Origin of the sequence: Clostridioides sp. ZZV14-6153, from assembly GCF_020657855.1 — a bacterium.
In the GTDB taxonomy this organism is placed as follows: Bacteria; Bacillota; Clostridia; order Peptostreptococcales; family Peptostreptococcaceae; genus Clostridioides.
Window position 1 is genome coordinate 1 of sequence record NZ_JAGWCZ010000009.1, and the last position, 57,671, is coordinate 57,671.

The 57,671-nt window shown below is 28.3% G+C and carries 49 protein-coding genes and 2 riboswitches; of the genes, 45 read left to right on the forward strand and 4 right to left on the reverse strand.

The window, feature by feature from the left end:
* Positions 1–156: 156 nt before the first annotated feature.
* A complete protein-coding gene (locus KGF46_RS11950; protein WP_227838972.1) occupies positions 157–1,482 on the reverse strand; it encodes a hypothetical protein in 1,326 nt (441 codons plus the stop codon).
* 146 nt (positions 1,483–1,628) lie between these two features.
* Here KGF46_RS11950 and KGF46_RS11955 point away from each other — a divergent pair, with 146 nt between their 5' ends.
* The 21 genes from KGF46_RS11955 (at position 1,629) to KGF46_RS12055 (ending at position 25,400) form a co-directional block, all read left to right on the forward strand.
* Positions 1,629–2,438 carry a glucose PTS transporter subunit EIIB gene (locus KGF46_RS11955; RefSeq protein ID WP_227842807.1) on the forward strand — a complete coding sequence of 270 codons (810 nt, stop codon included), beginning with the start codon at positions 1,629–1,631 and terminating at the stop codon, positions 2,436–2,438.
* 279 nt (positions 2,439–2,717) lie between these two features.
* A complete protein-coding gene (locus KGF46_RS11960; RefSeq protein WP_227842808.1) occupies positions 2,718–3,452 on the forward strand; it encodes an enolase N-terminal-like fold-containing protein in 735 nt (244 codons plus the stop codon).
* 4 nt (positions 3,453–3,456) lie between these two features.
* The gene (locus tag KGF46_RS11965; RefSeq protein ID WP_413926595.1) at positions 3,457–4,467 is read left to right on the forward strand and encodes a FecCD family ABC transporter permease; all 1,011 of its coding nucleotides are present in this window, start codon (positions 3,457–3,459) and stop codon (positions 4,465–4,467) included.
* 1 nt (position 4,468) lies between these two features.
* Complete coding sequence (locus tag KGF46_RS11970) at positions 4,469–5,248, forward strand: ABC transporter ATP-binding protein (protein ID WP_227830085.1); 780 nt, start codon at positions 4,469–4,471, stop codon at positions 5,246–5,248.
* Positions 5,249–5,267: 19 nt separating this feature from the next.
* Positions 5,268–6,356: an ABC transporter substrate-binding protein gene (locus KGF46_RS11975; protein WP_227830084.1), complete on the forward strand. Its 1,089-nt coding sequence runs from the start codon at positions 5,268–5,270 to the stop codon at positions 6,354–6,356.
* A 118-nt stretch (positions 6,357–6,474) separates the two neighbouring features.
* Positions 6,475–7,170, forward strand: a complete 696-nt coding sequence (locus tag KGF46_RS11980; RefSeq protein ID WP_227433850.1) for a GTP-binding protein — start codon at positions 6,475–6,477, stop codon at positions 7,168–7,170.
* Positions 7,160–8,215, forward strand: coding sequence for an ATP-binding cassette domain-containing protein (locus KGF46_RS11985; RefSeq protein ID WP_227830083.1), 1,056 nt, complete (start codon positions 7,160–7,162; stop codon positions 8,213–8,215). Before KGF46_RS11980 ends, KGF46_RS11985 begins: the two co-directional genes overlap by 11 nt.
* A complete protein-coding gene (locus tag KGF46_RS11990) occupies positions 8,199–8,966 on the forward strand; it encodes a Rossmann-like domain-containing protein (RefSeq protein WP_227830082.1) in 768 nt (255 codons plus the stop codon). The genes KGF46_RS11985 and KGF46_RS11990 overlap by 17 nt, the downstream gene beginning before the upstream one ends.
* A gap of 2 nt (positions 8,967–8,968) precedes the next feature.
* Positions 8,969–9,667, forward strand: coding sequence for a methyltransferase (locus tag KGF46_RS11995; RefSeq protein ID WP_227830081.1), 699 nt, complete (start codon positions 8,969–8,971; stop codon positions 9,665–9,667).
* A gap of 209 nt (positions 9,668–9,876) precedes the next feature.
* Positions 9,877–10,014, forward strand: a riboswitch (cobalamin riboswitch).
* A 161-nt stretch (positions 10,015–10,175) separates the two neighbouring features.
* On the forward strand, positions 10,176–11,756 hold the full coding sequence (locus KGF46_RS12000) for an ABC transporter substrate-binding protein (protein ID WP_227861996.1): 1,581 nt from the start codon (positions 10,176–10,178) through the stop codon (positions 11,754–11,756).
* Positions 11,756–12,703, forward strand: a complete 948-nt coding sequence (locus KGF46_RS20365) for an ABC transporter permease (RefSeq protein WP_227830079.1) — start codon at positions 11,756–11,758, stop codon at positions 12,701–12,703. The genes KGF46_RS12000 and KGF46_RS20365 overlap by 1 nt, the downstream gene beginning before the upstream one ends.
* A gap of 1 nt (position 12,704) precedes the next feature.
* Entirely contained in the window at positions 12,705–13,541 is an 837-nt protein-coding gene (locus KGF46_RS12010; protein ID WP_227830078.1) for an ABC transporter permease, read from the forward strand.
* A 13-nt stretch (positions 13,542–13,554) separates the two neighbouring features.
* Entirely contained in the window at positions 13,555–14,505 is a 951-nt protein-coding gene (locus tag KGF46_RS12015) for an ABC transporter ATP-binding protein (RefSeq protein ID WP_227850596.1), read from the forward strand.
* Positions 14,489–15,253 carry an ABC transporter ATP-binding protein gene (locus KGF46_RS12020; protein WP_227850597.1) on the forward strand — a complete coding sequence of 255 codons (765 nt, stop codon included), beginning with the start codon at positions 14,489–14,491 and terminating at the stop codon, positions 15,251–15,253. Before KGF46_RS12015 ends, KGF46_RS12020 begins: the two co-directional genes overlap by 17 nt.
* A gap of 112 nt (positions 15,254–15,365) precedes the next feature.
* Entirely contained in the window at positions 15,366–16,187 is an 822-nt protein-coding gene (locus tag KGF46_RS12025; protein WP_227861997.1) for a class I SAM-dependent methyltransferase, read from the forward strand.
* Positions 16,188–16,306: 119 nt separating this feature from the next.
* A riboswitch (Lysine riboswitch) is annotated at positions 16,307–16,486 on the forward strand.
* A gap of 147 nt (positions 16,487–16,633) precedes the next feature.
* Positions 16,634–18,025 carry a YfcC family protein gene (locus KGF46_RS12030; RefSeq protein WP_227433860.1) on the forward strand — a complete coding sequence of 464 codons (1,392 nt, stop codon included), beginning with the start codon at positions 16,634–16,636 and terminating at the stop codon, positions 18,023–18,025.
* A gap of 13 nt (positions 18,026–18,038) precedes the next feature.
* Positions 18,039–19,226, forward strand: coding sequence for a M20 family metallopeptidase (locus KGF46_RS12035; protein ID WP_227830074.1), 1,188 nt, complete (start codon positions 18,039–18,041; stop codon positions 19,224–19,226).
* A gap of 266 nt (positions 19,227–19,492) precedes the next feature.
* Positions 19,493–21,502, forward strand: a complete 2,010-nt coding sequence (locus tag KGF46_RS12040) for a sigma-54 interaction domain-containing protein (protein ID WP_227830073.1) — start codon at positions 19,493–19,495, stop codon at positions 21,500–21,502.
* A gap of 246 nt (positions 21,503–21,748) precedes the next feature.
* Complete coding sequence (locus KGF46_RS12045) at positions 21,749–22,501, forward strand: gamma-glutamyl-gamma-aminobutyrate hydrolase family protein (RefSeq protein ID WP_304521243.1); 753 nt, start codon at positions 21,749–21,751, stop codon at positions 22,499–22,501.
* 37 nt (positions 22,502–22,538) lie between these two features.
* Complete coding sequence (locus KGF46_RS12050; RefSeq protein ID WP_227830071.1) at positions 22,539–23,858, forward strand: APC family permease; 1,320 nt, start codon at positions 22,539–22,541, stop codon at positions 23,856–23,858.
* A 387-nt stretch (positions 23,859–24,245) separates the two neighbouring features.
* A complete protein-coding gene (locus tag KGF46_RS12055; protein ID WP_227830070.1) occupies positions 24,246–25,400 on the forward strand; it encodes a glycerate kinase in 1,155 nt (384 codons plus the stop codon).
* A gap of 146 nt (positions 25,401–25,546) precedes the next feature.
* Here KGF46_RS12055 and KGF46_RS12060 read toward each other — a convergent pair whose 3' ends face one another.
* Positions 25,547–27,463, reverse strand: a complete 1,917-nt coding sequence (locus KGF46_RS12060; RefSeq protein ID WP_227830069.1) for a BglG family transcription antiterminator — start codon at positions 27,461–27,463, stop codon at positions 25,547–25,549.
* Positions 27,464–27,717: 254 nt separating this feature from the next.
* Between KGF46_RS12060 and KGF46_RS12065 the strand changes: the two genes are divergently transcribed.
* From KGF46_RS12065 to KGF46_RS12100, 8 genes are all read left to right on the forward strand, one after another.
* Entirely contained in the window at positions 27,718–28,035 is a 318-nt protein-coding gene (locus KGF46_RS12065) for a PTS sugar transporter subunit IIB (RefSeq protein ID WP_227830068.1), read from the forward strand.
* 22 nt (positions 28,036–28,057) lie between these two features.
* Positions 28,058–28,429 (forward strand): hypothetical protein, encoded by a 372-nt coding sequence (locus KGF46_RS12070; protein WP_227830067.1) that lies wholly within the window; start codon positions 28,058–28,060, stop codon positions 28,427–28,429.
* A 301-nt stretch (positions 28,430–28,730) separates the two neighbouring features.
* A complete protein-coding gene (locus KGF46_RS12075) occupies positions 28,731–29,483 on the forward strand; it encodes a MurR/RpiR family transcriptional regulator (protein WP_227830066.1) in 753 nt (250 codons plus the stop codon).
* Positions 29,484–29,585: 102 nt separating this feature from the next.
* Positions 29,586–30,506: a 1-phosphofructokinase family hexose kinase gene (locus KGF46_RS12080; protein WP_227830065.1), complete on the forward strand. Its 921-nt coding sequence runs from the start codon at positions 29,586–29,588 to the stop codon at positions 30,504–30,506.
* Between the two features lie 2 nt (positions 30,507–30,508).
* The gene (locus tag KGF46_RS12085) at positions 30,509–32,437 is read left to right on the forward strand and encodes a PTS fructose transporter subunit IIABC (protein ID WP_227861174.1); all 1,929 of its coding nucleotides are present in this window, start codon (positions 30,509–30,511) and stop codon (positions 32,435–32,437) included.
* A gap of 19 nt (positions 32,438–32,456) precedes the next feature.
* Entirely contained in the window at positions 32,457–33,332 is an 876-nt protein-coding gene (gene gatY / locus KGF46_RS12090) for a tagatose-bisphosphate aldolase subunit GatY (RefSeq protein ID WP_227838948.1), read from the forward strand.
* A 626-nt stretch (positions 33,333–33,958) separates the two neighbouring features.
* Positions 33,959–34,339, forward strand: a complete 381-nt coding sequence (locus KGF46_RS12095; RefSeq protein ID WP_227830062.1) for a nucleotidyltransferase domain-containing protein — start codon at positions 33,959–33,961, stop codon at positions 34,337–34,339.
* Entirely contained in the window at positions 34,329–34,757 is a 429-nt protein-coding gene (locus KGF46_RS12100) for a hypothetical protein (RefSeq protein WP_227838947.1), read from the forward strand. Before KGF46_RS12095 ends, KGF46_RS12100 begins: the two co-directional genes overlap by 11 nt.
* Positions 34,758–35,102: 345 nt before the next feature.
* On the opposite strand, the gene KGF46_RS12105 is transcribed toward KGF46_RS12100, so the two are convergent.
* Positions 35,103–35,669 (reverse strand): CD3073 family putative ECF transporter S component, encoded by a 567-nt coding sequence (locus KGF46_RS12105; protein ID WP_227861173.1) that lies wholly within the window; start codon positions 35,667–35,669, stop codon positions 35,103–35,105.
* Between the two features lie 166 nt (positions 35,670–35,835).
* Between KGF46_RS12105 and KGF46_RS12110 the strand changes: the two genes are divergently transcribed.
* The 10 genes from KGF46_RS12110 to KGF46_RS12155 all read left to right on the forward strand — a co-directional run bounded on the left by KGF46_RS12110 (position 35,836) and on the right by KGF46_RS12155 (position 47,223).
* Positions 35,836–36,357, forward strand: a complete 522-nt coding sequence (locus KGF46_RS12110; RefSeq protein WP_227838945.1) for a CD3072 family TudS-related putative desulfidase — start codon at positions 35,836–35,838, stop codon at positions 36,355–36,357.
* Between the two features lie 432 nt (positions 36,358–36,789).
* Positions 36,790–37,452: an ABC transporter ATP-binding protein gene (locus KGF46_RS12115; RefSeq protein WP_227838944.1), complete on the forward strand. Its 663-nt coding sequence runs from the start codon at positions 36,790–36,792 to the stop codon at positions 37,450–37,452.
* A gap of 8 nt (positions 37,453–37,460) precedes the next feature.
* Complete coding sequence (locus tag KGF46_RS12120) at positions 37,461–39,971, forward strand: ABC transporter permease (RefSeq protein ID WP_227838943.1); 2,511 nt, start codon at positions 37,461–37,463, stop codon at positions 39,969–39,971.
* Between the two features lie 170 nt (positions 39,972–40,141).
* Positions 40,142–40,852 carry a LytR/AlgR family response regulator transcription factor gene (locus tag KGF46_RS20370; protein ID WP_227861171.1) on the forward strand — a complete coding sequence of 237 codons (711 nt, stop codon included), beginning with the start codon at positions 40,142–40,144 and terminating at the stop codon, positions 40,850–40,852.
* Complete coding sequence (locus KGF46_RS12130; RefSeq protein WP_227861170.1) at positions 40,846–42,180, forward strand: sensor histidine kinase; 1,335 nt, start codon at positions 40,846–40,848, stop codon at positions 42,178–42,180. The genes KGF46_RS20370 and KGF46_RS12130 overlap by 7 nt, the downstream gene beginning before the upstream one ends.
* 450 nt (positions 42,181–42,630) lie before the next feature.
* Positions 42,631–44,715, forward strand: coding sequence for a TIM-barrel domain-containing protein (locus KGF46_RS12135; protein WP_255611790.1), 2,085 nt, complete (start codon positions 42,631–42,633; stop codon positions 44,713–44,715).
* Positions 44,715–45,494, forward strand: a complete 780-nt coding sequence (locus KGF46_RS12140) for a PTS mannose/fructose/sorbose/N-acetylgalactosamine transporter subunit IIC (protein ID WP_227838939.1) — start codon at positions 44,715–44,717, stop codon at positions 45,492–45,494. Before KGF46_RS12135 ends, KGF46_RS12140 begins: the two co-directional genes overlap by 1 nt.
* The gene (locus KGF46_RS12145) at positions 45,481–46,296 is read left to right on the forward strand and encodes a PTS system mannose/fructose/sorbose family transporter subunit IID (RefSeq protein ID WP_227838938.1); all 816 of its coding nucleotides are present in this window, start codon (positions 45,481–45,483) and stop codon (positions 46,294–46,296) included. The genes KGF46_RS12140 and KGF46_RS12145 overlap by 14 nt, the downstream gene beginning before the upstream one ends.
* Before the next feature lie 19 nt (positions 46,297–46,315).
* Complete coding sequence (locus KGF46_RS12150) at positions 46,316–46,798, forward strand: PTS sugar transporter subunit IIB (protein WP_227861998.1); 483 nt, start codon at positions 46,316–46,318, stop codon at positions 46,796–46,798.
* 20 nt (positions 46,799–46,818) lie between these two features.
* On the forward strand, positions 46,819–47,223 hold the full coding sequence (locus KGF46_RS12155; protein ID WP_227861169.1) for a PTS sugar transporter subunit IIA: 405 nt from the start codon (positions 46,819–46,821) through the stop codon (positions 47,221–47,223).
* Between the two features lie 478 nt (positions 47,224–47,701).
* On the opposite strand, the gene KGF46_RS12160 is transcribed toward KGF46_RS12155, so the two are convergent.
* The gene (locus tag KGF46_RS12160) at positions 47,702–48,883 is read right to left on the reverse strand and encodes an ROK family protein (RefSeq protein ID WP_227838935.1); all 1,182 of its coding nucleotides are present in this window, start codon (positions 48,881–48,883) and stop codon (positions 47,702–47,704) included.
* A gap of 206 nt (positions 48,884–49,089) precedes the next feature.
* On the opposite strand from KGF46_RS12160, the gene xylB reads away from it, so the two are divergent.
* From xylB to KGF46_RS12190, 6 genes are all read left to right on the forward strand, one after another.
* Positions 49,090–50,637, forward strand: a complete 1,548-nt coding sequence (xylB, locus tag KGF46_RS12165; protein WP_413841437.1) for a xylulokinase — start codon at positions 49,090–49,092, stop codon at positions 50,635–50,637.
* Between the two features lie 105 nt (positions 50,638–50,742).
* The gene (xylA, locus tag KGF46_RS12170) at positions 50,743–52,080 is read left to right on the forward strand and encodes a xylose isomerase (protein WP_227861168.1); all 1,338 of its coding nucleotides are present in this window, start codon (positions 50,743–50,745) and stop codon (positions 52,078–52,080) included.
* A 699-nt stretch (positions 52,081–52,779) separates the two neighbouring features.
* Positions 52,780–53,979, forward strand: coding sequence for a S41 family peptidase (locus KGF46_RS12175; protein WP_227861999.1), 1,200 nt, complete (start codon positions 52,780–52,782; stop codon positions 53,977–53,979).
* A 173-nt stretch (positions 53,980–54,152) separates the two neighbouring features.
* Positions 54,153–54,650 carry an HTH domain-containing protein gene (locus KGF46_RS12180; RefSeq protein WP_227842823.1) on the forward strand — a complete coding sequence of 166 codons (498 nt, stop codon included), beginning with the start codon at positions 54,153–54,155 and terminating at the stop codon, positions 54,648–54,650.
* A gap of 276 nt (positions 54,651–54,926) precedes the next feature.
* Entirely contained in the window at positions 54,927–55,679 is a 753-nt protein-coding gene (locus KGF46_RS12185) for an ABC transporter ATP-binding protein (RefSeq protein ID WP_227830056.1), read from the forward strand.
* Positions 55,680–57,587: an FtsX-like permease family protein gene (locus KGF46_RS12190; protein ID WP_227842824.1), complete on the forward strand. Its 1,908-nt coding sequence runs from the start codon at positions 55,680–55,682 to the stop codon at positions 57,585–57,587.
* Positions 57,588–57,671: the final 84 nt, after the last annotated feature.

Here is a 57,671-nt window from a genome sequence, read left to right on the forward strand (position 1 = left end):
TTTGATTTGGATATATTCTAAACTTAAAAGCTTTCATCTGTATCATTTCTTCACCTCCTTTTAATTTATATTACAGGTTTACATCTCCACCATACTTACGTTGAGGATGGAGTATTTCGCCTATCTTTGATAAAATGTTTTTATGTACTCTAGATTTTAATGTTTATTTTCTGATATAAATAATTTGTATACCCTCTCAGGTCTACCTTTTGTTGAGTTTTGTTTTTCGTATAATATAGTAGCATTTCCAGACTTTAGGAGACTACTTAAAAATCTATTGGCAGTTCTTACTGTTACATTTAAACATGAAGATAATTCCTTGGGAGTAACTTCATCTCTTTGTAGAATTTCAGTAACAGATATAATCTTTTGAATAGTAAGAGTAGATAATTTAGAATTTTTGGCAATTGTATTTATGTGTGGAGTTACTTTATTTGAAACAGTAAGTAATTTATCACATAATAAAGGTCCTATTGTCTCATAACTTTCATTAACTAAGAAACTGTAGTTTAAATGATTTATTTTAGATTCCTTATTAGCACTTATGGCGTTAGACATAGCTTGTTTTATATCATTACCAATTCCATACCCAACACATACTTTAAACTCTATACTATTTTCAATAAATTCTTTTATATAACATGTAGTAAAATTTTTGGTTAATGATTTAATAGTGTCGCATTTAGTAAAAATTTTAAAAGAACTACTATTTTTTTCAATTATAAAATCAGTTAATTTGTCTTTTTTTACAGTATTCAATATTTTATAAATTTTATCTATAGTATAATCATCATAGTTTGTATCTTTAGCTGTTATATATATTACACTAGGTTGGTTTACCTTCATTCTATGCAGATGAATGTCCTTTATTAATTCATTAAAAGTACTTTTTAATAAGTTTATGTCAGGATATATAAAATGAAAATTTACTCCTGCATCTTGTAACATAGGAACAATACTACTAAAACGAGTAGTAGAAAAATCAATTTTACCTTCATCCCATAACTTAATATGTTTTTTTGCAATATTTTTTTCAAGTTCTGCTATATCAGATAAACTCATTTTGGATGCATTTTCATTAATACTATACATTAAATCTCCAAAAGTACCATTTGATAAATAATATGATATGTCTTTTGGATTATCTGCCCAGTCCATTAGGTCAAAGTATGCTCTAGAAAAATCTAATGTATTGTATTTAAAAATAAGTTTTAGAAACGTATCATAATAACTTTGTAAATCAGTACCAAAATCAACTAAAGGTTTTTTTATAGTACCAGCTTTTTTTGTAATAGCTTCCTTAGGGATAGGGCCACTAACTGCAAATCCATCAAACTTATCTTCGATTTCTAGATACAAATCTCCAACATGAGAAAAATCTTTATAAATATATATTTCAATTTCTGCATTAATATTTAACCTTTTTATAGAGTTCTCTACAAACTCCTTTAAGAATTCAGTTGTTATGATTGCTATTTTCATAGACTACTTCCTTTTCAATTAGTATAATTATTTCATATTAGGTATTACTTTTTCTAGCTCTGATAAAACAATCTCTCTTTGTATTATTATATATAATAATATCATGACAAAATATTTATTGTCTAACTAATTATAATCTATTCAAAATGAATGATAAATTACAAGTACTTTCTGGAGCAATGATGATTCCTGTTATATTACTTGTTGTAGCAGGGGTATTTATAGGATTAGGGTCAGTTTTTGCAAATGTGGAAAACGTTTTTGTCTTAGGGTTTAATGGAAGTATATTGATACCAGCAATAGTAACAGCCATGTTGGTAGGGGTAACAGAACCAATAGAGTATACATTCTTATTTGTTGCACCATTATTGTACTTTGTAGTATATGTATCGCTAGCAGGATTAACATATGTATTTACAGAAATGTTTAATGTTTCTATAATGGGAGAATCATTTAGAAATATGTTTCCTAACTTGTTACAATCTCAAAAAGTGGGTACATTACCTTTATTATTTTTAATACCAATATTCTTTATAGTTACTTATGTAATATTCAAATGGGCAATTAAGAAGTTTGATATAAAGACACCAGGAAGAAGTTCAGAAGAAGTTAAGCTTTATAGTAAGAAAGAATACAGAGAAAGACAATCAGTAGATAATGTTAAAGCAGTAAATAATGGTGCAGTAGAAGATACAGTAGAAGACAAAGATACAGAACTTGTACATTCTATAATAGAAGGTCTAGGAGGAAGTGGTAATATAAAAAATATTACAAACTGTGCAACTAGGCTTAGAGTAGAGTTAAACTCAATAGATGGATTCTATGAAGATGGTTTCTGGGTAAATGATTTAGGTGCAAGTGGAGTAGTTAGAAAGAAAAATTCAGTTCAAGTTATATTTGGGCCAAGAGTTATCACAATAGCAGCAAAAGTTAAAGCTGTATTAGGTGTAGATTAATGAGTATAAAGCCGTGCAAATTAGATTAGTTTGCATGGCTTTTTTAGTTTCAAGAGTATTATAGTTATTTTGAATTTATGGAAAACTTGTGCATAATAGCCATATCTACTAAATAAACTGATGACTTTAAAATAGGACTGTTAAATTAAGAAATACGGAAGTATGAAAAATGAAACATAATAAAACATAACAAAACATAACTAAAATTGTAAAAAAATATAAAATATTATAGCTAAATAGTATAAAACATAATATAATTACTTTGAAGGGGGTGACAAAATGTGGGAATTTTATAATAATTTAATAGATAAAGTACCAGAAAACATAAGAGTAAAAGATTTTGTTATAGGTTCAGAGTTTGCTATGGTAATAACAGATTATGGAGCAGGTATTAGTCATTTATTATGTGATAAAAGATTTTCTTTTGAAAACGATATAAAAATAAATATGTCTTTAAAAGATTTATGCAGGTCAATTAAGTCTTGGAATTTTATAGAGGCTAGTTTAGGATTAGCAGCAATAAATTCTTATTATAATCAGAATATTTGCACTAAACCATCAAAAGTAGAGAAAATTAATCATCATTTTATTTCCATGATTGATGATTCATCAAAAAAAATAGCAGTAGTAGAGGGAAATCTTAAAAATAAAAATAAAATTAAATTTAGATATGATATGGATTTTTTCAATAGAAAAATAGAAGAAGGTGATTACAACATATCAGCATATGGATATTTAGTAGAAAACTATGATAGTACATATTTAGGTGGAGACTTAATTATTAATAAACATTTAATAAAAATAGCCAATGATTCACTTAATAAAGAAAGCGTAATTTGTGATATATCGACACCTATATCTTCAGCTTTTAAAAAAATAGGTATAAAAAATATAGGTGGATTTGTTGTAGAGGATATAGACAAATGTTTTAATTTAGTAAAAATAAGTGCACCTTATGAGGATATTGAAAAGACAGGTAAAATGATGAAAATAGTAGGGGCAGAAAGGGATTAAATAAGTGAGTAAGAGTGTAAGAAGTAATAAATTAATTATGCTTTGTTTAGTTATTATATTGATTGTATTGATATTAGTATCGTTAGCACTTGGAAAATATCCAGTAGAGCCTCATCAAGTATTTGGAATTTTAGTTTCAAAAATATGCAATATAGATAAGTTTTGGACAGATAGCATGGAAACTATATTTTTAAATGTTAGATTGCCAAGAATAGCACTTGCATGTTTAGTAGGTGGGGCATTGGCAGCTGCAGGAGCATCATATCAATATATTTTTTTAAATCCTATGGCATCACCAGATATACTAGGGGCATCATCAGGAGCAGCATTTGGAGCAGCTTTAGCGCTATTTCTTTATAAAAGCGGTAGAGAGGTTACTGTTAGTGCATTCATTTTTAGTTTAATTACTGTAATTTTAGTTTATTTGATAAGTGAAAGAACAAAGGGAAGTAAGGTGTTAGGCTTAATTTTATCTGGTATTATGGTAAGTTCATTATTTTCTTCAGGTACATCTTTTATAAAACTTGTAGCAGACCCTAATGACCAGTTACCTGCAATTACATATTGGTTGATGGGGAGTTTATCAGGAGCTAAAATATCTGATATAAAATTTGCGATTATTCCTATGTTAATAGGTATAGTACCTCTAATACTTATTAGCTGGCAAATAAACATATTGACTGTAGGAGAAGATGAGGCAAGAACAATGGGGATAAATACAAAGCGTATAAGATTCATTACTATTATATGTGCTACACTTTTAACTTCTGCAAGTGTTGCTGTAAGTGGAATGATAGGTTGGGTTGGTCTTGTAATACCACATTTATCTAGAAGATTAGTTGGAAATAATTTTGTTTATTTATTGCCAACATCAGCTATGTTTGGAGCATCGTTTTTGTTGTTAGTTGATAATGTATCTAGAAATTTATGGACTAGTGAGATACCTATAGGTATATTAACATCATTTATTGGTGTACCATTTTTCATATATCTGATTACGAAAAGGGGGGATTAATATGATTTTAGAAGTTAAAGATCTCAGTTATTTTTATAAAGATCAAAATGTACTTAATCAAATATCCTTTAATGTTGAAGGTAGTCAGTTACTATGTATATTAGGACCTAATGGTGCAGGGAAAAGTACTATGTTTAAGTGTATACTTCAGTTATTAAAAGGATATAAAGGTGAAATATTATTGGATGGAAAAAACTTGAAGGATTATAAAATTAAGAATCTAGCAAGAAAAATAGCTTATATCCCTCAGTCTCATAATCCTGTGTTTAGTTATTCCGTTGTTGAAATGGTATTGATGGGAACAACATCACAAATTTCACCTATGTCTAAACCTACTAAAAAACAAATGGAAATAGTTGAAGAATCTTTAGACAAAATAGGAATTTCCTATTTAAAAGATAGGAGTTTTGTAAATTTAAGTGGAGGAGAAAGACAATTAGTACTTATTGCGAGAGCTTTAGCTCAAAACGCAAAGATACTTATTATGGACGAGCCGACCTCTGATTTAGATTATGGGAATCAAATCAGAGTATTAAATACAGTAAAAGAATTAACGAGGGATGGATATATAATAATTCAGTCAACACATAATCCAGACCAGGCCTTTTTGTATGCAGACAAGGTTTTAGCTTTATACAATCATGAAATATTAGCTTTTGGTGTGCCTAAGTACATAATTAATTCTGGTCTAATTAAAAAATTATATAACGTAGATGTAGAATTAAACAGTTTATATGATGATAAAATCAGAGTCTGCATACCAAAAAGTGTAACTATATAATTTACTTAAGGGGGATAAAATGAAAAAGAAATTATTATCATTGTTATTGGTACTAACTTTAGCAATAACATCTTTAGTTGGATGTACATCATCAAATGATGATGTTAAAGGTGAAAAAGAGGATAAAAACGCATCTAAAACAATAATGTTTACTGATTCAGTAGGTAGAAAGGTTGAGATTCCAGCAAATATTGAAAAAATAGCACCTTCAGGAAGTTTAGCACAAATCGTACTATTTTCAGTGGCACCAGATAAGTTAGTTGGATTATCAGGAGATTGGACAGATGATTCAAAAGACTATGTGGATAAAAAGTATACTAGTCTTCCTGTTTTTGGTCAATTTTATGGTAAGGGAGATTTAAATATGGAAGCCCTTGCAGCAGCAGAACCACAAGTAATTATTGATATAGGTGAGAAGAAAGGTAGCATGAAAGAAGATTTAGATTCTATACAAGAACAAACAGGTATACCAACTATATTTATAGAAGCTACAACTGCTAATATGTCAGAATGCTACACTAAGCTAGGGAAAATTTTAAATGTAGAAGATAATGCAAAAGTATTAGCTGATTACTGTAAAACTACTTATGATACAACTGTAGAAACGATGAATAAAATAGGTGATAAGAATAAAGTAAACCTTGCTTATTGCTTAGGAGATACAGGAACAAATGTAATCGCAGAAGGGTCTTTCCACTCTGAAATTATTAATATACTTGCAAATAATGTTGCAAAGCTTGATGACCCATCAAGTAAAGGCAATGGAAATGAAGTATCATTAGAACAATTATACTTATGGAATCCAGATGTAATAGTGTTTGCACCACAGAGTATATATAGTAAAGTAGGAAGTCAGGCTGAATGGCAAAAAATAAGTGCTATATCTAGTAATAAATACTATGAAGCACCAAGCACTCCATATAATTGGATGGGATTCCCTCCATCTGTAAATAGATATATGGGTATGATTTGGTTATCTGAAATACTTTATCCAGAGCATTTTAATTATGATTTAAAAGAAAAAACAAAAGAATTTTATAAGTTATTTTATCATGTTGATTTAAGTGATGGACAATATAGCAAATTAACTAAAAACGCTATTAAATAGTATATAGATATAAAGTTATTAAATAATGTATAGACATAAAGTTAATAAATAATATATAGACGTAAATTAGAAGAAAGTAGGATTTTACCTACTTTCTTTCATAAAAAGGGGAATTGATATGAAACTAATTACAGTAGCAGGGCCACCATCATCCGGAAAAACATCTGTTATTCTTCATCTAATTAAAGCTATGGAGGCAGAAGAAAATAAGGTTGGAGTAGTAAAGTTTGACTGCCTTACATCTTTTGACCAGATTAGATATGAAGAGAATAATATACCTGTTCAAATTGGACTTTCTGGTAAAATTTGTCCAGACCATTTTTTTATAAGTAATATTGAAGATGCACTTTATTGGTCTAAAAAATTAAACTTAGATATTTTAATTACTGAAAGTGCAGGGCTTTGTAATCGTTGCTCACCATATATAAAAACTATACCAGCAGTTTGTGTAATAGATAATTTATCAGGGATAAATACACCTAGAAAAATAGGACCAATGCTAAAATATGCTGATATTGTTGTAATTACAAAAGGAGATATAGTATCACAAGCAGAAAGGGAGGTATTTTCCTTTAATGTACGTCAAGTAAATTCAAAAGCTAAGATAATATTTATAAATGGAATCACAGGACAAGGAGTGTTTTTACTTAAGAAATATTTAAGTGATATAAAAGAAATAACTACGCTTAGAGAAAAGCAATTACGTTTTACAACACCAGCATCAGTGTGTTCTTACTGTACTGGAGAGACTAGAATTGGAGAATCTTATCAAATGGGAATGATAAAGAAAATGGAGTTTGACTATGAAATATGATAATTATGAAAATTTACTAAACATGTCTATAGAAGAGATAAAAGAAAGCTATTCTATGGCCTTTGATTTTTTCTTAAATTATAATCTAAGTAATATAGATGACTCAATTGCTTTTAATAATTTAATAGAATCTTTAGATGAGGAATTTTATATAACTTTTGGTATAGAAAAAGAAGAATTATATATTAAATTGGTGGAGTTTTTAAAAGAATTTGACCAAGATGAAGAGAGCTTAAATATAGAAAGTATTACTATTAATGGTGGGTACAATAAGCTAAAAGAAAAAGAAGCTATTTCGCTGAAAATAAAGGCTGGAGAAATTATAAGTATTGTTGGACCTACAGGCTCAGGAAAAAGTAGACTGCTAGAGGATATTGAATGTTTAGCCCAGAGAGACACTCCTACTAACAGACAAATATTAATAAATGAAAGTGTTCCAAGTGATGAAACTCGTTTTGTTATGGATGGAAAGTTAGTAGCTCAACTTTCACAAAATATGAATTTTGTAATGGATTTAACAGTAGAAGAATTTTTACAAATGCACTCTAAAAGTCGTTTCTGTAAAAATCAAGATGACATAGTAAAAAAATGCTTTTATTGTGCTAATAAACTAGCTGGAGAAAAATTTGAATTAACCACAAAAATAACTCAATTATCGGGAGGTCAATCAAGAGCTCTTATGATATCGGATACTGCATATATGAGTTCTTCACCGATAGTTTTAATTGATGAAATTGAAAATGCAGGTATAGATAGAAAAGAAGCTCTAAGACTATTATCTAAAAAGGAAAAAATAATTTTGATTTCAACACATGACCCTATATTAGCTTTAAATGCTGATAAAAGAATAGTTATTAAAAATGGTGGAATTTCAAAGGTAATATCTACGACAGATGAAGAAATAGAAAGTATTAAATACATAGAAAGCTTAGATAATATTTTACTAGATATTAGGCACAAGGTTAGAAAAGGTGAAGTCTTAAATAGAAAAGAAATAAAAAGTATTGTACAGGAGGAGGTAACTGGCTTTGTGGGAAATTTATGATGATTTAATAGAAGGAATTCCTAAGGATATAATCGTTGAAGATATAGCTGTTGGGCAACATAATATTTTAGTAAGAAGTAGTGTAGGTAGTGGTATCGGTTTTGTATATAATGAAGATGGGCGTCCTCCAGAGTTCGTAAAATCTTTTAAAGGAAAATCTTTACATGAAATAGCTGGATGTATTAAGTCTTGGAATATCACAGAATCAGGAATTGGCTTAGCTGCAATAAATTCTTATTATAATTCTGTAAAAATTTCAAAAGAAAATAATATAAAGTTAAATGAAAACAATTTTATAGAAGATAGAATTAATGACCCTTTTATTTCATACCAAAATATGATAAGGGGGAAAAAGGTAGCGGTTATAGGTCATTTTCACTATTTAGAACAACTATTTGCACCTGTGTGTGATTTATCCATAATAGAAAGTGAAGATATATATGGTGATTATCCAGAGACTTCAGCACCATATATCTTACCTGAACAGGACTTTGTAGTTATATCTTGTTACACATTAAGTACAAAAACTTTTCCTTGGTATTTAGAATTAAGTAAAAATGCTTATGTGGTATTGGTAGGTCCAGCAACTCCAATGGCACCTATATTATTTAAGTATGGAGTAAATGATTTATCAGGATTTGTAATTAAAGAACATGATAAAGTAATGAGCATAATAAGTGGAAATGAGAGAAACAGTATGTTTTACAGTACAGGTCAGAAAGTAAATTTAAAAGATAGTGGGGAAATTTAAGTATGAGAATGAATTGGAATGATACTACAATAAAATCTTTTGTTGATGCAAGTGAATATACTGGTTTTCACAAGATATTAGCTAAAGAAATAATTCCATACATCAAAGATAGCCAAACTTTTTGTGATGTAGGTTGTGGATTAGGTTTAATAGATATGTATTTAAGCGAAGAACTAAAAGATATAACTTGTATTGATATAAACCAAAATGCTATAAATTACTTAGAAAAATCAATAAAAGACAATAATATAAACAATATTAGATATATGGTCAAAGATTTTAAAGAGATAAATACAAGATTTGATACTATATTAATTTCATTTTTTTCATATGAGAATATAGAATTTTTTACTGAACACTGTGATAGATTAATTGCAATTGTTAATGATAAATCCAAAACTCATATTCCAGTATCTAAGAAAAGAATGGACATGGTAGAAAGACATAGTTCAAAAAATTTAAAATCATTATTAGATGAAAAGAAACTTAAATATGAATTAATACCATTAAGTCTTGAATTTGGACAGACATTTACCTGTAAAGATGATATAGTCAGGTATGCTAAGTCTTATGATGAAGGCGGAGAGTATGAAACTATATACAATCATATTATGAAAAATGTAGTTAAAGGAGATAAAGTAGCTTATTACCTTCCGTATGAAAAAAATATATCTGTTTTTATAATAGACTTTAATAGATAGATAATTGTAAATTTTAATTTAAATATTTATATTTCATAATAAAGCTTAGACACTTAGTTTGTAACATATACAACTAGTAAATATAAATACTAAATTAAAAGTAGTATTTTTATCAGATGAATTACTATATATTTATAATTTTGCATATAGTGCTATATTTTGATTTAAGTTGACAATTTATATAAGATTGCATACAATTAAACTAAGAATTGAATAAACGTATTTAAAGAGTAGGGAAGTTGGTGAAAATCCAACACGAACCCATCACTGTAAGCATGGATAAATTCTACATAGCCAACAGATGTTATTTAGAAAGGCTGAGAAAATGAAATGTAAGTCAGATACCTACATTAAATATTAGTAAATAAATTTAGAGGGGAGCAACTAGATTTATTGTTTTGTATATGGAATTTAGAATTTAAAGTATACATATTAAAATGGGATGTTATAGCATTATTTGCTATAACTTTTTTTATGCTCATATTTCTAAATAAGGGAGAAATGTATCATGAGGAAGATTTCAAAAGGGAAGTTGAGTAGTATAATTTTAGCAGTTATGCTGATGTTATCATTGCTAACAGGGTGTAGTAAACCAGAGGAAAATAATGATGTTAGTAAGATGAATAATGAAAAGGAAGTAGTTTTAGCAGCAGCTAGGGATTTGGCACCAGGTGAACAAGATGCTTATTACACAAGTTCTATATTTTATGTTTGGGAACCGCTAATAGGATTGGGTGATGATGGAAAACCAAAGGCAGAACTTGCAGAAAAGTGGTCAAATTCAGATGATTATAAAGAATGGACATTTACAATAAAGAAGGGTGTAAAATTTCATGATGGTGTAGATTTGAATGCAGATTCAGTAGTAAAAAACTTTGAACGTTATATGAATATGAAAACAAAATCCTCACCTTTTTATTCGTTTGATATAGAAAAGACATATCCTAATTTACTAAGTGTGGATAAAGTTTCTGACTATGAAGTTAAACTTACTTTTAGTAAACCAATATCAACTTTAATATACAACATGGCTAGATTTGGAAGTGCTATGTATAGTCCAGAGTGTTTTGATATAAAAACGGGAGATTTTACTAAATATGCACAAGGAACTGGTCCATTTAAGATAAAAGAAAGAGAAAAAGAACAATTTGTTTTGTTAGAGAGAAATCAAGACTATTATGGAGATAAAAGTAAAGTTAAAAATGTAAGAGTAAATGTAATTAAAGATGCACAAACTCGTTACACAGCACTTAAATCAGAGGAAATTATGGGTGTTATGGATTTAGGGGCTATTACTCCAGAGTTAGCTAGTGAGCTAATAAAGGATGAAAACTTTGAGATTAAAACATCTCCATCAACAATAACTCAATTTGTATCTACAAACGGTACTAGGGCACCATTTAATAATGTTAAGATAAAAGAAGCACTAAGTTTGTTGTTGGATAGAGAAACTATAGTAAATAAATTTTATGGAGGATATGGAACTCCCACTATGAATATATTGAATCAAGGTTCTCCTTTTGCTAAGGAAATTAAACCTGTTTATGATGCAGAAAAAGCAAAAAAAATCATAAAGGATGAGTTAAAAGGGGAAACAAAAGAGTTAGAGTTTATAATACCATCTTATGGTGTAGACCGTTATCCATACAAAACTGTAGCAGAGTATATACAATCTGTATTAAGTGAAGTTGGATTAAACTCTAAAATAACTATACTTGATGGAGCAGCTTTTAAGGAAGCACAAAAAACAGGAAATTATGATATAGCACTTCACACTCAAGGGCTTCCAAATGCAGAACCATTTTCTATATTTGATAGTTATATGAGAAGCACAGGGTCAAGTAATATAGCTTATTCATTGGGCTATAAAAATGAAAGAGCAGATGAATTAATAGGTCAATTAGAAAAAACAATGGACTTAGATGAAAGAAGTAAAATATATAATGAACTTCAAGATATATCAGCAGAACATCCATCAGCTATACCATTATTTGAAGATGTTAACTTAATTGCCTATAATAAAAAAATAACTGGGTACAAACCTACATTATATGGAACTACATTAGCAAATATGGAGTGGAGTAAGTAGTGAAAACACCATTTAAATATTTAATTAGAAGGATATTGATGACTATCCCTATTTTGATAGGAATAACTTTTCTAGGATTTATATTAGGGGTTATAGCACCTGGTGACCCAGCGGTTGAATATTTAAGCATGGATGGTATTTCTGCTCCTACAGATGAAGAAATAGAAAGAGTTAGAGAAGAATTAGGGTTAAATGATAATATTATAGTTCAGTATATTAATTGGACTAAAAAAGCTATGACTGGAGATTTAGGACTTTCCTATATCAAAAAGACATCTATCACAGAAGAGATATTAAGAAGGTTACCAATAACCTTCTCTTTATCTTTAATGGCTATGTTTTTTGTTATAGTGTTATCTATACCACTAGCTATAATCATGGCTTTAAAAAAGGATTCAACGATAGATAAGATTGGCACTTTTGTATCATTGCTTCTGACATCTATTCCAGGGTTTTGGTTAGCTATTATCATGTTAAGTATATTTTGTGAGAATCTTAGATGGCTACCTACAAGTGGGTATGGTACAATTAAACATTTAATAATGCCTGGATTTGTTTTAGCAGCTGGAACTATAGGAACTGTAGCAAGGCTAAATAGAGCAACTTTAATAGAAAGTATAGGACAAAACTATATAACAGTGGCAAAAGCTAAGGGCCTGCCAAATAAAATAGTTATTTTTAAGTATGCTTTTTTAAATTCATTAATGCCTATTGTAACTGTTCTGGGAAATTATTTTGGTGCTATTTTAGGAGGCTCCACAGTGGTTGAGGTTATTTTTAGTATTCCAGGTATGGGAAGCTATGTAATACAAGGAATAATGAGTAGGGATTATCCAGTAGTGCAAGGATATGTGCTATTTACAGGGATTATATTTATAGTGTTTAATTTAATTGTAGATATATGTTACCTATTTCTTAATCCTAAAATGAGGGTTGGAGGTAAATAATATGGATAAATTTAAAGAAATGTTATTTATACATAAACTAGCTTTTTTAGTGCTAATAATTATGATACTTGTTGCAATGTTTGCACCAGAGTTAGCTCCATATGACCCTAATCAAGTACAAATGGAGGATAGGTTAATGGGGATTTCTAGAGAGCATATACTTGGAACAGATACTCTAGGTAGAGATATTCTAAGTAGAATATTATATGGAGCCAGAGTATCCATATCTTTAGCTTTTTTAGCAAGCCTATTAACAATGCTATTTGGTAGTTTTGTAGGTATAATAGCAGGATATTGTGGTGGTATAGTAGATACGATAATCCAGTCTATTGTAAATATATTTCAAGGTCTTCCCAGTCTTAGCTTTATGATTGCTCTTGCTGGAGTTCTTGGACCAGGTATAAAAAGTTTATTAATTGCAATAGTATTTACTTCCTGGGCTGGTTTTTCAAGAGTAGTTAGAGGAGAGGTATTAAAGGTAAAAGAAGAAAAATATGTTGAAGGTGCAAGAGCATTAGGTGCTAGTCATCTTTATATAATTTTGCACTATATAATTCCAAACATATTTGCTCCTTTTATAGTACTATTTACAATAAGGATAGGAAAAAGTGTACTTTCTATGGCATCGTTAAGTTTTTTAGGTCTAGGAATACAACCTCCACAAGCCGATTGGGGTGTTATGATAAATGATGCTAAGACTCATTTTAGAAGCTATCCAAATCTATTATTAGCACCTGGTTTTAGTATATTATTATTGTGTTGCAGTATAAATTTAATTGGAGATGCACTAAGGGATATGTTTGATGAAAAAAGCAACTCTTTAAGCCAATATCTTTAGAAGGAATAAAACTATGAATAGAGATATAAGTATAAAAGGTTTAAAAATTCATTTTAATACTAAAGAAGGAAAAGTAAAAGCTGTAGATGGAGTATCTAGAACCTTTCAAAGTGGTAGAATTACAGGAATTATTGGAGAAACTGGAAGTGGAAAATCGGTGCTAGGACTAGGAATTTTGAACCTTGTATCTAATAATTCAATTGTTTCAGGCAGTGTTTTATATGAAGAAAAAGATTTGCTAAAAATTAAAGAAAAGGAAATTAGAGAAATCAGAGGGAAAAAAATAGCGTTAATCCCCCAAAATCCATCAAGTTCTTTTAATCCAATATTGAAAATAGGAAGTCATATGAATGAACTTTTTTATTATCATGGAAAAGAGAAAAAGAATTCTTGCAAGAGTAAAAGTTTAGAGATATTAAAAAAATTCTTTTTCACAAATAGTGAGTTGGTTTATAATTCGTATGGATTTCAGCTAAGTGGAGGTATGAGTCAAAGGGCATTGGCAGCTATAGGGACATCATTAAAACCTAACTGGATAATTGCAGATGAACCAACTAAAGGGTTGGATGCAATAATAAGAAAGCAAGTATATGAAGTATTTTATGATTTAAGAAATAATATGGGTGTTAGTATGATACTTATAACTCATGATTTAATGCTGGCTAAAAAGCTTTGTGATGAAGTTGTAGTTATGTATGCAGGTAAAATCATAGAAGAGGGTCCAAAAAATAGTATATTTAATAATCCACTACATCCTTATACAAGAGGTTTAATCGATTCACAGCCAAATGAAAAATTAATACCTATTGAAGGGATAGCACCAAGTTTAACAAACTTACCAAAAGGATGTAGATTTTCTCCAAGATGTAAGGTTGCAAAAAAAACATGTATTGATTATGAACCAAGACTATTTGATGTTAATGGTTCAAAGGTGAGGTGTTTTCTTTATGATAAAAGTTTGTAACCTTTATAAGGAGTTTAAAAGCGGAATAATCAATAAAAAGATAGTCAAGGCGGTAGATGATGTATCATTTGAAATAAAAGAAGGAAAAACATTAGGTCTTGTAGGAGAAAGTGGATGCGGAAAATCAACTTTATCAAGGCTTATTTTAAGACTTATTAAATCTGATGGAGGTAAAATTTATTTTAATGGTAGAGATATCAGTAATTATGATTTTTCTCAAATGAGGGATTTAAGAAAAGAGATGCAGATAATATTTCAACATCCAGATTCTGCCCTAAGCCCTAAAAAAACTATATATGGGAGCCTTGTGGAGCCATTAAAAATTCATAAACTCTACGAAAAGAATAAAGCAAGAGAATACATAATGGAATACTTAAGTTTTGTTGGGCTTAGTGAGGAAATTTTAAATAGATACCCACATCAAGTAAGTGGAGGACAAATACAAAGAGTTGCTTTAGCTAGAGTCCTTTTATTAAATCCTAAATTTATGATATTGGATGAACCTACATCAATGCTAGATGTATCTGTGCAAGCTCAAGTTATACAGGTTTTGAAGAAAGCTCAAAAACAGTTTAATATAACCTATTTATTTATATCTCATGATATAGACTTGGTAAAAGAAGTTAGTGATGAGGTTGCGGTCATGTTAAATGGCAAGATAGTTGAAACTATAGAGGCTAAGGAATTGTATAAAAGTGCAAAGCATGCTTATACTAAAGAGCTTATTGAGAATTTCACTAATTTTTAAAATATAGTAATCAATTGTTTAGTCAATCAATTATTACATTAGTAAGAGTAGTTTTTTGAGTATAGAAAATTACAAATCTTGTCCCTAACACTTTTAGAAAGGAAGATTAAGCATGTGTTATAAAAATATAGATTTTGAGAAAAAATGGCATGAGTATATTGAAAGTAAAGAAGGATATGCAAGAGAAAGAGCTTTTGATGATGAAGCGGAAAGAATATTTTTCAAAAAATTATCTCATAAATATGATGATAATCCAACACTTTATGATTATTCAAAAGAAGTATTTGATTTTATAGATGAGTTAATAGATGAAGGAAAAAATCTTATAGAAATTGGTGCAGGTACTGGAAAATTTACTATACCACTTTCTAAGAAATGTAAAGGTGTAATTGCTAATGATTTTTCAATAGATATGCTTAATGTGCTTGAAGGAAAGATTAGTGAACATAATATAACTAATATAGACACAGTACAAGGGAAATGGGAAGAGATTAATGTTGGGCATAGTGATTATATTTTATCTGTGAATTCTCTTTATCGAATTTGGGATATTAAAGATGCTTTGAGTAAGATGGATAAGTTGGCTAGAGAAAAAGTGATTATAGTGAGAACTATTCAAAAACCATTATTTAATGATTTGTATATGGATTTAGGTGATAAAGATAGAACTTGTCCAGATTATATATATATTACAAATATACTACATTCTTTAAATATATGTGCAGATATAAAATTTATTGATGTTGAAAATGAAATTGAATTCAATAGTATAGAGGATATACTTTTTAAAATGGAAACAGAATTAAATAAAAAGATTAACATTAGTGATATGTTAGATAAGTATATAGACAATATGATAGAAAAAAGAGAAAACAAATATATTTTTAAACATAAAACTAAAGTTGTAATTATATACTGGAATAGTATAAGTTAGATTTATTAATATTATCAAAGCATAGAAACTCTTCTGAAAATATTTACAATCTCGACACATTATGCTACAATTATTTAGAATAAATAAAATTTAATAAGAATTACCTCATCTAATAAAAAGATTGAGGTAGAGGTCGCATTTACTAAGATTAATATTGAAGAGGTTGGAAGCCAATGAAGCAATATAAAAGGAGTAAGTGCCGAAGTGCTAGTGTCCAAAGCTAGTGCTGGGGCTGTATTTAATAAGTACAGCACTGTCATCAAAATTATCCCGAATTTTGATGGAGAGCTATCTTAACTAAGATAAAGGGAAGGTGTAGGTATATTGTATTTAGCGCATTTAGCTCAACATGTATCCATGTTGAGCTTTTTTACATCTATACAAAATAGGATAGAAAAGGGAAGCAATAATAAAATATTTTAATTTAAAAAGTGGGGAGATTAAAAATGAGCAGTTTAAAAAAGAAAAAGTTTACTATGCCACAGACACTTACTATAATATTTTTACTAATAGTAGTAATGGCAGTTCTTACTTGGATAGTGCCAAGTGGAAATTTTGAAAGGGTAGATATAGACGGAAGATCGGTTGTTGTAGCTGGAACTTATGAAAAAGCAGCATCAAATCCACAGGGAATTACTGATGTATTTACAGCACCTATAAATGGATTTATAGATGCGGCTGAAGTAGTTGGATTTGTTTTGATAGTTGGAGGAGCTTTTGGAATAGTTAATAAAACAGGAGCTATAGAAGCTGTTATAGCTCATACTGTAAATAAAATGAAGAGATTCCAATTTTTAATAATACCTATATCAATGATTCTATTTGGATTAGGTGGAACAACATTTGGAATGAGTGAAGAAACACTACCTTTTTATATGATATTTATTCCACTCATGACCAGTATGGGATATGATTCATTAACAGCAGTAGCGACAGTATTTATAGGAGCAACAGCTGGATTTGGAGCAGCTACTACTAATCCTTTCTCTGTAGGAATAGCACAAGCATTGTCACAAATAACACCAGGTTCTGGGATAGAGTTGAGAGTTGTTATGTTTATAATATATATGGCTATATCTATAGGATTTGTTATGATGTATGCCAATAAAGTTAAAAAAGACCCTAAAAAGTCTTTAGTACATGGTATATCATTGAATCAAGAATCAATGGCTAATACTGATACAAACATAAAAGAATTTACAAAAAGAGAAGCTATGGTAATAGCAATTTTCACAATAGGTATGGCAATTATGATATATGGAGTTTTAAAGCTAGGATGGTACATAACTGAAATTGCAATGATATTTACAGCTATAGGTATAATATCAGGAATAGCATCAGGGCTTAAACAAGATGACATAGTCAATTCATTTATAAGTGGAGCAGGAGATTTAATGACAGCAGGGTTATGTATAGCATTTGCACGTGGAATAGTAATAATAGCAGAAAATGGATTTATAATAGATACAATTTTAAATTCTGCCGCAAATTTATTAAATGGACTTCCAAAAACTATATTTATAAATTTAACTTTCTTAATAGAAGGTTTAATAGCATTTTTTATACCATCAGCATCAGGACTTGCATCACTTACAATACCTGTACTTGCACCACTTGGAGACTTAGTAGATGTATCTAGACAAATGATAGTTACAGCTTATCAATTTGGTATAGGTGTAACTAATTTAATAACACCTACATCAGGTGTTTTAATGGGAGCACTAGCAGTAGCTAATATTCCTTGGTCAAAGTGGGTTAGATTTGTAATGCCTTTAATGGTAGTATTAACAATTACTGTAATGGTATTTTTAACAATAGGATTATTTGTTGGATTCTAATAGGAGGTATATTATGATTGAAAGTATAAAGAAAAGAGCTTATGAGATAGAGAATGAACTGGGAAAAGAAATTGAAGAAGTATGTGATTTTATATTTAACAATCCAGAGTTAGGAGAAGAAGAATATATATCATCAAGGTACTTAGTAGAGAAAATGAAGGAATATGGATTTGATACAACTTATCCGTACTGCAATATGGATACTGCTTTTAGAGCAGAGCTAGGGGATAACGATGGTCCAACTATAGCATTTTTAGCTGAGTATGATGCACTACCTGGATATGGGGAAAATAAAGAACCAGGTCATGCTTGTGGACATAACTGGATTGCTGCATCTACATTAGGTGCTTGTATCGTACTAAGTAAGTTAAAAGAAAATTTTAAAGGAAAAATTGTACTAATAGGAACACCAGCTGAAGAGACAACAGGAGGAAAGTGTGATTTAGTTAAAGCAGGAGCTTTTGATGATGTTGATGTAAGTTATCAGATGCATATAGAAGCTTTTAATAACATAAACTGCAAGGCTTTGGCAATAGACTCAATAGAGTTTAGTTTTGAAGGTGTATCAGCACATGCAGCTAGCCACCCTCATATGGGAGTTAATGCATTAGATGCAGTACAACTTACTTTTGCAGGAATAAATGCACTAAGACAGCATGTAAAATCAGATGTTAGAATACATGGGATAGTTTCAAATGGAGGAGAAGCTCCAAACATAGTTCCAGAAAAAGCAGCCTGTGAGTTTTTCGTAAGAGCTGCTGAAAGAAGTTATTTAGATGAAGTAACTAAAAAAGTTATAAACTGTGCGAAAGGTGCAGAGCTAATGACAGGAGCTAAACTTTCTTATAGATACTTTGAAAATTCTTTTGACAACATAATTAATAATAAGGTGCTTCAGAATATAACAAAGAATAATTTAATTGAAGCAGGTATAACGGATATATTAGAAGGAAAAGAGGGGCCAGTAGGTTCTACAGATATAGGAAATGTAAGCCAAGTTTGTCCTACTATGTATACAGAAATAGCTCTAGACATAAATCCAATGGTATATGTTCATGAAAAAGAGTTTTTAAATTATGCAAATTCTGAGGAAGCTTATGATAAACTCCACAAAGCAGTAAAGGCAATGGTAGGATGTGCGTTAGAAATTTATCTAGAAGATGGACTACTTGATGAGATTAAGAAAAATCACTTAAATTAAAAATAAAACAAAGGGGTATTACCGAAAAGTTGGTAATACCTCTTTATTTTTTGATAGAAGTCATATTTTTGTAGATTCTATAGATAAAGTTATATTATTTATCTAATCTTAATCATATAATAATATTTCTAAGTCAATATTAAATAAAAATAAGTAATCTATCAATTTGGCATAACTTTTGCTTTATACTAAGTTAAAAGATTTTGAACTATATTAGAACTATTAAAATCTCACATAATATAAACAAAAGAAAGGATAGATTTATAATGAAAACAATAGCAGTAGTAACTGATGGATTATCTAAATTAGAATGTTTTTTAAATAAAAATCTAAAGCTAATATTTAAAGATAAAGTAAAAATAAAAAATTATTATTTAAATAGAATAACAGAAGAAGAATTGATAAAAGATGACATAATATTAGTAATGATAGATGATAGAGTATTAAAAATAAAAAAATATGTAAAGGATGTCTCAAAAATAATAACTATAAACAGGAGTATAAAGCAAAGGGATATATACAAGTTATTTTCATTACCAGAAGGAATAGATGTATTAGTAGTAAATGATAATAACCATACTGTATTAGAAACAATATCTAATTTATACAATATAGGAATAAATCACTTAAATTTTATACCATATAATCCTAATGAAGAATATAGACACATTAAGATAGCTATAACACCAGGAGAGAGAGAGTTAGTTCCTGAATATATTAAAGAAGTTATTGATTTAGGACATAGATATATTGATAGTTCAACATTTATTCAAATAATAGCAAAGCTTAAACTAGATGATAAAGAAATTACTGAGAGGTTAATTAAATATACAGATGAAGTGATTAGTTTATATTCAGGTATAAATACTAAATATAAAGAACTTACTATAAAAGCAGATGAATTAAACTCTATAATAAACCTATCAAACTTAGGTATGGCAATGATATCAGAGAAGGAAAATATAATTATTTGTAATGATAGTTTGAGTGATACACTAGATATTCAAAATGATATTATAGGAAAAAATATAGATGAACTAGAGAATGAAAATATTAAAAAGATTTTTAGATTAAGTAAGGCACATGATGAAGTTATAAAGTTTAATAATAAATATTTAAATGTAAATAAGTATAATATAGAAAGTTTTGGAAGGGTGACTGGATATTATTTTTGTATTCAAGAAATAACTTACATAAGGAAATTGGAACAAAACCTATCAAAGAAGCTTAGAGAAAAGGGGCAAGTTGCTAGGTATACCTTTGATGACATAAAAACAGTATCAGTAAAAATGGAAAGAACTAAAGAGCTAGGTATGAAAATAGCGGAATCTGATTATACAGTTCTTATAACTGGAGAAAGTGGAACAGGAAAAGAACTCATGGCTCAGTCTATTCATAATGCATCGCCAAGACATAGTCAACCATTTATAGCTATAAACTGTGCAGCTATGCCAGAAAATTTACTTGAAAGTGAACTTTTTGGATATGAAGAGGGTGCTTTTACAGGTGCCTTAAGAGGAGGAAAAAAAGGTTTATTTGAGCAAGCTAATAATGGAACTATATTTTTAGATGAAATAGGAGACATGCCTATATATTTACAAAGCAAATTACTTAGAGTATTACAAGAGAATCAAGTCATGAGAGTTGGGGGAGAAAATGTAATAGACACTGATGTTAGAGTAATTGCAGCTACAAATAAAAATTTATTAGAAATGATAAAAAAAGATAGGTTCAGAGCTGATTTATATTATAGGATAAATGTATTGCCTATAAACATACCACCTTTAAGGGAGAGAAAAGAAGATATAGAAGTTATGTTAAAGTATTTTATGAAAAGGAAGAGGGAAATTAGTCAAGATGTTCAAGACATTATTAATGCATATGAATGGCCAGGGAATATAAGAGAGTTAAAAAATACAGCTATGTATATTAACATTATGAGTTCTGAGCATGTTATTTTAATCAATGACCTACCTCATAACCTATTAAATATAACTGAAGATTATAGTAAAGAAATAAGTACATTAAAAGATAGAACATCTATAGAAAAAGTAAGGTTAGTAATGGAATGCTTAAAAAATGCCAATAACCTTAATAAAAACATAGGTAGAAATGGTATTGTTAATTCAATAAATGAATTAGGTTATAATATAACAGAAGGTGAGGTAAGGGGAATACTTAATATACTTAAAGAACTAGATTTGATAATATGTGAATCAGGTAGAAAGGGAAGTGAGTTAAATAGAAGAGGGAAAAATATATTAAATAGTATTTAATAGGTCAATAAAAAGGAAAATATAAATGCCTATTTTGCCCATTAATTAGACTTAAGACTATTCAAAAAAGCCGAATTAAACAGGATTAAAATAAAATGTAAATTAGTAGAATGATTTATATAACTGCTGCCTTAGAAAAAGTATTTTAAAAATAAATTAGAATTTTTAAATAAATAAAATATTGGTATGCTACTTGCTCTTTAACAGAGAAGTAGCATTTTTTATTGTTCATAAATAATTTAAGGGGTGAAGAAAGTGATTAAAAAGAAATATCCAGTAATAGGAATATCAGGAAACTTATTAATTGATGAAGGGGGGATGTTTCCTGGTTATGAAAGGGCTTATGTAAACAATGACTATATACAGTCAGTAGTTATGTGTAAAGCTATACCATATATTGTACCAATTGTATATGATGATGAGATTATAAAGGAACAAGTATCAAATATAGATGCACTTATACTATCAGGAGGGCAAGATGTAAACCCTCTCATATGGAAAGAGGAACCTCATAATAAGCTAGGTGCAATATCACCCAAAAGAGATGGTTTTGATATGAAGTTATTAAAACATGCTTTAGATATGAAAAAACCAGTGTTAGGTATATGTAGAGGGGAGCAAATAATAAATGTAACTGAGGGAGGAAGCTTATATCAAGACTTATCTTTAATTGAAGGAGCTTACATAAAACATAATCAGCAACATTTATCGAATATACCTACACATACAGCGCAGATAAAAGAGGGTACAAAGTTGTATGAAATATTAGGAGAAAAAGAAATCTTAGTTAATAGTTTCCATCATTTAGTTGTCAATAAGGTAGCTCCAGGATATATTGTTTCAGCTACTGCTAAAGATGGTTTAGTTGAAGCTATAGAAAAGGAGGGAAATGAGTTTGTAATAGGTATACAATGGCATCCAGAAATGATGACTAAGGATTGTGATAATATGAAAAAAATATTTATGGCGATAGTTAAAGAAGCATCTAAAGAAAAATAATTATAACTATATTTAAGTTGGGTTTGGAGGAATAGCAATGAAAAAAAGCGTTAAGTTAGGTTTCTGGAGTATTGTATTATTAGGGATTAATGCAATAATAGGGTCAGGTATATTTGGTTTACCTGGAGATGCTTATACAAATATAGGTCCAGCGAGTATATTAGTACTAGTTTTTTGTATGTTTTTAGCTGTCTCTATTGCTTTATGTTTTGCTGAAGCAGGGAGTTGGTTTGATACTGATGGAGGGCCATATCTTTATGCAAAAGAGGCATTTGGAGATTTTATTGGGTTTGAAGTTGGATTTATGAAGTGGATAGTTAGTATGATTGCCTGGGCGACTATGGCAAACTTTTTTGCAGTCACACTATCATCTATATGGCCTCAAGCAGCAGAGCCACTTATTAAAAATATAATAATTGGTATATTAGTTGGAGGACTTGGGCTTATAAATTTTATGGGAATGAAGCAATCTAAGCATTTAAATAATATAATGACTATAGGAAAATTATTACCAATAGTTTTATTTATAGCTGTAGGTTTATTCTTTATAAAAAGTTCTAATTTTACACCATTTGTAATAATACAAAAAGGTCAAAGTACATCATCAGCTTTTGTAGCAGTATCAATAACTTTATTTTATGCTTTTACAGGGTTTGAATCTTTAGCTGTTGCAGCAAAAGATATGGAGAATCCTAAGAAAAATGTACCTAAGGCATTAGTGATGGTAATGTTTGTGGTATCAGTAATATATATGCTTATATTGGGGATAAGTATAGGTGTATTGGGAGATGGATTAAGAGGGTCAGCGACTCCTGTTGCAGATGCTGCTATTAAAATGTTAGGTCCTATAGGTGGATATATAATTACAATAGGGACTATAGTATCTGTTGGAGGTATAAATATTGCATCATCTATATTTACACCAAGGTCTGCTGCTGCTTTGGTTGAGCAAGGATTAATGCCTAAGTCTATAAGAAAAACTAATAAAAATGGAGCTCCATATATAGCAATTATAGTATCTGTTATAGGAACTTTATTAATAGCATGGTCAGGGTCATTTACAACATTATCTCAAATAAGTGTTGTATCTAGATTTATTCAATATATTCCTACCTGTCTAGCTGTATTAATATTAAGAAAGAAGTATGCTGGTAAAGACATAAACTTTAGGATACCTGGAGGAGCAATTATACCAATATTTGCAGTAGCTATAAGTGTAGTATTATTGATAAAAGCAGGTATTGATGAACCAATGAAGATAGTTTGGGGACTAGGTGGTATGATAATTGTAGTTCCTATATATTTCTATATGACCAAGGTATACTCAAAGAAATATAATGATATTGAAGTCAAATAATCCTTATAATTATTAGATAGTAAAATTACGAGGATTGTAATAAATTTTCTATCTATAAATTGGATGCAGAAGTATAATCATGTGATTGATTTTTTTGTACTTTAGCTCTAGTATTGAAATTCACAAAGAATCATATTTATATGTATTTTATAAGGATACTTTTGAATTTAGGATAAGCGGTATAACATTTTGGTGTTATACCGCTCTTTGCATAAATAACTTTATTTTTTACTGCTCTAGTTGTGTAAAATGATGGAATATTAAATTCATCTAATAAGAGATGTCTATAAAGAAGAAACTGTATGTACAAAGAAAGGAGTAGAGTATAAAATAGAGTTTAAACTAAAACTTATAAAATTGTATGGTTAAAATAAGGAGCAGATAAAAATGAAAGTATTAATTTCTATAGATTCCTTGAAAGGAAGTTTATCTTCAATCGAGGCAGCAAATGCAATAAAAAAGGGAATATTAAAAGTAAAAAAAGATGCAGAAGTAAAAATATTGCCACTTGCAGATGGTGGTGAAGGGACAGTAAATGCTTTAGTTCAAGGAATGAATGGGAAAAAAGAAACTATAGAGGTTACTGGACCCATAATTAAGAAAGTAAATGCGACATATGGATTATTAAAAGGTACAAATACAGCAATAATAGAAATGGCTCAAGCCTCAGGATTAACATTAGTTCCAACTGAATTTAGAAATCCTTTATATACCACGACTTATGGTGTTGGAGAAATAATAAAGGAAGCAATAAATAAAGGCTATAGAAACTTTATAGTTGGAATAGGTGGAAGTGCTACTAATGATGCTGGGGTAGGTATGCTTCAAGCTTTAGGATTTGAGTTTTATGATGAAAACAACAACTTAGTAGGGTTAGGTGGAACAGTTTTAAATGAAATAAGACATATAAAAGTAGATAATAGATTAAAAGAATTAGATGAATGTAATTTTAAAATAGCTTGTGATGTAAACAACCCACTGTTTGGAAAAAATGGAGCTGCGTACATATATGGACCTCAAAAAGGTGCGACACCAGAAGTAGTTGAACAATTAGATAATGGACTTAGAAATTTTTCTAAGGTAGTAAAAAGTAACCTAAATAAAGATGTAGCTAATGTAGAAGGCGTAGGAGCAGCAGGAGGATTAGGTTTTGCATTTTTAGCGTTTTTAAATTCAAAATTAGAATCAGGAGTAAAAATAATATTAGATGAAATTAAATTAGAAGATGAAATAAAATGTGTAGACCTTGTTATAACAGGTGAAGGTAGATTGGACAATCAAACTGCTATGGGCAAAGCGCCAATAGGAGTTGCAAAACTAGCCAAAAAGTATGGAGTAAAAGTAATAGGTTTAGCTGGGGCAACGACAGAAGATGCAGTTAAGTGCAATGAAGAAGGGATAGATGCTTATTTCTCTATAGTAAATAGGGCTATGACAATTGAAGAAGCAATGGATAAAGAAACTGCAAGTAATAATATGACTGCTACAACAATACAAATATTTAATCTTATAACTAGTATACAACAGACAAAAAATAAGTAGTATTTAAAAGTAAGTGGTATTAAAATTAAGATATATTGAGTAAAAAGAAAGCTGTCACATATGAATTTAGATTTTTTCAGTGTGACAGCTTAATTTATTTTGTATTAATAATTTTAATAATATGTATTGTGAACAAATTAATGAATTTAGATGCTTTGAATAAGATAAGCTATTCTATTCATAAAACTACTATAACTATCTGCTTTAGTGAGCTCTTTTACATTATTCCACTCAGATAGTATTTCAATAAAACTTTCAAATATGTAATTGAATCTTTCTTTTTCTTTTTCGTTTATAGGTATCATGGCTATAATTTGAACTTTTTCCTCTCCCCATTTAACTGGTTTATCGTTTACAATTAAACAGACTCCAGTTTTTAAAGCATTCATTTTCATACTATGAGGAATTGCTACATTGTTATTAAACGCAGTTGAAGACATATTTTCTCTTATAAGAACGTCATCTATATAGTTAGGCTCAACATATTTATTTTCATATAGTACATTTCCCATAAATCTTATATAATCTTTAGCACTGTCTAAATATATGTTTTTCATAAATAAAGATTCACTGAAGTACATTTCTAAATGATTTTGTACAGTAAGTATATTTTTTCTTTCCTTAATCTGAATAAATTTACTTTGAATATTGTCATAATCTTTTCTGTTTGGATAAGGATTTATATAGACAAAAGGTAGAGGACATCTATCACTAATTGGTAAGGTAGTAATAACCATATCTACTTTGCTATCAAAGTCTAGATTATGAATGTCTGAAAAAATCTGAATAACTTCTATAGATTCATTAAATCTTTTTTCGAGGTCTCTCACTATTTTGAGTTGTAAGTCATAGTAATTTGGAGTAATTAATGCACAGAGAACTTTATCTTCTAGTAGTTTTTGCCTATCAAAAAATGAACCTACATGAAGAGATATATATGATATCTCATCTTCATCTATCTTTATATCCTCTAAAATTTGAATTTGATTACAAATATAAACAGAAATATCATATATTAGAGGATAGGAATCTTTTAACTTTTGAGGTATTTGATTTCTCAAAACTTGATTATTATTGGCCCTACTTACTAAGTTTTTTACATGAAGAGTAAATCTCACAACGAATTCATCATCAGATAAATCTATAAAATATAAATCATATACATTTTTAATTATTTTTTTAGTTAAATCAACGAAATGTTCATTTATATAATTAGATAATGATTTAGTATCCATTTGATGGTAGTTTAAGACTGTGGTTTTGTTTGTTAACTGAAATACTAAATAATATAGTTCTGCACTAGTTAAAGTTATATCGTATTCAGACTCTAAAAAGCTCGATATATCTTTTGCTATATTTATATCTATATTATTGTCTATGTAGTTTACTACTTCACCTGATTCTATGTAATTATTCTTTTTTATCCTATCTATAGTTATCATTAGATGAAGAAGTATGTTATTTATAGCATATTCATTTGTAAATAAATTGTACTTTTTTAATATATGTATTACATTTTCCTTTAGTTTAGTTAGATTATATTCCTGATATATTTTTTGAACATCAAATAAACTTAAAAAGTCACTTCCTGTTTCTTTAAATATTATAGAACTCATTAATTTGCGTTTTGAAGACTCATCTCCAACTAGTTTTAGTAAAAAAAATCTTGATTGTTTTATTTTTAAATTATAATTTTCTATAAATTTATTAGCTTTGACTATATCACCTTCAATGGTTGCTGAGCTAACAAATAATTCTTCACTTAAATCAAATATATTAATTCCTTTACTGTTAATGATAAGTTCCTTTAAAATTAAATTTAACCTATTAGCAGGTGATGCATTTTCTGAACTATCAATTTTAGTTTGACAACTACTATTAAGATTTACTTTATATCCTTTTTTAGAGGACAATATAATTTCACCAGTAGAATTAATCTCATTTACATATTTTCTAATTGAACGTGTTGATACGTTAAGATAATTAGCTATTGTAGATGAATCTATCCAATCATGTTGCGTTTTTATGAAATTTAAAAATAACTCTTTTTTAGATGTTTTCATCAATATCCCCTCGCATAGTTTTTAAAATAAAATCTGTATGATATGATATATTGTATAATTGAATGTACGTATTATAAAGTACATTATACTATATATTAACATGTCTAGTTAAGAGTAAATGATTTCCTATTGTTAGGAACTATATTTATGTTAAAGGAACTTATTTAGGAAGTACAATATAAATATAATCAAATAAAAATAAAAAAAATTCATTAAGAAGTAAATTAATGAATGAAGATATTGGAGGTATTATTATGAAAAATATAAGAGTGTTATTAGCATGTAGTTCAGGAGCAAGTACAGGGTTTATGGCAACTAGTATGAGAAAGAGTGCAAAGAAAAAGGGGATAGAAGCAGATATAAAGGCTAGAAGTGAGTCAGAAATAGATAAATATTTACCAGAGATAGATTGTTTATTATTAGGGCCACATCTAGACTATATGAAAGATGAGATTCAAAAAAGAGCAGATGAGTATAACGTTCCAGTAGCATGTATATCTAAAATTGCATACGGGAGATTAGATGGTGCAAAAGCTTTAGAAGAAGCACTAGAGCTAATATCAAATAAATAAAATATTTATAGGGAGATTATTTATGAATAAATTTATAGATTTATATACATACTTTCTACTGAATTTTAATATAGGGAGTTTAGATATTATTATTAGAAACATAAGTTTTCTCATGGGTCATATACTTATGTGTGGTGGATTTGCAATGCTTATAAAGTTTGATATTGGAATGAGTCCTTTAGATGCAATATTAATCCATATTGAAAATAACTTTAAATATTCATATAAAGTTTTAAAAACTACAGTAGATGTACTATTTTTAATTCTAGGTGTATATTTAGGTGGAAATTTAGGATTTGGAACTCTATTTTACATATTATGTACAGGGACCACAATTTCAATTTTTAGTAAATTAATCTCTACTAATAAAAAAATATACTTTTCAAATATATAAACTGATAAATGGATAAGTATGAGATATATCTGTGAATCGTATTCAATAATTTAAGTCGCTTGAAGACTGAAAATCTTGTAATTGCTCAATTTTGATGATTGAGCAATTACTTTTTTATTGTGATATAACATAATGATAATATAATAAACTAAAGTATAAAATTATAATATTATAAATTTATATATATAGACATTGACTAAATCATAATTGTGTATAAAAATAAGTAGTTAAGAGGTAATATATTATTATAATATGTGATAAATTTAGACAAATAAAACCTATATATAAGGAGAGCGAAAATATGATAATTGAGTTAAATAAAAGAAATTCTGAAAATCTAACAAAAACAGAAATGGAAATAATTAAATTTATAAATCAAAATGAGTCAATATTATCAGAATTGTCCATAGTAGAGATTGCTCATGAAACATATTCGTCTCCAGCAACTGTTTCAAGAGCAATTAGAAAATGTGGTTTAAATGGATTTAATGAACTTAGATATAGATTGACAGTAAAAGATGAAAATAATGATATACACAATATGGGGGATATAATAAACAAGTCTTTTATAGAAGCACAACGAGTTATAGAACAAATATCTTTAACTACACTAATTAATATAATAAAAACTATAAATGAATCTAGTAAGATATACGTCCTAGCAAGAGGTCTTACTGAATATGTAGCAAAAGAGTTTAGCCTTAAGTTACAATTGCTTGATTTCAATGTGTTTTTCATAAATGACCCTAATATAATGAAAATAAAATCTAAATCAATGAAAGAAGATGAACTTATAATCATATTTTCGTTGAATGGAAATACTAAAGAACTTGTAGAATCAGCACAAAATGCCAATTTAGGTGGAGCCAAAGTTATAACATGTTGTTGTAGTGAAAATGCAAAACTTATAAAGTATTCTGATTTATATATTGTAGGATATAAGCATTACCATATATCTATATCTGAATATGAAGTGTCTTCTAGGTTGCCCCTGTACATTATATCTAGGATAATTATAGATTATATGGTCAAATATAATAATTCTGGAAATTAAATTGAAAAAGTCTATGAAAATCTATTTTCTATTTATGAAAAGATTTTCATAGGCTTTTTTATTATAATGAAAACATACACAACAGAAGTAAGGGGGAAGACAATGATATATACATTAACCACGAATCCAGCAATAGATATGAACATATCTACTAATGGTATAAAAAGTAAATTAGTAAATCGTACATCAAATGCTACATATTCTCCTAATGGAAAAGGTTTAAATGTAACATTTGTACTAGGTCATTATGGTATAGAGTCTAAGATATTAGGTTTTTTTGGAGGATTCTCAGGAAAATATATAGTTGAAGAAAGTGAAAAGAAAGGGTTTGATGTACTACCTACATGGGTAGAAGATACAACTCGTATAAATATATTTTTAAATGATGGAAATGATGAGTTTAAATTTGTAAACTCTGGGTCATATGTAAATGCAAAGCAAAAATTAGACATGCTAGAGAAGCTAGAGTCATTAGAAGATATAAGTTATTTGTCAATAAGTGGAAGTTTACCACCTGGTATTGATGAGAATTACTATGAAGATATATTTGAGATTTGTAAAAATAAGAATATAAAAACAATACTTGATATAAGTTCGCCGAAATTAAATGAATTATTAGAATATAATCCATATTTGATAAAACCAAATGATGAGGAAATCAAAGATATATTTGGAATTATCGTAAGAGATGAAGAGGATATTAAGGATGTACTTAAGTTTCTACATTTAAAAGGAGCTCAAAATATATTACTAACATTAGGAGAAAAAGGTTCTTATTTTTACAATGGAAAAGCAATTTATTATGCTAGTGCTCAACCAGTTACAGTTGTTAGTTCTGCATGTGCTGGTGACTCTGCATTAGCTGCTTTTTTAAGTATATGGCTAGAAAATCCAGAAGATATTGAAGATGCATTAAAAAGGTCTGCGGCAACAGGTGCAAGTGTGGCTGAAAGTAATGGTATAGGTAATTTGGCGAATGTAGAAGATTACATAAAAAATATAAAAGTAAGAAAGGTGGTATAAAAATGGGGAAGAAGATAATCCTTGGGGTAACAGGTTGTCCAACTGGAATTGCTCATACATTTATGGCAGAAGAAGCATTAAAAAAATCAGCTAAAGAATTAGGATGTGATATAAAAGTTGAAACAAATGGCGCCATAGGTGTAGAGAATAAATTAACAGCAGAAGATATCGAAATGGCAGATGCAATAATAGTTGCTTGTGATAAAAACGTTGATATGGATAGATTTAATGGAAAACCAGTAATAGAGGTGCCTGTAAAAGAAGGTATACACAAAGCTAGTGAGCTTATAAAAAAGTGTATTGATGGTAAAGTACCAGTTAGAAAAGGAAGTACATCAAGTAACAAATTTACAGAAGAAGGTAATTTATCGTTTGGTCAAAAGTTATATAAGGACTTAATGAATGGGGTATCTCATATGCTACCTTTAGTAGTAGCAGGTGGAGTACTAACTGCTATATCATTTTTATGGGGAATTTATTCATTTGACCCAAATTCAGAACAGTATAATCAGATAGCAGCTACATTAAAATCTGTTGGTGGATATTCTATGAATTTGATGGTTCCTGTATTAGCAGCATTTATAGCTCAATCTATATCAGGTAAACCTGGTATGTTGGCAGGGCTTGTTGGAGGAATGATATCGTTTGACACAGGTTCAGGGTTCTTAGGTGGAATTATATCAGGATTTTTGGCAGGTTATGCAGTTAAATTATTTGTGTATTTATTGAGAAAATTACCAAGACAGTTGGAAGGACTTAAATCGATTTTTATAATTCCTATAGTCAGTGTAGGTGTTGTTGGTATATCTATGTTGTTACTTGGAGGACCATGTTCAGCACTTAACAATGCTATGATGAATTTCCTTTCAGGCTTACAGAACTCAAGCCCTATAATCTTGGGATTAGTAATAGGGTGTATGTCAGCATTTGATATGGGAGGTCCAGTAAATAAAGCAGCATATGTAACTGGAACTATGCTTCTAGGTCAAGGAAACTACTTATTCATGGCAGGTGTATCTGCAGCTTGTATAACACCACCATTAGTAATAGCAATAGCATCTACTTTATTTAAAAATAGATTTACAGAAGAAGATAGAGCAGCAGGACTGATTAATTATATATTAGGTAGTACTCATATAACAGAAGGAGCGATACCTTTTGCGGCAAAGAATCCACTGAAAGTCTTGCCAGTACTTATGATTGCATCATCAATATCAGCGATTTTAACTTACATAATGAAAATAGAGGTACCAGCTCCACATGGAGGATTTTTAGTCTTAGGATTAGTAAATAAGCCACTTTTATGGGTAGGATGTATACTTGTAGGTTCATTAGTAGGAGCAATACTTTATATGATGGTTACACCTAAGGTAGTAAATAACAATAATACTACAGAAAATACAAATGAAATTAAAAATGGACATAAAAATGAACATAAAAATACAAATACAAAATCGGAAAACGTATCTAATAATATATATTTGTATAACGAAGAAACAGTAGTTTTAGATGTTAAAGGAAAAAATAAAACAGATGTAATTGATGAAATGGTTGAAATACTTGACAAATCGGGTGTTCTTTTAGATAAAAATAAATTTAAAGAAGAAATTCATAAGAGAGAAGAAATATCATCTACAGGTTTTGGTATGGGCATAGCGATACCACACGCAAAAACAGATGCAGTAAAAGTACCACGTGTAGCAGTTGGTGTATCAAAAGAAGGGTTTGATTTTGAATCGGAGGATGGAAGTCCAGTACATATTATATTTATGATAGCAGCTACAGATAATGGTGATAATTTACACTTAAAGACATTGTCTCAACTATCTGCAAAGCTAATGGATGAAGAATTTTTAAATGAGCTAATAAATAGTAAGACAAGCATAGAAATAGTATCAAAATTAAATAATGAAGAAATTAAATCATTATAAATATATAGGAGGATGAATTATGGCATTAGTGACAACTAAACAAATATTATTAGATGCACAAGAAGGGCATTATGCAGTAGGAGCATTTAATGTTGAAAATATGGAGATGGTTATGGCAGTAATAGAAGCTGCTGAAGAACTTAAATCACCTGTGATACTACAGACAACACCTTCAACAATAAAGTATGCAGGATTGGATTATTATTTAGCAAATGTAAAGGTAGCATCAGAGAAGGCAAGCGTTCCTGTAGCAATGCACTTAGACCATGGTTCAAGTTTTGGGCTAGCAATGCAGGCACTTAGAGTTGGATATACTTCTATTATGATTGATGGTTCTCATGAAAGTTACGAAGATAATATATCAGTATCTAAAGCTGTTGTAGATGCATGTACACCTTCAGATATACCTGTTGAAGCCGAATTAGGTAAAGTTGGAGGTAAGGAAGACGATTTAGATGGTGGTGATGGTGGAGCATATACAGACCCACTAGAAGCAAAAGAATTTGTAGAAAGAACAGGGGTATCATCTTTAGCAGTAGCAATAGGTACGGCACATGGGTTATATAAGGGAGAGCCAAAACTTGATTTAGATAGATTATCTGAAATTAGAGAGGTTGTATCAGTTCCATTAGTATTACATGGTGGGTCAGGGATACCAGATGAGATTATTAAAGAATCTATAAAAAGAGGGATTTGCAAGGTTAATTATGCAACAGAGTTAAGGATTGCTTATAGTAATGGGGTTAAGGATGTGCTTAATTCTGACCCAGAGGTAATTGACCCTAAGAAATATGGTAAAAAAGGTTTAGATTCGGTTAAAGAATTTGTTAAGAGTAGAATGGAAGTTTGTGGATGTGTAGGAAAATCAGTAGGGGAAGTGGAGTGTTATCAATAAAACCTAATCATAAATAAAAATAAAGTAAGAGGTCTATAATAAACCTCTTACTTTATTTTATATATTTAAGAGAGTAAGTGGAAATCTGGAATAAAGAAGATATTATTAATGTAATAAAAAATCTCTTCTTTCATTTTAATTTAATAGTAAAAAGACCATAATAGAGGAATAGTTATTAAAGTAGATGGTACTTCAATGATGAATATATGATAAAATAATTTTGTATAGTATATATAATAATTATAAAATAAGATTGTTATGTTAATTTTAAAAATTAAAAAGTATAATAAAAAGAAAATTTGATAACTATTTAGAGTGATTTTTAATTGAGTGTAAAGGGTTACCAATTATTAAGAAGTATAACTAAAATATATATTCAAATTATTTTATGGAAAGTCGTATATAATTATAGATAAATTAAGACATAAAGCAGATAAGAGATTAGTATGAAAAGCAAATTTTTAGATGCAATTCAGTGATTCTGTTAATCAAGTAGATAAATGAAAACTAGAAATGAAAATTAGTTTAAAATAGTTATAATATAACTTTAATTCATTAATGTAAAGAGCTTTTGAAGGAGAATTATTTAACTAAGTAATATTACATAATAAATATGAGGTGATTAAATGAGAAATATACCAGATGAGATTAAAAACTCAATAATAAATATATTTCCAAAAGAAAATACTATGGCCATCATAATATTTGGTAGTTATGGAACAGATAGGCATACATCAGAAAGTGATATAGATATAGCATGGATTCCTATCAAAAAAGTATCAATTACAGAGCTTGCAACGAAAACAGAGGCTCTAAGAAATATATTAGATGTTGATGTAGACTTAAAGATTGTTACAGATAACTATACAATAGCACTTAGAAAGGCTATTTTAGAAGGTGATGTTATTTATGAATCTAAAGATTTTAAGGATTATATAAATAATTTCTATTTTGAAAATAGTGATGTAATAGATATCTTAGATTGGAGGGATATGTATGGTAATTAGAAATAAATTGTCTTGGAGTTCAATAGAAGAAGTAAATAGAGATTTTGGTTCTTGTTTATATGATTTGCAAAACTTCAAAATACTATATACTAAAGAAGAAATACCTGAATTATGGGCTAGATATATAAAAGAAGGTTTTAAAAGCTATATGGTATCATTTCTAGAATTAACAAAAGCAATGCTGTATTATAAATCAATTAATTTAAATATAAAATCTAAGACCTTCTATGATTATCTCTTGGCTTGTGAGTATCATAACTTATTGCCCCAAAATTCTTCTATTGTTATAGAAACACTTAGAAAGTTAAGAAATGATGATTCTCATGGATATGATATACCAGAGTTTGAAGATATGTATGAGTTGTTTACAGAAAACGAAGAGGTATTTGTTAGTATAAGAAATACTTGTAAAAAATGATTTTTAGGGAGACGCATTTTAACTAAGATGTAAAGGAAAGAAAAAACCTTGAGTAACTTTGAGTTTTTAAAAGAAGTTAAATAAAATGTATCAGAGATAAGTTAGTAGTAGCAATTGGCTAATATCTTATTTGATTATAATAAAATAACAATACAACCTCTTAATACAGCTTTAGAATCTAAATCTATATTAAGAGGTTGTATTTAATTAAATTAATACAAATGTTGTATAATTAAATCATAAATACTAAAAGTTAATGAAGCCAAAATAGAAAATATCATTATACAAATATATGCATATAAATTTATTATAAAGATTAATAAATCATATATTATTTACAATTTATTAAGAAGAACTAGATGTATTTCTATTATATTGAGATATAAAACCTTTAGGCATTTTACTTATAAAATACACAACCATAATACAAGACAAAGGCTTGTCTACTATATTGCTAAGTATTCTTGGAAAGAATGCAGCAGTAAATATCTTCTGACCAGACTGAACTAAAAAACCGACTAATAAATCAGCACCACTTCCACTTAAACCACCAAACAATAAAACTGAAATAGGAGTACCAATTAAAGGACAAACAACAGATAGAATTAGTCCTGTAATAATAGCTTCCTTATAACCAAACCCTTTTTTCTTAGAAATATAACCAACGATAAGACCAAGAACAATATTTACAAGAGCAAAAGGTATATTTGTAGGGCCTGATATAACTCCTAAAACTAAGTTTGTACATCCGCCAATAAGAGCACCCCAAAAAGGACCTAATACTACAGCCCCAAGCACAGTACCAACTGTATCTAAAAATAATAATGGTATATTTATCATAGATATAGCCATACCTAAAACAATGTTAATAACTATACACATTGAAGAAAATGTTATTTTCTTAGTATTCACTTATAATACCTCCTAAAAAAAATGTATATATTTATCATAGTATAGATTATAAAAGATTACTAATTGTATATTTCTATATAGAATACTATAAATATAGAGCAAATGAATAATATAATTATCAAAATATGTAGTATTATTAAAAGTGAGAATACTTAAGGAGAATATTATGAAAAGAAACAGAGAGATTGTAGTAGTTTGTCATTGTATATTGAATTGTAACTCTAAAGTAGAGGGGCTATCAGAATTTAAAGGTGCACAAAGTATAACAATAAATTTAATAAATAATGGATATGGAATAATTCAACTACCATGTCCAGAGATGATTATGTATGGAATAAATAGGTGGGGACATGTAAAAGAACAGTTTGACAATTTGTTTTTTAGAGAACAATGTAGACAAATGCTAATACCTTATATAAGACAGTTTGATGAATATTTAAAAAATAATTATAATATAAAAAGTATCATTGCCGTAGATGGTAGCCCAAGTTGTGGATATAACAAGACCTGTAGTTCTAAAAATTGGTTTGGTGAATTAAGTGGTTGCAAGGATTTGATGAATAAAATAAATGATATCCAAATGGTAGAAGAGAAAGGTATTTTTATAGATGAGTTAGAAAAATTACTTAATGAATATAATTTAGAAATACCTATAGTTGGATTTGACGAACTTAGAGAAGATAAGTAAATATATTAAGGATATATTATAAAAGCTTACTATCTTATCTAAAAGAATATTAGATAGCTATAATAATATAAATTCAGATTCAAAAACTTCATATAAATATTTGTAATAGAAGCTTTTATATAAAAGGGTGATTATTCTGAAGAAGGAGAATAATCACCCTTTTTATGAATTTATATAGTAACCTAAAAATTGAAAAATACATAAGTTTAACCCCAGTTGTGTCTCCCAAATACCCACTTGTGCTATAAATATTGAACGTAGAATGCCTTAATGCTATTTTGTATTTAAGATAACTCAATTAAAAAAATAGTATATTTGTTGGAGTAATTATATAAATGTTGATTTATATAATTATCTTAAAGCCATATGGAATGTACATGTATATGATTAAAACTATAAAAAATAAAACAGTTATATTCTAAGGAGGGTAAAATGGGTATTTTACAAATAAAAAACCTAACTAAAATATATGGAAAAGATGAAACAGAAGTTAAGGCATTAAATAATATAAATATAAAAATAAACAAAGGTGAATTTGTTGCAATAATAGGCAAGAGTGGAAGTGGAAAGAGTACATTATTACATATAATGGCTGGTCTTGAAACTCCAACAAGTGGACATGTAATTATAGAAGATATAAATATCTCATCTCTTAATGAAAAACAACAATCTATTTTACGGAGAGAAAAAATAGGTTTAATATTTCAATCATACAATCTAATTCCTGCTTTAACAGTTGAGGAAAACATAAAATTACCAACAATAAATATCAATAATAAAAATGATAATTATGTTGATGAATTAATGCTATTACTAAGTATAAATGATAGAAAAGAACATCTACCACATCAACTATCTGGTGGACAGCAACAAAGAGTAGCAATAGCAAGAGCACTTATAAACAAACCATCAATAATATTAGCAGATGAACCTACTGGTAATCTAGACACTAAAAGTGAATCTGAGGTTTTAAATTTGCTAAAAAAATCTCAGAAAAAATACAATCAGACAATAATAATGATAACTCATAACATGAATATTGCTAAGTATGCAGGCAGAGTCATAAAAATAGAAGATGGAGTTATAAGAGAGTAGGTGTAGCTGTGAATCTAAAAAAACTAGCAAGAAAATATATGATAGGAGATAAGAAAAATACATTATTAATAGTTATAAGTATTGTAATTTCAACTGCATTATTTTTAGTAATGAATATAATAAGTGAAGATGTTAGAAATTTAATGATAAATCAATCTAAAAAAGAGTTAGGTACAAAGCATGTTGCATACTCTGAACCACCTAATGAAGAATTAAAGTATTTAGAGAATAATCCTGATATAAAGAAGATTGGAAAATCAATATTTTTAGGATTGCATGAAATAGGAAAAGGTCAAATACTTCAAATATTATGGGATGATAAGGCTACTCAAGAAATGTCTAACTCGTATACTTTAAAAAATGGCAGATTTCCAGCAAAAGAAGACGAAATAGCAGTAGATACATGGTATATTAAACAGTGTAAAATAAAAGAGCCAATAGGTAAAAAAATAAAGATAGACTATATTAAACAAAGTAAAAAAGGAGTAAATTTATATACTAATGAAAAAGAATTTAAGATTGTAGGAATATTAGAAAGTAATCCAATTTTAAAAGCACAAGGTATGTCTGTAGCCACTATAAGTAAAGAGTATGCCATGAAAAATATGCATATTAAAAATAAATATGACCAAGTTATTTTTATGTTTAAAAAAGAATTAAATATACAAAAGCAAATAGATAAGCTCGTTAAAGATAGAAAATTAAATGAAGATAATATAACATTAAATAGACCATTAATATTAGCTATGTCAGATAGTTTAAATTTGAAAATACCATATATTTTAGTAAATATAGTAATTGCTTTAGCTACTATATTATTAATTTACAATATATTTTATACATTAATGTTGAATAGAGCTAAGGATTTTGGAATACTAAAAACACTTGGTTTTATACCATCTGATATTTCTAAAATAATAGTCTGGGAAGTATTTGTATATTCGATTATAAGTATTCCTATTGGAATAATAATAGGAAAATTAATAGTTAGTTTGTGTAGTGAATACATGATAGGAGCAATATATGGTATTAATTATATAAATTTAATTAAAGATACTAGCCATATGAATGCATACATATACTCAATATTATTAAGTACATTAACCATAATAATATCAGTATTAAAACCACTTATAGAATTCTCTAAAACTGACCCAATGACATGTATAAAAAAAATTGAAGGGGAGATTGTTGTAAGGAAAAAATCATCCATAAATAGACTGATGACTAAACTTTATAATGACTATGGAAATATAGCATTAAAAAACATACAAAGAAATCAAAAACGAACAAATTTGCTTATAGTATCAATATCATTAGTATTTTTTTTAATATTAACAGTATATTCAAAAGCTACAAGCAATTTTTTAAATGATGGTGGGTTACGGTTATGGATTCCTGGAGATTTTTTAATAACTAACATAGATTCCTCATCTATATTACAAAATACAGTAAGCTATGATAAAAAAACTTTAAAAGAGATAGAAAATATAAATGGTGTTAAAAAAGTAAATGCTCATAGAAATAAATACTTTATCACGATGAATAGTATTGAGAATATAAATAAAAAATCAAAATATTGGAAGGAAAATAAAGATGTACTAAAACAAAATGCCCATATTGAAAATGGAAAAAAGATAATGCCAAGTTTTATTGAAGTTTTAGGAGTTGAAGATAACAATATATTAAAGAAGGTATTAATAGAAGGTAAAGGAAATTTAAGTAAATTAGAGAAAGAACCATATATATTAATAGATAAAAAGTATAGTGAATCACTTAATGTAAAAACTGGTGATAAAATAAATTTAAACTTTAATATTTCAGACACTAAAACAGGTAACTATAAAGAAACAATTTCTAAAGAGTTTATTGTTGGGGGAATTATTACAAATTTACCTATAATATCTCAAGGAGTAGGAACAAGCTTTGGAGCTGTTCTGCATGTAAATCAAATGGATAAATTTACAGGAGTTCATTCATATGAGCGATTTGATGTATGGACTAGTAAGCTTGCCAATAACAAATATATTGAAAGCGAATTGAATAAAATAGTAGACAAATCAGGCAAAGGTCTATTGACCCCTTATAAGGAGGAGGCATCTGGAATTGAAAAAAGCGATAATCAAAAAAATATGATTGTGATAATAGTTATTGGAATTATAGTTGTATTATCTATGTTTAATTGTTGTAATATTATAGTTGTTAGTATAAAGAATAGAAGAAGAGAATTTGCATTACTTAGAGGTATAGGCATTTCAAAAGATGAAATTAAAAGAATTATTAAAATAGAAGGGATAATATATCTATTTAATGGAGTTATCTTAGCTATAATACCCAGTTTGATTGCAAGATTGATAATAATAAAAGATTTTGAAACTATCAAGCTGATAAACCTAAAGCTTATAGGAGCTGTGATTATAATAGTAGTGTTTTTGTTGATAATAATTATAATGACAATTATAAAAGTTTTAAAAAATGTACAGAGTGAAGATTTTGTAGAACAAATAAAGACATTATAATAATGATTTAAGTAGATTTAAAACTATTTTAATATGGAGTTGATATCAATCTCAATATAAAAATAATATTGCATGATGAGCTTATTTTTATATTGAGTTTTACAGTAAATTAAAATAATATTATAATAAAAATAATGTTTTTATAATGCATATATTACAGGGAGGTAAGGGTGTATAGGATAGTTATTTGTGAAGATGATGTAGAACAAAGAGAGAAAATAAGAAATTCGATTACTCAGATATTAGAAGATGTATCAAGTCATATTAAAATATTTGAGTATGATTGTGCAGAACAGTTTCTAGAGGAAAATCCTGCAGGTATAGATATTTATATTCTAGATATTAGGATGGGAGATATGACAGGAATGAGTTTAGCAAAGGTTATAAGAAATGAAAATGAATCAGCCGAAATAATGTTTATTACTTCTCTAGTTGAGTATATTCAAGAAGGTTATAAAGTTAGAGCATATAGATATTTACTAAAGCCTATAAAGTATGAAGAACTAAAGGAAAGTATCTTAAGCTGTGTAAAAGATTTAACTAGAAAAAAAGAGAATTTTATGATTTTAGAAAATAGAGGAAGCATTAAAAAAATACCTATAAAGGACATTTTATATATTGAGGTTATAAGAAGAGATATTATTGTACATACCATAGATGGAGAGTATCACACAAAGTGCAGTATGGATAAAGTAGAAAAAGAGTTGAAATTATTCAATTTTTTTAGATGTCATAAGAGTTTTCTAATTAATATGGTCTATATTGATAGTATAGAAAACAATACAGTTATGATTAGAGATAGAGAAGTTCCAGTTAGTAAACATAGAATAAGTAATCTTAGAAAAACATTAACTAATATGCTTGGAGATATTTTATGTTAGAACAATATATTTGGAGCATCATGTTATCAATACCAGGAATAATAGTACCTTTAATAATATCAAAAGTAATACTTGAAGAAGTGTTTTCATGTAATAGAGAAAATAAAAGAATACCTATTTTTTTATTACTAGGAATAATAATTTCCTGTTTATACAATCTAAAACATATAGATATTAGAGTAACTTTGATGTTATATTTTGTGTTAATGTTTGTATACTATAAGAAAATATATGGTTTTAATAACTTAAAGTGTGTAATTATAAGTATAGGTTATCTGATAATTTTTATATTGGTATACCTATTAGTGTATAAAACAATATATGAAGTTATGGTTTCTATAAGAGGTAGAGTTATACTCTTTGATTATTATGCTCTGTTAGGTAATAAAATAATAAGGTTAGAAGTAATAGTTATATCAAATATGATTTTATTATTTTTGATACCAATTGCTAAATCACTTAAATTAAAAAGAAAGATAATTGGTATACATTACATATATGTACTTCTCTCAATAATAGGAAATTTGATATGTATTATTATATTATTTGACACTGTATATAGATACACTCTTGGGAATACAAGTATATACATGGACTTTATTATGGTATTAGTATCTTCAATATTATTATTAACAAGTATATTTTCTGTAAATATGATAAATAAGATAGTTAACCATAATAAATTAATGTTAGAAAATAAAGTGATTAGAGAAGATATTAAAAAACAAAACATATATTATTTAAGCTTACAAGAATCTCAATCAAATATTAGACAATTATATCATGACATGAAAAATCATATGATATGTATAACAAATGTATATGGTAATAATGAATATATTAATAGTATTAATGATGAATTAGAAAGTTATAGATTAATGTCTGACACTGGCAACGTAGTTTTAGATGTGATTATAAATGATAAAAGTCTACTTTGTAAAAAGTACAATATAGACTTTGTAGTTGATATAAGAATGGATAATTGTAATTTTTTGGAAAGAAGTGATATATGTAGTATATTTTCTAATATGTTAGATAATGCCATCAATGCTTGCATCAAGATAAATGAAAATACAATTAATAAAAAAATTAAACTTAGAGGAACTAAAGTAAATAATTTCTTTGTTATAAAATGCGAGAATTCAAGAACTAACGAATTGAAATTTAATGGAGAAAAAATAATAACTGACAAGGAAGATAAATTTATGCATGGAATAGGAATAAGTAGTATGAGAAAATCAGTAGAAAAATATAATGGGAATTTAGAAATAAAAGTTGATGAAAATAAATTTATAATAATAATAGATATTCCATTATCAAGATTTTAAATACTATAAATAATATGAAGTCTCTAAAATAAACTTTAAGTATATAGGAAGTATTTATTATTTGTATGGTTTTTAATTTATTAGAATTATAGGGAAGACATATATTATAAATTTGAATATTAAGATTTTTTTGAGGGATAGTAGACAAACTATTCCTTATTTTTATAACTAAGAATAAGTGTTATAGATGACAGCGAGGATAACAATGGATTTGTTTATTTGTGAGTATTAGGTTATACAAAAGCTGTTAGCTATAACTAAATTGGAAAATTCTATCAAATTTTGGAAAACGATTGACAAAGAGAACTAAATAAAGTATATTATTAGTAAGTTAGTTTAACGTACAAATAAATTGTATGCAATGTTTAATATATAAAATTAAGATATTAGACTGAGTTATTTAATTTTAAAGTACATCAAAATGGAATATTAAATTATCGATTTAGGAGGATGGCTGTGGTAAGAATATTTGAAGATTATATTGAAAAAAGATTTGACAATGAACTACTGCGAATAGAAGCATGGGGAAAAAACTCTTTACGTATTAGGTCATTTGTCGACCAAAATTTTATTGATGAAAATTATGCTCTTAATGAAAAACCTAAGTTGAATAAAGAAGATATTAAAATCGACAAGAGTGAAGATGGTAGTGTAAGTATTAAAAATGGAAAATTAAAGGCTATCTTAGACCATAGAGATAGAATTACATTTTATAACGATAAAAATGAAATATTGTTAAAGGAATTTATTAGATTAAGAGCTGTAAAACACGATGATGGTGGAGAAGATGTAGGAACCATTGAAATTACCAAAGACTTTAACTCCACACTTAAATTAAAATCAAGAGAATATCGACCAAGTTGTAGTGGGGAATTTGAAGTAACTACTAGATTTGAGTCTGAACCTTATGAAAAGGTTTTTGGGATGGGACAATACCAGCATGAATTTCTAGATTTAAAGAATACCGTTTTGGAGTTAGCCCAAAGAAATTCTCAAATATCAGTTCCTTATTATATTTCTAGTTTAGGGTATGGATTTTTATGGAATAATCCAGGAATTGGAAGAGTATCTTTTGCCAAGAACATAACAGAGTGGAAGATGTTTTCTACAAACTTTATAGATTATTGGATTACTTGTGGAGAAAGCCCAAAAGAGTTAAGTAAAAATTACTCTCAAGTTACAGGAACTGTACCTATGATGCCTGAAAACCTATTAGGGCTATGGCAAAGTAAATTAAGATATAGAACTTCGGAAGAAGTCTTGGATGTTGTGAAAGAATACTCAAAAAGGGGAATTAAACTTTCATCAATTGCAATCGACTATTTTCATTGGCCTAAGCAAGGAGAATATAAATTTGACTTAGATTATTGGAAAAATCCTAAGGAATTAGTTAAAAAACTGAAAGAAGAGTATTTAGTAGAACCAATCGTATCTGTATGGCCCACAGTTCAAAGTGATGCAGAAAACTACAATGATTATTTAGAAAATGGTTATTTGGTTAATGTTAATCGTGGTGTCAGAATGACAATGCAAATTCAAGGGAATACAGTCTTTGTAGATATGACAAACAAAAATGCAAGGGAGTATGTTTGGGATAGAATAGATAAAAATTATAAGCAACTAGGAATTGATTATTATTGGTTAGATGTAGCTGAACCTGGATATTCTGTTTATGATTTTGATAATTATAGATACAAAAAAGGAAATGTTTTAAGCTGTGGAAATATATATCCTATCGATTATTTAAAAATGATTTATGATGGTTTACATGATGATACAGAGTCTGTTGTAACTCTTGTAAGAGGAGCTTGGGCAGGTGCTCAAAAGTATGGAGCTTTAGTATGGTCTGGTGATATTGATTCTAGTTTTGAGGCTTTTAACAATCAAGTAAATACAGGGCTAAATATGGGACTAGCAGGTATACCTTGGTGGACTACAGACATTGGAGGTTTCCATGGAGGAAATCCTAACGACCCAGAGTTTAGAGAACTTATGGTAAGATGGTTCCAATATGCTACTTTTTCACCAATTTTGAGAATGCATGGAGATAGGCTACCTCACAGTAAGCCATTATCAAACAAAGGTGGAGGTTCAATGGTCACTGGAGCTCCTAATGAGATATGGTCTTATGGTGAAGATGTTGAAAGAATTCTTACAAGGTTTATAAAAATTAGAGAAAGTTTAAAAAGCTATTTAAAAAAATTAATGAAGGAAGCTCATGAAGATGGAACACCAGTTATGAGAACTCTATTTTATGAATTTCCTGAAGATGAGAAAACTTGGGAGATTGATAATACATATATGTTTGGAGATGAAATTTTGGTTGCTCCAATAATGAATTATAAAGATAGAAGTAGAAAAGTATATTTGCCAAAAGGATACACATGGGAGAATATATTTAGTGGAATTAGTTATGCAGGTGGAGAAGTTTATGAAATAGAATGCCCACTTGAAGAAATTCCTATCTTCTTAAATAAAAATTCTAAGCATAATTTTGAAGAACTAAAAAATATTTTGAGTGAGGTGAAATCATAATGGAGCCACAATTATGGCAATTATTATTAATCGTACTATATGGATTTTTTATAAACTATGAAAAAAATTCAACAATGTTTGGGACATATCAGCCAGTAACAGCAGGTTTTATTACTGGTCTTATATTAGGTGATATAAATACAGGTTTATATATTGGGGGTACATTACAATTACTATCATTAGGGATTAGTAATTTTGGTGGAGCATCCATTCCTGATTATCAAACAGCAAGTATAGTAGCTACGTTTATAACTATTACGACTAATCAAGAAGCATCTGTAGGAATTTCTATAGGTATTCCAGTTGCTTTGTTAATGGTACAATTGGATGTCCTTAGAAATACTATTGGTATATGGCTAGTTCATAAAGCAGAAGATGGAGCTAAAAAAGGAAATTATAAAAACATAACATATATGCAAATGTTAGGAGTATTATTAACAGCAGCTACAACGGGTATTCCAGTTGCTCTAGCTGTAATATTTGGGCCTTCCTTGGTTGATACTATTTTAAAATATACACCTGAATGGTTAACAGGTGGTTTAACAGTAGCTGGAGGATTACTTCCAGCAGTAGGAATAGGATTACTACTTAGATATCTTCCTGCAAAAGAGTATTTTAGTTATTTAGTGATTGGATTTGTTTTAGCAGTCTATATGAAAGTACCATTATTAGGTGTGGCTTTAATCGGAGGAGCAATCGCACTTATAATTTATAAAAAGAATGTGGAAAATCAAGCACAACAATATACTGTAGTAGGAGGTATGGATGAAGATGAGTGATAATGTGTCATTAAATAAATCAAATGAAAAAGTTAAAAAAAGTGTTTTATGGCGTTGGTTTTTTACCAGTTCTGTTTCTTCAAATTATGAGAAGATGCAAGCTTTAGCATATTGTTATGCAGTATTACCATTTTTAAAAACAGTATATAAAGATAAGCCAGAAAAACTTCAAAATGCTGTATTAAACCATTTACAATTTTTTAATACTAATCCATGGGTTGCTCCTTATATTTTGGGTATTAATGTAGCTATGGAGGAATTATCAAGTGAAGATACTGAGGAGGCTGTTACTTCAATTAAAACAGGATTGATGGGGCCAGTAGCAGGTCTAGGAGATAGTTTGTTTGTCGTTATTCCATGGACAATTTTTGGAGCTATAGCAGCTAATATGGCGATAGATGGAAGTCCTTTTGGAATCTTATTATGGATTATAGTAAGTGTAGCATTGAAACTATTAAGTATACCGCTGTTTAATGCTGGTTATACATCAGGGACTAAGCTAATATCTTCAATTGAAAAAAGTTTAAAAATATTAACTGAGAGTACATCTATTTTAGGATTGATGGTTGTAGGTGCATTAATACCTTCAGTAGTAAAAGCTAATGTTGCTCTTAACTTTCAGCAAGGTGATTTTACAATGAAAGGTCAAGAAATATTAGACCAAATTATGCCTGGTTTAATTCCTGCAATTTTAGTTGTTATTGTTTATTGGGCTCTTAAAAAAAATATAAAACCAATATACTTAATTTTAGGTGTAATGGTGGTTTCAATAATTCTATATGCGTTAGGTATTTTAAAATAAGGAAAGGGTGATATTAGATATGGAAATGAAAGGAATTAAAAATATTCGTATAGATGACCGTTTAATTCATGGTCAAGTTGCAACTATGTGGAGTAATAAATTAGGCGTTACAAGATTAATGGTAGTAAATGACGTAGTAGCCAATAATTCTGTTCAAAAACAAGTTCTAAGAATGGCGACACCTGCGGGAATAGCATCATCTATAATTACAGAAGAAACTGCTATAAAAAATATTACTGCTGGTAAGTATGAAGGACAAAATGTATTGTTAATTGTAAAGTCTCCTGTTGACCTTATTCCGTTTATAGAAGCAGGATTAAAGATACATAATATAAATGTTGGAAATATGTCAAGTAGAAAGAATACAACTGTGTTAAAACCTAATATCAGTGTTACTGAAGAAGAGAAAGAAGCATTTAGAAAACTCCTAGATGAAGGAATTGAAATTACAACTATAATGACGCCTGATGATAAGAAAACTTATCTTGTAGATATTTTATAAAATTAGAGAGGTGTATTAAAGTGAATAGTATTATTTTGATGAGTCATGGAAATATGGCTGAAGAAGTTTTGAATGTTGCTAAAATGATAATAGGGGACTCTGTAGACTATCCTACAGTAAATATGAAGCAAGATGATGGAATTGAAGGAACAATAAAAAAACTAAAAAAAGCTTTAGAAGTATATAAAGAAAGTTCAGAAATAATTATAATGGTAGATTTAATCGGTGGGACGCCATGCAATGCCGCTTTATTAGAAGCCAATAGTGATAGTAGAATTAAAATCATTTCAGGGCTAAATTTAGGTATGGTTATTGAATCAGCTTTTTCAGATGCAAAAGAACTAGCAGTAAAGTTAGAGAAGATAGGTAAAGACAATATTTCTATAGTTGAACCTACAATGAATTTATTAGCTGATGATGAATAGAAATCTCATATTAATATTTAATTAATGTACAACTTCTGAGAAAGAGAATATAAATAATCTTGTGTAAACTCCAGAATAAATTTAATTTTAGAATTTATACTTTAAAGGGGTTATGGCTATGTAGTCATAACCCTTATTTAAGATTATTACTATTTTTATAAAAATAGCATCTATATAAAGCTATTCTTAATTTTTTTGACTTTAATAATGACTGTAACTAATATTTCATTAAGATGAATATTTAATCGATTTAATACTTTAGGTCAGGTTCTAAAACTTTGAATTCACTTATATATAATCTTGAAGCTATTAAATAAAGTGACTTATGAAGTGATTCATCTGTTGTAAATGTTGATTTAGATGTAGTTGTCTTTTCTAGTGTTCTATTACATTTGTAGTAAAAATAATAGGTATCGATTCACTTAGATATTAAAAAATGTAACTAGCTTAAATAAGCTAGTTCACAGATTATTTAATATTATAGTACAGCTATTTTTTCATTTATTTCGTTCATCAAAGTTAAATTTTGTATATTTAAAAAGCTCTTAATATTTACAGCAGAACCACCATATAGAGATGCCTCAGACCCTAATGATGAAATTTCTATATTTATACCTTTGTTAAAAGAACTAACTAACATATCTTTTGTAATCTGTAATATCTCAGGTATATCTCTAATTATTTGGCTATTTAAATAGATTATCTCAGGAGCATAAGTTGCAATAGCGTTATTTATAGCTATTGATAAGTAACTGCAAAAATCCTGAATAACTTTTTTAGCATTTTGATTATTTGCATAGTATAGCTGTTTTACCATATTAGAATCCATCTTAGGGATATTTTCTAAAGTAGAAAGTTGTTCAAATACTTTTTTCTCTGAACAATATTGTTCTAAACATCCAAGGTTTCCACAAGGGCAGGGTTTACCATTAGGCATGATAATAGTGTGACCAATTTCGCCACTCATACCATTTCTACCACTATATAATTTATTATTTATTATAATGCCTGAACCAAATCCACTGTGAATACTAAGACTAAGTAGTGAATTATGTACAGTTGAGAAAGTACTCTCAGCTAAAGCTGTTAAGTTTGCCTCATTTTCTATATGAATAGGGAAGTCGTATTTTTCACTAAGGATACTATATAAATCAATCTCATTAAGATTATAATATGGAGTGAACAGTATTTTATTTTCACAAGTAATCCCATGTATAGCCAGAGTGAATCCTATTACATTATAAGGAGTGTCTATTTTGGATATATTATAACTATTTATGACTTCATCTATTAGTTGTATGACATTATCTTTATTTATCTGTATATCTGTCAAATTCTTTGACTTTATAATAGTTCCATCTAAATAAGATAAAGAAGAAAATATATAGTCATATCCAATATCCATACTTAAAGAAATACCTGCACATTTATTAAATACTAAAAGTATGGGTTTTCTTCCACCACTATGAGTGCTATTTCCAATTCCTATTTCATGGACTAGAGATTCATCAATAAGCTTTTTGGTAATAGCGGATATAGTTGCTTTGTTTAATCCTATGGTAGACGCGATACTCGCCCTAGAAATAGGCTGATTTTTTATAATTTGTTCAAGTACCAATCTTTCGTTCATTTCTCGAATAGTGTATTTATCAGTAACCAATTTGATATTCCTCCTTAAAATAATATTGTAATACTTTTTAGTTAAAAATAAAAGGTTATTTTGCATTGACAAAGATAATTAAATATTTTATTATTAGTTCATAAGTTAGTTTAATATACTAACAAAAATAAAGCAAGTAAAATATATCTAAATATAAAAAAATTGGAATAGGAAAACGATAATTTTAAGCACTATCTCAAGGAGGGATTAAATTGGAGTATGTATTAGGTGTAGATATTGGTACATCAGGTACTAAAACTGTCTTATTTGATAAACTAGGAAATACTATAGAAAGCTGTACATATGAATATCCTCTTATACAAGAGAAATCAGGCTGGGCAGAGCAGGATGCTAATGACTGGTGGGAAGCTGTAGTAGAATCTATAAGACATGTAATTCAAAGTTCAAGTATAAGTAGTGAATATATAAAAGGAATTGGATTATCAGGACAGATGCATGGTCTAGTTATGCTAGATAAAGAAGGTAATACATTAAGAAACTCTATAATATGGTGTGACCAACGTACAATAAAAGAATGTGAAGAGATAACTGATTTAGTGGGAAAAGAAAGATTAATTGAAATAACTGCTAATCCAGCACTTACAGGTTTTACAGCATCAAAAATATTATGGGTTAGAAATAATGAACCTGATATTTACGAAAATACTAATAAAATACTTCTTCCAAAAGATTATATAAGATACAAGTTGACAGGAGAGTATGCTACAGAAGTATCAGATGCAAGTGGTATGCAGTTACTTGATATAAGTAAAAGAAATTGGAGTGATGAAGTACTTGAAAAGTTAAATATAGATAAAAACCTCTTAGGTAAAGTTTATGAATCTCAAGAAATTACAGGATATGTGACTAAAGAGGTAGCAAACTTAACAGGACTTAAGGAAGGAACAATAGTTGTAGGTGGAGCTGGAGACCAAGCAGCAGGAGCTATAGGAAATGGAATAGTTGAAGAAGGTGTAGTTTCATCTACTATTGGCACATCAGGGGTGGTATTTGCATATACAAAAGAACCTAAAATTGATAAAGAAGGTAGAGTTCATACTTTCTGTCACGCAGTACCAAATACATGGCATGTTATGGGCGTTACTCAAGGAGCAGGATTATCATTAAAATGGTTTAAGGATAATTTCTGCCAAATAGAAATAGAAATTTCAAAATCTTTAGAGAAAGATGTATATGAAATTATAAATGGGCAAGTAAGTCAGGTGCCATCAGGATGTAATGGATTACTTTACTTACCATATATGATGGGAGAGAGGACTCCTTATCTTGACCCTTATGCTAGAGGAGTGTTCTTTGGATTATCTCCAATGCACTCTAAAAAAGAAATGGCAAGAGCAATTATGGAGGGTGTTTCATACAGTTTAAAAGACTGTATGGATATAATACAAAGTCTTAATATAGAAGTTAATGAAGTAAGGGCCTCTGGTGGAGGAGGTAAAAGTAAAGTCTGGAGACAGATGCAGGCAGATATGTTTAATCAAGATGTATATACTATAAACTCAAGTGAAGGACCAGCACTTGGAGTGGCAATTCTTGCATTAGTAGGAGCTGGAATATACGAAAATGTACAAAAAGCTTGTGATATTATAATAAAAGCTTCAACTAAATTAGAGCCAATAAGTGAAAGTGTGGACATATACAAGAGATATCACAAATTGTATAAAAAAATATATAAATCTTTGAAAGAAGATTTTAAGTTATTAGATGAAGCAGTTAATTTTAAAGATAAATAATTAAAACAGCTTAAAAATGAAGATAAAGATAAAAATAAAAGATAATTTTAAATTAAGAAAAAATATTACATATATCATGTGTGTAAAACATTGGGAGGATATAAAATGAGTGAGATATTTGAAGGAATAGGACAGATAAAATTTGAAGGACCAAAATCTAACAATGAGTTAGCATTTAGATACTACAATCCTGAACAAGTAGTAGGCAATAAGGCTATGAAAGAGCACTTAAGGTTTGCAATGAGTTACTGGCATACTTTATGTGGAGAAAGTAACGACCCATTTGGAGTAGGTACAGTAGATAGACCTTGGAATAACATGACAAATCCAATGGAAATAGCAAAGTTTAAAGTTGATGCAGGATTTGAATTTATGACTAAGATGGGAATTGAGTATTTCTGTTTCCATGATAGAGATATAGCTCCAGAAGGAAAAGATTTAGCTGAAACAAATAAAATATTAGATGAAATAGTTGAGTACATAAAACTTAAAATGAAAGAAACAGACATAAAGTTGTTATGGGGAACTGCTAATATGTTTGGCAATCCAAGATTTGTTCATGGGGCATCTACAACTTGTAATGCTGATGTTTATGCTTATGCAGCAGCTCAAGTGAAAAAGGCTATGGAAGTGACTAAGCATTTAGGTGGAGAAAACTTTGTATTCTGGGGTGGAAGAGAAGGTTATGAAACTTTACTTAATACTAATACAGAACTTGAAATGGATAACTTTGCAAGATTTCTAAAAATGGCTGTAGATTATGCTAAAGAAATTGGATTTACTGGACAATTCTTAATAGAACCTAAGCCAAAGGAGCCTACTAAACATCAATATGATTTTGATACTGCTACAGTTTTAGGATTCTTAAGAAAGTACAATTTAGATAAATATTTCAAGTTGAATATAGAAGCAAACCATGCAACACTGGCAGGTCATACTTTCCAACATGAATTAAATATAGCTAGAATAAACAATGTTTTAGGAAGTGTCGATGCAAATCAAGGAGATTTATTATTAGGATGGGATACAGACCAATTTCCAACAAACATATATGATGCAACCCTTGCAATGTATGAAGTGTTAAAACAAGGTGGAATAGCACCAGGTGGATTTAACTTTGACTCTAAAGTAAGAAGAGCATCTTTTGAAGTAGAAGATTTATTCTTAGCTTATATTGCAGGAATGGATACATTTGCAAAAGGATTATTGATAGCTCATAAATTATTAGAGGATGAGGTATTTGAAAACTTTACTAAAGATAGATATAGAAGCTTTAGTGAAGGTATAGGTAAAGACATAGTAGAAGGTAAGGTTGGATTTAAGGATTTAGAAGCTTATGCACTACAAATGCCAACTATAAAGAATAAGTCGGGAAGACAAGAAATGTTAGAAAATATGCTTAATAGGTATATATATGAAGTTGATACAATTTGTAACAAGTAGTTGTATTGTTATAAATCTTAGATGATTAAATAAAAACTATGGAGTATTCTATAGTTTTTATTAAAAAAATATAAATAAGAGCATTCTTTATCAGTAAAAAATTGTCTGAAAGATTTTCTATTTATAGTGAGTTTTCAAATACCTTTGAGATAAAAGATATATAACACTAAGTAAAAAATAAGCTATAATAAACTTATCAAGAAGCTATATATGTATAGTTGCTAGTGGAGTTGCTTTACATAAAGAAAATATGGATAACAGTATTAGATGAAGAATAACTAAAAAGGAAAATAGGGTAAATAAGAACGTAGGGAGATTTTTGTTAGATAAATCTTCCTACGTTTTTATTTACAATAATTTTGAATGATGTTTGTTTTAGTTAGTAGTTTTGAGAAATATATATATAATGAGATAAGTGGTTACACTAATAAAGATTATATAAATATATATCTAAATATTTTTTGTTATATAGAAATACATTGTGTACAGTTAAAAGTTAGTGGCAAAAGTTATTATTAATTTGTTTATTAATATATAAATACAGATTAGAATTCCTTTGATAAAACTATAGAATAATAAATTTAAAATATATTTATGGATATATAAATTATAATGAAATATAATATATAAGTATTACTCTAAATATTTATAATAATATAATATATTAAAATATGAAGCTGGAAAGTTGATGAGAATTATATGAAAAAGAAAATATTGTTTTTAGGAATTATTTGTATATCTATAATTTTACTAGGTAATTCTACTTATTCCCAAAAGAAGCAACTATCTGAGAAAGAAAAGGTAGATGACTTTAAATATGTATATAATGTTATAAAAACGGGGTATCCTTACTTAGATGTAAATAAGAGACTTAATAATATTGACTGGTTAGAAAATGAGGATAAGTATATAAAAAAAATTAAAAATACTGAAAGTGATGAAGAATTTATAGAAGAAATGTCATCTATATTATCTGAATTAAACAATAAACATACTGAATTAATAGATAATAAAAACCGATATGAACTTTTTAAAAAATCATACTCTAATAATAATTGGTATGACTTTCTTAATGATAAAAAAGTTGTAGATAGATATGATTCTATAAATACTAAGATAAAAATACCAAATGATATTTTTGTGAAAAAAGAACTAATTTTAGAAGATATAATTAAAGGCAAGGTTGGATACATGTATTTACCTGCAATGTCGCCACAAAATGGGTCAATAGATAAGGATTTAAAAATGATAGGAGATTATATTAATAATTTAGAAAAACATCAAGTTTTAATTATTGATATAAGAGGAAATTCAGGCGGAAGTGACAGGTATTGGAAAGGAATTGTATCTAAACTTATAAAAAATGATATAAAAATAGAGGGTTATAGGCTCTATAGAAATAATAACAAAATAGTAAAAAAATATACCAATGCAAGAAATATAAAATTAGAGCCTATAGAAAATCTACCAGTAGGTGTAAAGAAAAATGCACCAGAAGAAACTTTAAAAAATTTTAGTGATTTTGAAAAGACTTCTTATACTATAAATACTAATAATGATTTAAAATTTCAAGGTAATATATACTTACTTATAGACGAAAAAGTATATTCATCATCAGAGTCGTTTTCTATGTTTTGTAAAGAGACTAAGCTTGCAACTTTAGTAGGAGAAACTACTGGAGGTGATGGTGGAGGAATAGACCCTGTGTTGTTTGAGTTAAAAAATAGTGGTTTAATAGTTAGAATGTCAAGTTGTATGTATTTAAACAAAGATGGAATATGTGATGAAGAATTTAAAACTATTCCTGAGTTTAAAGTAAAAGACTGTAAAAGAACGATAAATTTTAAAGATGATAACAGTATAAAAAGGGTACTAAAGCTTGAAAATATCAATTATTAAATAACAATTAAATATTACTTTATGCTGGAGAGAATAGAATTAAAAAATCAATGGTTTGAGAAGTTATATTACTCCCATCACTTGACCAAGGCAAATATATAAGAACAAGTAAAAATAGATTTCCAACCAGTGAATAACGCCACCTAAGTAGAGACTATAGGTGGCGTTTTCATATGGCAACAGAAAGGAGGAAATTAGTACAAATGTTTTTTTATATAGTCAATCGTGAACATATAACGGCTAAAGAATTGGCAAATTATTTTAATGTATCAACAAGAACAATATACCGCGATATCAATACTCTGTCTATTGCCGGAATACCTATCATATCTACAAAGGGAACAGGTGGGGGAATATCGCTAATAGACGGATATGCTCTCGACAAATCATTGTTATCTAAAGAGGAGCAACAGAATATATATCAGGGATTACAAATGTTACAGGTTATAAAATATCCTAATGCTGAAATTGCATTAAGTAAAATTAGTGATATTTTTAGAAATGTCTTGGAACCAAAATGGTTGAAAGTTGATTTTACATTCTGGCAAAGTGATGAAAATAAGATAAATAAAAGATTTTCAGAATTAATGTTAGAGTTAAATAAATCAAACAATTTTAGAATATTTGATAACTTTGAGGATGCTAAAAATTATATTTTAAATCTAAAATGACAGAAAATAATAAAATAATATAAGCAAAGCATTTAGAAGTATTGAATATAAAAATAAAATAAATATATATGATGAGTATTTAATAAGGAAATGGCATTTTCAGCATTAAAAAATTAATATAAGTAAAAATTTAAGAAACATATTTATTAATAACCTTTCTATGTTACAAAAGTGTAATATTGGTAGGCAAAATGTAATATTTACATAAGGATTTAACCGTACAAAACCTTTAAAATGAAGATATACTAAGAAGTGAGCAAACGGAGGTTATTAATTATGAAAGAAATATTAAAAATAAAGAATATATCAAAAGATTATGGTATAAAAGGATTTAAAACAAATGTACTAAAAAGTATATCTCTTACAGTTAATGAAGGTGATTTTATAGCAATAATGGGGCCATCAGGTGCAGGCAAAACAACATTACTTAATCTAATGTCTACACTTGACAAACAAACCTCAGGAGAAATAATACTCGATGGGATTGATATATCGAAAGTAAAAAATAATGAACTATCAAAATTAAGAAGAGAAAAAATAGGATTTATATTTCAAGACTATAACTTACTAGATAATATGACACTCATGAATAATATAGCACTTCCCCTGGCGTTAGGGAAAAAGAAAAGTAAAGAAATTGAAGATAAGGTATTTTCTATATCCAAAAAATTTGGATTAGAAAATCATTTAGATAAATATCCATACCAATTATCAGGTGGTCAAAAACAAAGAGGTGCAGCAGCAAGGTCACTAATTACAAACCCAGCAGTAGTATTTGCAGATGAACCAACAGGTGCTTTAGATTCTAAATCAGCTTATGAACTTTTAAACTCATTAGAAAGGATAAATAAAGAAAATAATGCTACTATTATAATGATTACACATGACCCTCTAACAGCAAGTTATTCAAATGAAGTATATATGATAAATGATGGAACTATAAAGTGTAAATTAAATAAAGGAAGTAGTAGAAAAGAATTTTATGGAAAAATTATGGATATGTTGGCCTCTATGGGAGGTGAAATGTAAGTGAGTGTACTTGGGATTGCTTATAATAATTTTAAAAGTAATATAAGAACTTATTTGGCATTTTTTATATCTATGGTCTTTTCAGTAGTTGTACTGACTAATTTTGAATTACTAAGATATGGTGATGCCATAAATGTACTGCAAGGAGAAAATCAGAAATTCACATTATCAGTGTTAATATCTGTAATAATAATATTATCAGTATTTTTATTTTTCTTTATATGGTATGCAACAAATATATTCTTTAAAAATAGGTCAAAAGAAATAGGAATACTATCTTTTATGGGGTTGGATTTATATACTATAGGAAAAATATATTTTGTAGAAAATATGCTTATAGGAATAAGCTCTTGTATAACAGGAATACTTATAGGGATAATAACATCTAGATTTTTCCAGGTAGTGATAATAAAATTATCTGGATTTGATATAAATGTATCCAATGGGCTTAGTATCAAAGCTATAATGTATGCCAGTTTGATATTTATTTCTATATTTATGATAATGACTATAAAAGGTTTTGTAACAATATGTAGAAGTAGTGTAATAAACCTAATTAACACATCTAAGAAGCAAGACAAAATACCAAAAGTAGGAATAGGATTATACATATTAGCCATAATATCAACTTTAGTATTAGGATGTGGTTATTATCTTTCTATGGATATACGCTCTGGAAACATAACTAGTGTAATGGCAGTTATAGTTATAATAATAATAGGTACTTATGGTCTATTTAAATCAGTTATGCCTGTTGTATTTCATATGATAATGAAAAATAAAAAAGTATTATTTAATGGAAATAATATAATTGCTATAAACAATATAAATTACAGATTAAATAAAAACTATAAAACTTACTCTATAATAGCTATAATTATAACTACTACAATATCAACCCTTGGTGCATCAGTTGCTATAAAACATCTACAACAAAATGCTCAAGAACAAAGAAATGTATATACTGTTAGTATAGTTTCAACAGATAGAAATGAAGTAAACAGAAAACAAATAGAAGATATAATCAAAGACACTAATAATATAAGGTATTCAGTAAATCCAGAACTAATTGCTTTAGAAAATCCAGATAGCAAAAATGATTATGATAAATTAAATACAATAATGAAATACAGTGATTTTTACAATACTCTTAAAGTAAATGGAAATGAGGAAGAATTAAAAGAGTATGGCGAAAAACTAGTTAAAGGAAATAATGTAATACAGTTAAAAAGTCCTCAAACGATAGTAACATTAGCTAAAAAAGAAACCAGTGTGAACATTGATGGACAAGTATATAATATTACAAAAGGGGAAGTAAAAGTACCAGTATTAGGAACAGGGATTAATGACAGTATTATAGTAGTGAATGATAACATCTACTCTAAGTTAAAAGACAAAGGACAACCAATATATTTCTATGGAGCAAAAGTATCTGATGAAGAAAATAGCCAAAAGATGTTTGATAATATTGAAAAAAATTTAAGTATGCAAAGTGGCTACATGAGAAATGGATATAAAGCTCAGAACGAAAGTCAATGGATGAAATTTGCATATGTAGTGCTTGTATTTTTATTTTTAGTATTTACGCTTGTGGCTGGAAGTATAATATACATGAAAATATATAGTGATGCTTATGAAGATAGAGATAAATATAAAACTTTATTAAAGATAGGAACGACAGAAAAAGAAATAAATAAAGCTGTATTTAAAGAAGTAGCCATATTTTATACTTTACCAATGTTAAGTGCAACAATATCAAGTTACTTTGCATTAAGACTAGCAGGCAATTTATTAATGGCTGATTTATTTAGTATATATATATTGAGCTTAGTAATATGCTTAATAATATTTATAATATATGGAGCAGTATCTGTTAATAAGTTTAAGAAGGTAATATACGAAAATTAATCAACAAATCTATTAAAATAAAGGGGGTGTCTCAAAATGAACTTTTTAGTTCATGAGGCACTCTTTTTTGTATAAAATCAAATA

Coding starts and splice junctions, on each gene's coding strand:
- KGF46_RS11950 (WP_227838972.1), bottom strand. CDS start 1,482: ATGAAAATAGCAATCATAACAACTGAATTCTTAAAGGAGTTTGTAGAG.
- KGF46_RS11955 (WP_227842807.1), top strand. CDS start 1,629: ATGAATGATAAATTACAAGTACTTTCTGGAGCAATGATGATTCCTGTT.
- KGF46_RS11960 (WP_227842808.1), top strand. CDS start 2,718: ATGTGGGAATTTTATAATAATTTAATAGATAAAGTACCAGAAAACATA.
- KGF46_RS11970 (WP_227830085.1), top strand. CDS start 4,469: ATGATTTTAGAAGTTAAAGATCTCAGTTATTTTTATAAAGATCAAAAT.
- KGF46_RS11975 (WP_227830084.1), top strand. CDS start 5,268: ATGAAAAAGAAATTATTATCATTGTTATTGGTACTAACTTTAGCAATA.
- KGF46_RS11980 (WP_227433850.1), top strand. CDS start 6,475: ATGAAACTAATTACAGTAGCAGGGCCACCATCATCCGGAAAAACATCT.
- KGF46_RS11985 (WP_227830083.1), top strand. CDS start 7,160: ATGAAATATGATAATTATGAAAATTTACTAAACATGTCTATAGAAGAG.
- KGF46_RS11995 (WP_227830081.1), top strand. CDS start 8,969: ATGAGAATGAATTGGAATGATACTACAATAAAATCTTTTGTTGATGCA.
- KGF46_RS12000 (WP_227861996.1), top strand. CDS start 10,176: ATGAGGAAGATTTCAAAAGGGAAGTTGAGTAGTATAATTTTAGCAGTT.
- KGF46_RS12010 (WP_227830078.1), top strand. CDS start 12,705: ATGGATAAATTTAAAGAAATGTTATTTATACATAAACTAGCTTTTTTA.
- KGF46_RS12015 (WP_227850596.1), top strand. CDS start 13,555: ATGAATAGAGATATAAGTATAAAAGGTTTAAAAATTCATTTTAATACT.
- KGF46_RS12020 (WP_227850597.1), top strand. CDS start 14,489: ATGATAAAAGTTTGTAACCTTTATAAGGAGTTTAAAAGCGGAATAATC.
- KGF46_RS12025 (WP_227861997.1), top strand. CDS start 15,366: ATGTGTTATAAAAATATAGATTTTGAGAAAAAATGGCATGAGTATATT.
- KGF46_RS12030 (WP_227433860.1), top strand. CDS start 16,634: ATGAGCAGTTTAAAAAAGAAAAAGTTTACTATGCCACAGACACTTACT.
- KGF46_RS12035 (WP_227830074.1), top strand. CDS start 18,039: ATGATTGAAAGTATAAAGAAAAGAGCTTATGAGATAGAGAATGAACTG.
- KGF46_RS12040 (WP_227830073.1), top strand. CDS start 19,493: ATGAAAACAATAGCAGTAGTAACTGATGGATTATCTAAATTAGAATGT.
- KGF46_RS12050 (WP_227830071.1), top strand. CDS start 22,539: ATGAAAAAAAGCGTTAAGTTAGGTTTCTGGAGTATTGTATTATTAGGG.
- KGF46_RS12055 (WP_227830070.1), top strand. CDS start 24,246: ATGAAAGTATTAATTTCTATAGATTCCTTGAAAGGAAGTTTATCTTCA.
- KGF46_RS12060 (WP_227830069.1), bottom strand. CDS start 27,463: ATGAAAACATCTAAAAAAGAGTTATTTTTAAATTTCATAAAAACGCAA.
- KGF46_RS12065 (WP_227830068.1), top strand. CDS start 27,718: ATGAAAAATATAAGAGTGTTATTAGCATGTAGTTCAGGAGCAAGTACA.
- KGF46_RS12070 (WP_227830067.1), top strand. CDS start 28,058: ATGAATAAATTTATAGATTTATATACATACTTTCTACTGAATTTTAAT.
- KGF46_RS12075 (WP_227830066.1), top strand. CDS start 28,731: ATGATAATTGAGTTAAATAAAAGAAATTCTGAAAATCTAACAAAAACA.
- KGF46_RS12080 (WP_227830065.1), top strand. CDS start 29,586: ATGATATATACATTAACCACGAATCCAGCAATAGATATGAACATATCT.
- KGF46_RS12085 (WP_227861174.1), top strand. CDS start 30,509: ATGGGGAAGAAGATAATCCTTGGGGTAACAGGTTGTCCAACTGGAATT.
- gatY (WP_227838948.1), top strand. CDS start 32,457: ATGGCATTAGTGACAACTAAACAAATATTATTAGATGCACAAGAAGGG.
- KGF46_RS12095 (WP_227830062.1), top strand. CDS start 33,959: ATGAGAAATATACCAGATGAGATTAAAAACTCAATAATAAATATATTT.
- KGF46_RS12100 (WP_227838947.1), top strand. CDS start 34,329: ATGGTAATTAGAAATAAATTGTCTTGGAGTTCAATAGAAGAAGTAAAT.
- KGF46_RS12110 (WP_227838945.1), top strand. CDS start 35,836: ATGAAAAGAAACAGAGAGATTGTAGTAGTTTGTCATTGTATATTGAAT.
- KGF46_RS12115 (WP_227838944.1), top strand. CDS start 36,790: ATGGGTATTTTACAAATAAAAAACCTAACTAAAATATATGGAAAAGAT.
- KGF46_RS12130 (WP_227861170.1), top strand. CDS start 40,846: ATGTTAGAACAATATATTTGGAGCATCATGTTATCAATACCAGGAATA.
- KGF46_RS12135 (WP_255611790.1), top strand. CDS start 42,631: ATGGCTGTGGTAAGAATATTTGAAGATTATATTGAAAAAAGATTTGAC.
- KGF46_RS12140 (WP_227838939.1), top strand. CDS start 44,715: ATGGAGCCACAATTATGGCAATTATTATTAATCGTACTATATGGATTT.
- KGF46_RS12145 (WP_227838938.1), top strand. CDS start 45,481: ATGAAGATGAGTGATAATGTGTCATTAAATAAATCAAATGAAAAAGTT.
- KGF46_RS12150 (WP_227861998.1), top strand. CDS start 46,316: ATGGAAATGAAAGGAATTAAAAATATTCGTATAGATGACCGTTTAATT.
- xylA (WP_227861168.1), top strand. CDS start 50,743: ATGAGTGAGATATTTGAAGGAATAGGACAGATAAAATTTGAAGGACCA.
- KGF46_RS12175 (WP_227861999.1), top strand. CDS start 52,780: ATGAAAAAGAAAATATTGTTTTTAGGAATTATTTGTATATCTATAATT.
- KGF46_RS12180 (WP_227842823.1), top strand. CDS start 54,153: ATGGCAACAGAAAGGAGGAAATTAGTACAAATGTTTTTTTATATAGTC.
- KGF46_RS12185 (WP_227830056.1), top strand. CDS start 54,927: ATGAAAGAAATATTAAAAATAAAGAATATATCAAAAGATTATGGTATA.